This window comes from Methylobacterium tardum (assembly GCF_023546765.1).
GTDB classification, from domain to species: Bacteria; Pseudomonadota; Alphaproteobacteria; order Rhizobiales; family Beijerinckiaceae; genus Methylobacterium; species Methylobacterium tardum.
Genome location: NZ_CP097484.1, coordinates 884,254 through 939,986, shown reverse-complemented (window position 1 = coordinate 939,986; position 55,733 = coordinate 884,254). Strand labels below are relative to the sequence as shown.

The following is a 55,733-nucleotide window of genomic DNA, read 5'->3' as shown; positions in this document are numbered from 1 at the left end:
CAGTAGCGGTTCACGCCGCTCGTCAGCTTCGGGTTGGCGCGCATCAGCAGCGCGAAGGCCTCGCCGTGGCGGAACTCGTCGTTGCACCACAGCTCGAACCACTTGAAGATCGGATGGATGCGCCGCTCCGGGTGCCGCTCAAGCTCACGGAAGATCGTGATGTAGCGGGCGTAGCCGATCTTCTCCGACAGGTAGGTCGCGTAGAAGATGAACTTCGGCCGGAAAAACGTGTACTTCTTGGATTTCGTGAGAAATCCTAAGTCCACGCCGATTCCGAAATCCTTGAGCGTGTCGTTGATGAAGCCGGCGTGACGTGCCTCATCCCGGCTCATGAAGCCGAACAGCTCCTTGATGTCCTTGTTCTTGGCCCGCTTCCTCATCTCCGCGTAGAGCACGCAGCCCGAGAATTCGGCGGTGATCGGCGAGACCAAGAAGTCCAGAAACTCCTTCCGCAGCTCCGGCTCCATCTGCGACAGGTCGCAATCGAACTCCGCGTTGCGGGTGAAGTGGCGCTTGTTGGGGTCGGCGCGCAATTCGGCGATGAGCACGTCCCAGTCGCGTCGCACCGGCTCGACATTCGTGCGGTCGAGTTCGGCGAAATCGGTCGTGTAGAACCGGGGCGACAGGAAGGTGGTCTCCTGCGCGGCCTTGGTCGACTCGTTGATCGGCGTCTTCGGGAGCGGCTGGTCGGAGGGCGGCGGGACGGGTGCGTTCACAGCTTCCTCCTCTCGGAAAAGCTGACCTCGTAGAGTTCGGTCAGCTCGAGATGGGCGATGAGTTTGGTCCAGGCCCGCTCCAGCGCGCCGGCCCGAGTGACCGTGGCGGTGCGGCGCACGGTGATCCGCTCGCCGTAGGGCACCGAGGTCGGCGCGTCGTGGACCTGAACCGCGTCGCCGGGCTCGATCTCGAAGCCGGCATCGAGGGTGACGTGCGCGTGCAGGCTCTCGGGCGTCTGCTCGATCTCTACCGTGCAGGGCACGGTAACGGTGCGGCTGCCGAACAGGCCCATCACCGCGTCTCCGTGGCGGGCGCACCCGGCCCGGGCATCAGCCGGGCGAAGGCCCCGGCATTGGTCGATCCGAAGGCCTCCAGGGGCACTTGGCGGCCGGTGGCCTCGTCGGCGAGCGCGAGGCGGCCGTCGTCGTAGCGGGTCAGGCTGAAGGGTCGCTCCGGCCCGAGGCCCCCGCGCTGCCGGGCCTGGGCGAGGCCCCGCAGGGTCCCGCGCAGGAAGCCGTCCTCGCCGGGGCGGATCCAGGCGACGATGTGCCGGTCGGAGACGTCCCGCAACGCGATCGAGCCGTCGACCTGGTCCTCGGCCCGGAATTCGAGCCGGGCCACCTCCTTGGCGGCCGGCAGGGCGACGAGGCCGACTCCTTCGCTGCGGCCGATTAGGACCGCCAGCATGGAGAAGCCCATCAGCGCTCCCGCACCGATCATCAGCAGCGCCGGCGCCGGTCCGGTCGTTCGGCCGGCCTTCTCCGCCCGCTCGCCCATCGCGCTCCTCCCTATTCGGCCGCGACGAGGCGGCCGGGATTTTCGTCCGCCTGCGGCAGACGGGCCACCCGCACCGGCAGTGCGGCCCCGGCGGCGTGCGCTTCGAGCGCCCGCGCCAGGATCGCCGCCACCGCGTCCGCCTCCGGTACGGAGCGCAGCATCGGCTCCGTCCGGGTCAGACGCCAGGGCCGGGCATGCGGCCAGAGCTGAAGGTAGGCGATGCGCAGCCCCGGCCGCAACTGCAGCGGCAGATCCCCGCTGCCGTCCGTAAACGCGCGCAAAGCCGCGCTGTCGAGCTGCGCGAAGGGCAGGTTGTGGGTCACCGGCAGGGCGATCCCGGCCTGCAGCACGATCCGGCGGTTGGTCACCGTGTAGAGGGTCGTGCGGTGGGTCAGCCACGCGAGCAGCCAGAGCAGCGCGACGGCACCGGCGCCGACCAGCAGCGTCGGCCCGACCTTGGCGAGCGCCGCCGCGGGCGAGCCGGCGGCGAGGCCGAAGGCCAGGGCGCAGACTGCGAACCATGCGATCACCAGGCGGGCGTGGAACACCCGCACCAGCAGGCCGGCGGTCGTCGGCGCCCCCTGCCAGAGGATGCGCTCGCCCATTGGCAGCGGGCCGGGCAGCCCCCGCAGGGTGCCCTCGGGGAGGAAATCGCCGCTCACAGGATGGGCTCCGCGCGCTCGGGCGTGGCGTAGAGCGTGCCGGCGCCGAAATACGAGACGATCCGCTCCTCCTCGAGGAAGGTCACGCTATCGGGGTCGCGGGTGGCCGGGATGTCGGCGAACTGGCTGGCGAGCAGCGCCTCGGTCGTCACCGTCTTGGTCAGGCCGCCGGCCCGGCAGAAGGTGGTCGGCATCAGCCGGCGGCCGCCCGTCGGCAGTTCCACCTCGTAGTAGCGGATCAGCGACTCGCCGCGATCGACCCAGACGTCGCTGATGACACCCGCCAGGGCATTATCGGTGCCGAACACGCTCATGCCGATCGGGTTCGGGCCGTCCTCGTGGATGATGAAGTTCTTCGCCACCCGCAGGGGCACGATGCGGATCTCGTCGTCCCAGGTCCGGTCGTGCACGTCGTGCCGCAGCACCCAGGAGCCGGGGCCGACGCCGGCCTGGAGCGAGGAATCCGTCCGCTCGTAGGGTGCGCCGGGCCAGGGCTCGACCTTGCGGGCCGGGATGCCGGTCTCGATGTCATTCCGGTCGTGCACCGCCTGCGGCGCGTAGGTCGTCTCGCCGCCGGGGAGATGGAAGGCCTTGGATCGGGGGATCAGGATCGGATCGTCCGCCTTGCGGCGGCCGACGGCCTCGTTCTCCAGCGGGTAGCCCTCGCGCCGGTCCTCGCGGCGGAGCCAGAACACCAGCCCCGCGAAGAAGAGGAAGAACGCGTAGAGCACGACCTGGGCGACGTCGACATAACCCGTAAGTGCGCCGGTTGGCATGGCAGTCCTCCCCGAGTCTCAGGCCGTCCGACCGGCAAGGCCGTCGGCAATGCGGTCTCGAACCTCTGTTCGCGCGTCCTCCCGCACCAGCGGCCCCAGGGCGAGGAGGGCGGCGAACAGGAGGGCGATCTCGATGTGGTAGACGATGAGGTAGCCGATGGCGGGCTCGTTCATGCCCTCGCCGAGCACCCCCGACTGGGCGATGGCGCCGCCGACGTCGCGCACGAGGCCGCTCGCCGCGATCGACAGTCCGGCCGCGCTCGCCTGCACGGCGCCCCAGGCGCCGAGCGCCAGCCCGGTATCCTCGGGGCCGGCGCGGTTCATCGAGGCGGTGAGCGTGCCGTGGGCGAACAGGCCGCCGCCGAGCCCGATCAGGCTGACGCCCGCGGCGAACAGGTCGGCGGAGGCCAGCGGCGCGGCGAACACCACCGCCGAGAAGGCCAGGATGCCGATCCCGGCGCCGACCGCCGAGACCCGGAACGGGTCGCCGCCGCGGTTGAGCCAGCGCGCGGCGATCAGAAGGCCGAGCCCGCCGCCGGCGGCCAGCAAGGCGGTCAGCGCCGTGGTGGCGGCGACCGAGAGGTGCAGGATCTGACCGCCGTAAGGCTCGAGCAGGATGTCCTGCATGGAAAAGCCGGCCGTGCCGAGCCCGATCGCCACGAGGCGGCGCCGGGCCGTGCCCTGCCCCGCATAGGCCCGCCAGGAGGCCCGGAAGTCCCGCTGCGGCGCCGTCCGCGTCCGGTTCGGATCGCGCGGCTCCTGCTTCCAGAGGGCGAAGCCGTTGAGGATGATGGTGACGAGGGCCGCGCCCTGGATCACCTGGATCAGGCGCACGGGCGAGAAATGCGCGAGGAACAGCCCGAACAGCACCGCGCTCGCCATCATGCCGAACAGGAGCGCCGCGCAGAGCAGCGCCACCACCTTCGGGCGGGCATGGGCGGGGGCGAGGTCGGTGGCGAGCGCCAGCCCGACGGTCTGGGTCGTGTGCAGGCCGGCGCCGACCAGCAGGAAGGCCAGGGCCGCCGCGAGGTCGCCGACCCAGAGCGGGCCGGTCGTGTCGCCCGACAGGATCAGCAGGGCGAACGGCATGATCGCCAGGCCGCCGAACTGGAGCAGCGTGCCGAACCAGATGTAGGGCACCCGCCGCCAGCCCAGCACCGAGCGGTGCGTGTCCGACCGGAAGCCGACCAGTGCCCGCAACGGCGCGAAGATCAGCGGCAGGGCCAGCATCACCGCGACGATCCAGGCCGGGACGCCGAGTTCGACGATCATCACCCGGTTGAGCGTTCCGATCAGCAGCACCGCCGCCATGCCGACGGTGACCTGGAACAGGGCGAGGCGCAGGAGGCGGCCCAGCGGCAGCTCGACGGTGGCGGCATCCGCGAAGGGCAGGATCGCCGGGCCGAGGCGCATGAGGGCTGCGGTGAGTTTTTGGGTCGCGTTCATCGAACGCCTCCACCGGGCTCCCCTCCCCCTTGCGGGGAGGGGCAGGGGTGGGGGCGCGCAGGATGTGGCTCCGCGGTTCCTCCTGAACCACCCCCACCCCTGGCCCCTCCTCGCAAGGGAGAGGGGAAGAGCGCGTCAGCGCCACCGCGTTCGACAGGTAGAACCCGCTGTTGATCCGGTGACTCCGCGCCCAGGCGAAGCCATCGAGCGCGGATTCGGACGAAATCCGCCGCCGCAGCCCGCCCTCGGTCACCGGCACGATGGAAGGCGAGCGGTCGCCGCGCGGGAAGAATTGTCCGGCCGCATGCATCAGCGTCAGCAGCGCCGTGCGCGGCGCCACGGTGAACAGCACCGACCCGTCCGTGCGCGCGCCCAGCACCGCCAGCGCCCGGGCGATGTCGGCGGCGCGGTAGTGGATCAGCGAGTCCATCGCCACCACGTGGTCGAACCGGCCGAGCGCCGGGTCGAGCATGTCCCCGACCCGGAAGTCGATGCGCCCGACGCCGGGGATCGCCGGCAGCCGCTCCTGCGCGAGCCCGATCAGCGTCGGCGAGACGTCGATCGCCAACACCTCGGCGCCGCGCCGCGCCGCCTCGACGCTGAGCGCCCCGGTGCCGCAGCCGGCATCGAGCAGGCGCAGTCCCGTCATGTCGGCGGGCAGCCAGGAGAGCAGCGTCGCCCGCATGGCGTCGCGCCCGGCCCGCACGGTGGCGCGGATCCGGCTCACCGGGGCGTCCGAGGTCAGGCGCGACCACGCCTCGACCGCGGTGCGGTCGAAATAGGTGGTCAGCTCGCCTCGGCGGGCGTCGTAGCTGGCGCTGGCCATCAGTCGAATCCCAGAAATTCGAACAGGTCGCGGTCCTTCATCGGCGCGGCCTCGCAGGGCTCGGCGCCGGCCCAGAGGGTCTCGGCGAGCCGCATGTACTCGGCGGTCACGGCGTCGAGCTCGGGCGACGAATCCATCTCGAACAGGGTCGACTTCTTCAGCCGCGAACGGCGGACCACGTCGAGGTCGGGGAAATGGGCGAGCCGCTTCAGCCCGACCGCGTCGTTGAACCGGTCGATCTCGTCGGTCTTGGCCGAGCGGTTGGCGATGACGCCGCCCAGCCGCACGCCGTAGTTCTTGGACTTGGCGTGGATCGCCGCGACGATCCGGTTCATGGCGAAGATCGAGTCGAAGTCGTTGGCGGTGACGATCAGCGCCCGGTCGGCGTGCTGGAGCGGCGAGGCGAAGCCGCCGCAGACCACGTCGCCCAGCACGTCGAAGACGACGACGTCGGTGTCCTCCAGGAGGTGGTGCTCCTTGAGGAGCTTCACGGTCTGGCCGACCACGTAGCCGCCGCAGCCGGTGCCGGCGGGCGGGCCGCCAGCCTCGACGCACATCACGCCGTTGTAGCCCTCGACCACGAAATCCTCGACGCGCAGCTCCTCCGAGTGGAAGTTCACCGCCTCCAGAGCGTCGATCACCGTGGGGGCGAGGCGCTTGGTCAGCGTGAAGGTCGAGTCGTGCTTGGGATCGCAGCCGATCTGCAGCACCCGCTTGCCGAGCTTCGAGAACGCCACCGACAGGTTCGGCGAGGTGGTCGACTTGCCGATCCCGCCCTTGCCGTAGACCGCGAAGACCTTGGCGGTCTCGATTCTGAGATCGGGATCGAGGGCGACCTGAAGGCTCCCCTCCTCCTTCCGGGCCACGACGGGATTGCGGATCGCGATGTTCATGCGGCCACTCCTGCGGTGATGCCTTCCAGGCGGTCCTCCAGCTCCTCCTCGGCCCGGTCGAGAGCGTCGCGCATCGCTGCGTCGGGGGTCCAGAAGCCGCGGCGGTGCGCCTCGATCAGCCTTTGGGCGACCTTGGCGGAGGCGGTGGGGTTCAAGGCGGCCATGCGCTCGCGCATGTCCTTGTCGAGGACGTAGGTCTCGGTGATCCGCTCGTAGATCCAGGGCTGGACCGCGTTGGCGGTGGCCGACCAGCCGACCGTGTTGGTCAGGTGGGTCTCGATCTGGCGCACGCCCTCGTAGCCGTGGCCGAGCAGGCCCTCGTACCATTTCGGGTTGAGCATCCGGGTGCGCGTCTCCAGCGCCACCTGCTCCTCCAGGGAGCGGACGCGTCCCTCCCCGCGGGTCTGGTCGCTGATGTAGATCGGCACCGACTCGCCCTTGGCCCGGGCGACCGCCCGGCCCATGCCGCCGAGCCCGTCGAAGTAGTGATCGACGGAGGTGACGCCGACCTCGACCGAATCGAGGTTCTGGTAGGCCATGTCGACGGAGGCGAGCACCGCCTGCATCAGGGCGCGCTGTGGCGCCGGGCGGCCGGTGCGGCCGTAGGCGAAACTCTTGCGGCGCGAGAAGGTCTCGCAGAGTTCCGCGTCGTCGTCCCAGTTCCCCGAATCGACCAGGTGGTTGACGTTGGCCCCGTAGGCGCCCTCGGCGTTGGAGAAGACCCGCAGCGCCGCCGTCTCCAGATCGCAGCCCTGCGCGGCCTGGATCGCCAGGGCGTGCTTCCGGACGTAGTTTTGTTCGAGGGGCTCGTCGGCGGTGGCGGCGAGGAAGGACGCTTCGGCCAGCAGCTTCGTCTGCAGGGGCAGCAGGTCCCGGAAAATGCCCGAGAGGGTCACCACCGCGTCGATGCGCGGGCGGCCCAGAGTTTCCAGCGGGATCAGCTCGGCGCCGCTCAAGCGCCCGTAACCGTCGAAGCGCGGGGCGGCGCCGATCAGCGCCAGGGCCTGGGCGATCGGGCCGCCCTCGCTCTTGAGGTTGTCGGTGCCCCACAGGACCAGGGCGACGCTCTCCGGGCAGGGTTTTCCGTCCGCCGCAAAGCGTTCGAGGATCCGGGCTACCTGCCGGGCGCCGTCGGCCACCGCGAAGGCCGAGGGCAGGCGGCAGGGATCGAAGCCGTGGAGGTTGCGGCCGGTCGGCAGGATCGCGGGGTTGCGCAGCAGGTCGCCGCCGGCCACCGGCGGCACGAAGCGACCGTCGAGTGCGCGCAGCAGGGCCGGCACTTCGTGGTCGCGGGACAGCAGCCGGTCGGTCTCGGCGAGGCTCGCGAACGCGGCGCGAGCGGTGTCGTCCACGGACAGGCCGGAGAGTTTCAGCGCCGCCTCGATGCCCTGGCCGGCCGCAAGCGCCTCGATCCCGGCCCGCTCCGGCCGTACGCCATGAGCCGACTCGGCGAGCGCCAGGAGCAGATCGACCCGCTCCTCTTCCGGCGTCCCCTGCCCGACCACGTGCAGGCCGTGTGGGATCAGGGTCTGCTCCAGTTCCTGAAGGGCGGTCCAGAGGCCGGCGACGTGGGTGCCGAGATCGCCGCTCCAGGCCGGCTCTGCCGCCACGAGATCGACCGCCGCGCCCTGGTCCTGGATCAGGCGGGCCAACGTCTCGCGCTCGCCCCCCGCCTCAGGGCCGAGGCCGCGCCAGCGCTCGATCGAGCTCTTGAGGTCGATCAGCCCGCGATAGAGCCCCGCCGCCGCGAGGCTTGGGGTCAGATAGCTCACGAGCGTCGCCGCCGAGCGGCGCTTGGCGAGCGTTCCCTCCGATGGGTTGTTGGCCGCGTAGAGGTAGACGTTGGGAAGCGCCCCGATCAGCCGCTCCGGCCAGCAGGCCTCGGACAAGCCGGTCTGCTTGCCGGGCATGAATTCGAGCGCGCCGTGGGTGCCGAAATGCAGCACGGCGTCGGCGGAAAAGTCCTCGCGCAGGTAGCGGTAGAAGGCGCTGAAGGCGTGGGTCGGTGCGAAGCCGCGCTCGAACAGCAGCCGCATCGGGTCGCCCTCGTAGCCGAAGGCCGGCTGCACCCCGACGAAGACGTTCCCGAACTGCGCCCCGAGCACGAAGATCTCGCCGCCGTTGGTCTGGTGGCGACCCGGCGCTGGGCCCCATTGGGCCTCGATCTCGGCGAGGTAGGGCTCGCGGCGCAGATGATCCTCGGCCTGGATGCGGGCATGGACGTTGGCCTGGGTCCCGTAGCGCTTGGCATTGCCGTCGAGGATCCGCTCGCGCAGGGCATCGACGCTCTCCGGCACTTCCACCGTGTAGCCGTCCGCCGCCAAGCCCTTCAGGGTGTTGAGCAGCGAGGCGTAGACCGACAGGAACGCGGCCGTGCCGGTGGCGCCCGCATTGGGCGGGAAGTTGAACAGCACCACGGCGAGCTTCCGCTCGGGCCTAGCGGTCCGGCGGAGCGACACCAGCCGCGCGACCCGCTCGGCGAGGCGGGCGGCGCGCTCAGGATGGACCCGCATGTCCCGGGCGTTGTCGGCGCCGGAGTTCGCGGAGCGGCCGCCGAACACCATCGGGGCGGTGGCGCCGTCGAGCTCGGGGATCGCAACCATCATGGTCGCCTCGACCGGCGACAGGCCGCGGTCGCCCGCCTCCCACTGCTCCAGGGTCTGGAATTCCAATGCTTGGGCGGCGAGGTAGGGCACGTCGAGCCGGGCCAGCATCGCCTCGGCGGCGGCGGCGTCGTTGTAGGCGGGGCCGCCGACCAGCGAGAAGCCGGTGAGCGAGACCAGCGCGTCGATGCAGGCGCGCCCGTCCTTCATGAAGAAGAGATCCACCGCGGGACGGTTGTCGAGGCCGCTGGCGAAGGCCGGCACCACGTCGAGGCCCTGCGCTTCCAGGGCGGCGATCACCCCGTCGTAATGGGCGGTGTTGCCGGCGAGCACGTAGCTGCGCATCACCAGCAGCCCGACGCGGCCCTTCGCGCCCGCGAGTCGCGGCAGCCGCGACGGGTCGGCGCCGATCCGGCCGGGCAGGCGCGGGTGGTAGAGGCCGGTCTCCGGGTATTCGAGCGGTGCGGGCGCCGCCGGACCCTCGCGCCAAGCCGCCCGCTCGCCGGCCGCGTAGCGGTGCACGAGGAAGCGCACCAGGGCGGCGACGTTCTCGTCCGAGCCCGCGAGCCAGTATTGCAGCGTGAGGAAGTAGGCGCGCACGTCCTGGGCCGAGCCCGGGATGAAGCGCAGAATCTTCGGCAGCTTGCGCACGAGCGCCATCTGCCGGCCGGCATTGCCCTGCTGGCCGGGCTTGCCGCGGAGCTTCTTGAGGAAGTCGAGGGCGCTGCGCTTGGTGCCGCTCATGTCGAAGCGGCCGAGCTTCGTGGTCTTCACCACCTCGCCCGCCGAGAGGCAGCCGACCATCGCGTCGCAGGCCTCGCGCCGCGCCGCCAGCGCCGGCAAGATCGCCCGGACATGCTCGTCCATGAACAGCATGGCCGAGAGCACGATGTCGGCCTGCGCGATGTCGGCCCGGCGGCAGGCCTCCAGCGTCGCGGGATCGTTGTCCCACTCGGCGGCCGCGTGGAAGCCCAGCACCAGCCCGGGCATCTCGGACCGGAGGCGCAGGCGCGCCCGTTCCACCGCGCTCGCCAAGTGATTGTCGAGCGTGACGATGACGACGCGGATCGGCGGCCTAGCGACCGTAATGCGCTTTGGCATCGTAGAGGGTCTCGAGGGTGATGAGCGGCAGGTGCCGCTCCCGGGCGAAGGTCTCGGTGTTGGTGCGTGCCTTGCCCCGCACGAAGAACGGGATCTTCTTCAGTTCCTTCTCGGCTTCCGGCGACCAAGGGGCCGCACGGTCCAGCAGAATCGGAACGGGCGCCGGCGTCGGAGGGATGTCGGCCGGCGCCCGTTCCGCGGCCTCGAACGCCTCGTCCGCCGGAGTCCCGAAGGACTTGCCGCCGAGATGCGAGGGGCCGACGCCGTCGTGAAATTCGGGATCCTCCCGGAACATGCCGAGGAGGTGCTCTTCGAGGCCCATCATCAGCGGATGGACCAGGGTGTCGAACAGGACGTTGGCGCCCTCGAAGCCCATCTGCGGGGCGTAGCGCGCCGGAAAATCCTGGACGTGGACCGGCGCGGAGATCACCGCGCAGGGAATGTCGAGCCGCTTGGCGACGTGGCGCTCCATCTGGGTGCCGAGCACGAGTTCCGGCGCGGCCGCGCGGATCGCCGCTTCGACGTCGAGGTAATCGTCGGTGATCAGCGCCTCGATGCCGTGCTCGGCCGCCTCGGCGCGGACCTCGCGGGCGAATTCGCGGCTGTAGGTCCCGAGCCCGACGACGGTGAAGCCGAGTTCCTTCGCGGCGACGCGAGCGATGCCGATGGCGTGCGTGGCGTCGCCGAACACGAACACGCGCTTGGCCGTGAGATAGGTCGAATCGACCGAGCGGGAGTACCAGGGCAGGCGCGAGCCGGGGCCGTCGAGGACGGGCGCCGGATCGATACCGGCCAGCGCCGCTACCTCCTCGACGAATCGGCGGGTGCCGCCGACGCCGATCGGGACGGTCTGCGTGAACGGCTGCCCGAAATTCTTCTTCAGGTACTCGGCAGCCGACCGGGCCGTCTCGGGATAGAGCACGACGTTGAAGTCGGCCTCCCGGAGCCGGCCGAGATCGGCGGGCGTGGCCCCCAGCGGCGCCACGACGTTCACCGCGACGCCGAGCGAATCCAGCAGCCGGCGGATCTCGATCAGGTCGTCCCGGTGGCGGAAGCCGAGCGCCGTCGGCCCGAGGATATTGCAGAGCGGGCGCTGTCCGGGCTCGCGCGCGGGGCGCTGACCGGGGGCACCGGCGAGCGCCCGGACGAGCCGATAAAACGTCTCCGACGCGCCCCAGTTCTCCTTCTTCTGGTAGGCCGGCAGCTCCAGCGGGATCACCGGGATCGGCAGGTCCAGCGCCTTGGCGAGGCCGCCCGGATCGTCCTGGATCAGCTCGGCCGTGCAGGAGGCGCCGACGATCATCGCCTGCGGCTGGAACCGCGCGTGGGCGGCCGAGACCGCCTGCTTGAACAGCTCTGCGGTGTCGCGGCCGAGATCCTGGGCCCGGAAGGTCGTGTAGGTCACGGGCGGGCGCGCGTCCCGCCGCTCGATCATCGTGAACAGCAGGTCGGCGTAGGTGTCGCCCTGCGGCGCGTGCAGCACGTAGTGCAGCCCGGACATCGCCGTGGCGACGCGCATCGCGCCGATATGGGGCGGGCCCTCGTAGGTCCAGAGGGTGAGCTGCATGGCGCTACACCTCCAGCAGGGCGCGGCGCCGGAGCGGGCGCACGAACAGCTCGGCGAGGTCGCCGGCCTGCTCGTAGCCCTGCACGGGCGTGAACAGCAGCTCGATCGACCACTTGGTCGACAGGCCCTCCGCCTCCAGAGGGTTGGCCAGCCCGAGACCGCAGACCGTCAGATCCGGCCGGGCTGCCCGGCAGCGGTCCATTTGGTCGCCGAGGTTCTGCCCCTCGGTCACCCGCGTGCCCGCGGGCAGCAGCTCGATCTCGGCGGCGAGGTGTCCCCGGTGCAGGTAGGGCGTCCCGACCTCCACGAGCTCTGCGCCGAGTTCCCGGGCGAGGAAACGGGCGAGCGGCACCTCCAATTGCGAATCAGGGAAGAAGAACACGCGCTTCCCGCCGAGCTTTTCGCGCTGGGGCGCCAGGGCGGTCTCGGCGCGGGCGCGACCCGGGGCGGTCGCAGCCTCGAAGGTTTCGTCCGAGATGCCGAACGCCTCGGCCGCCGCCCGCAGCCAGCCGGTGGTGCCTTCGGCGCCCAGCGGGAACGGTGCCGGGAGCCGGCGGGCGCCACGCATCTCGAGAGCGCGCGCCGTGTCGGTCAGGAAGGGCTGGGCGAGCAGGTAGCGGGTGCCCCGACCCACAGCCGGCATCGCGCCGGCCCGGCGGGCGGGCAGGAACCGGACATCCGCGATCCCCATCGCGGCGAACATCCGGAGAAACTGGTCCTCGACCACGTCGGCCAGCGCGCCGACCACGAGGAGCGACGGCATGGCCGTGTCGGCTTCGCGCGGCAGGTCCGGCACCAGGGCGGCGAGGCAGGCATCCTCGCCCTGCGTGAAGGTCGTCTCGATGCCGGAGCCCGAATAGTTCAGCACCCGCACCGGGGCCAGCCGGCCCGACAGGCGCTGCGCCGCCCGGGACAGGTCGAGCTTGATCACCTCGGACGGGCAGGAGCCCACCAGGAACAGGAGCTTGATGTCCGGCCGCCGCTCGATCAGCCGGGTGACGACGCGGTCCAGTTCCTCGTTGGCGTCGGCGAGGCCGGCGAGATCGCGCTCGTCGATGATCGCGGTCGCGAAGCGCGGCTCGGCGAAGATCATCACCCCGGCCGCCGACTGGATCAGGTGCGCGCAGGTGCGCGAGCCGACCACGAGGAAGAAGGCGTCCTGGATCTTCCGGTGCAGCCAGACGATGCCGGTGAGGCCGCAGAACACCGCCCGCTGCCCCTGCTCCTGATGCAGGTCGATGCCGCCGCAGGAGGCCGCGTGCGCCAGGGGGGCGTTCATGACAGCGCCTCGGCGAGGCGCGCCGTGCGGCGATCGCCGCCTTCCAGGCGGGCGGCCCGCAGCTTCAGCAGGAATTGGCCGGCATTGACCACGTAGCTCGCGTAGGCGGCCAGCGCGAGGAGGAGGAGCGTCCGCCCATCGACGGCCTGCGTGGCGAGGGCGGCGAGGTAGGCGGTGTGGAGGGCCAGCACCAGCATGCTGACCACGTCCTCCCAGAAGAAGGCGGGCGCGAACAGCCAGCGGCCGAACACGACCTTCTCCCAGATCGATCCGGTGATCATGATCGCGTAGAGCGCCAGGGTCTTGAGCACCACCGAGGCTTCGGCGGCGAACAGGCCCGCGCCGGTGGTGAGGGCGCGCAGCACCAGGATCAGGCTGACGAGGAAGATTGCGAATTGCAGGGGCGCCAGGATCCCCTGGACCAGCGTCCACGGCGTCGCGTCGCGCCGCTCCCGCTCGGCGGGCGTGTAGAGCGGTCGTGCCGATCGGTCCCTGGGACCCATGCATCCGCCCCCCATGCACCCGGCGGCGCCTGCGGCTCCGTCGTTGACAGAGGCTAGGGCGCCGTTCCCAGAAGTGTCAAGTGCGCTTGACGGTATCCTGCTCTGACAGGGGGTGCGATCTTTTTCTTCGTCTAAGATCATTGCCAAGTTCGTCAGGAAGCGTATCGTCGCGCTGCCGCCGGAGACTGTGGCGACTTGGCTGGTCAGATCCAGGGACCAACGAAGACGAAGAATAGACAGGCGAGCAACGCCGCACCCGATTCGCTAGCGGGAGCGCCGGACCTTTGAAGCCCGGGGCCGTTTCAGGGAGGGATGCCGATGGGAGACTGGAGGCATTTCGGTGAGCGCCTGGAATACGGCCCGCCCTCGGCAGGCTGCGGACCCGCGTGTGATGCCCTTCCCCTCTACCGTGACGTGCCCGCCGCCTGGCCTGACCGGCAGTCGCCTCTGCCCGAGGCGCTCGCGCGGGTCGCCGAAGCCGAGATCCTGCCCCGGCTGATGCTGGCCCACCGCCCGGTCGCCGGGCGTCGGGCGCAGCAGGCCGGGCGTGCACCGAGCCTGCATGAGATCGCGGCGTTCAGCGCCCTGCTCCTGGCCCCCGGACCGGTCGATCTCGACGCCGAGGTGGAGGCTCTGCGGGACGGCGGTCTGCCGCTGGCGCGCCTGCTCCTCGACCTGCTCGCCCCGGCGGCGCGGCACCTCGGCGCGCTCTGGGAGGAGGATGCCTGCGACTTCCTGGCCGTCACGGAGGCGCTCGGCCGGCTCCAGACGATGAGCCGGCACCTCTGCGCGGAGCTGGAGAGCGAATCGGTCTCCGCGAACGGGCGCAGCGTCCTGCTGCTGCCCTGCCCCGGCGAGACTCATCGATTCGGCCTGTCGATCGTCGCGAGCTTCTTTCGGGAGGCCGGCTGGGACGTGACCACGGCGGCGCCGGGACCCGATCTCGATCCCCTGGACCTGCTCGGCATCGAGTGGTTCGACGTGGTCGGGCTGTCGCTCTCCTCGGACGTCCTCCTGCCGGCCCTGGTCACAGCCGTCGCAGACGTGCGCCGCGTCTCGCGCAATCCGGGAATCCGCGTGCTCGTCGGCGGCCCCTATTTCGCGCGCCCCGGCGGCGATGCCGGGATCGTCGGCGCCGATGCCTGCGCGGCCGATGCCTGCCTCGCACCCGCCGCGGCGGAAGCTTTGCTGGACAGACAGGCATTGGCCTGCTGAAAGGGTTGTAACCCGAACATCACATTACGGTGACCGTGACTCTCCAGCCTCGCCCCACCCCGCAGCAGCCGCCCGCGGCCCTGCAGCAGGTGGCCGGTCACCTCGACGGAGAGGTGGCCGGGCGCATCGTCGCGGCCTCTGCCGACCTGTCCCTGGTGATCGACGCCGACGGCGTGATCCGCGACGCGACGGTCGGCACGGATCTCGATGCGGAGAACATCCCCGGCTGGCTGGGCCGGCGCTGGGTCGACACCGTGACGGTGGAGAGCCGGCCCAAGGTCGACGCCCTGTTGCGCGACGCCCGGCCCGAGGGCATCACCCGCTGGCGCCAAGTCAATCACCCCTCCCCCAGCGGCGTCGACCTGCCGATCCGCTACGCCTCCATCCGGCCGGCCGAAGGCGGTCCGATCCTGGTTCTCGGGCGCGACATGCGGGCCGTATCGGCGCTCCAGCGCCGGCTGGTGGAAACCCAGCAGGCGCTGGAGCGGGATTACGACCGGCTCCGCGCGGCCGAGACCCGCTATCGGCAGCTGTTCCAGATCTCCGGTGAGCCGGTTCTGGTGGTCGATGCCGGCACGCGGCGGGTCGCCGAGGCGAACCCGGCTGCCGCACGCCTGCTCGGGCGCCCCGCCAAACGCATCGTCGGCCAGGACGCGGTCGACCTGTTCGATGCCGCCAGCACCCGGGCCCTCGAAGCCCAGTTCGCCGCCCTTCGGGCAACCGGGCAGGCTGGGGAGATCCGGGCCACCCTGCCGCACGGGCGCGGCGAGGTGACCGTCTCGGCCTCGCTGTTCCGCGGCGAGGGCGGCGCCAGCGCGCTGATGCGGCTCGTGGCCGATCCGGTGGCCGCCGAGGCCGGGGCCGATCAGGAGGCGCCCACCCGCGCGGTGATCGAAGCGATGCCCGAGGGCTTCGTGGTCACCGACCCGTCCCGGCGGATCCTCACCGCCAACGCCGCCTTCCTGGAATTGGCGCAGCTCGCCACCGAGGGGCAGGCGCGGGGACGGACCCTGGACCACTGGCTCGGCCGCGAGGAGACCGAGGCGCAGGCCCTGTTCGCCACCCTCGCCGACCACGGGGCCGTGCGCCGGTTCGCCACGGTGATCCGCGGCACGTTCGGCGGAATCGAGGACGTGGAGGTCGCCGCTGTCTCGGTGGCAGGCGCGCGGCCCTGTCTCGGCTTCGCGATCCGGCCCGCACCGCGGCGGATCCCCGAAGGACGGTTCGAGGGCCGCATGCCGGGCGGGCGAGAGGTGCCGCGCTCGGTGGAGCAGATGGCCGAGCTGGTCGGGCGGGTCTCGATGAAGACCCTGGTGCGCGAGACGACCGACCTGATCGAGAAGCTCTGCATCGAGGCGGCCCTGCGGATCACCCGGGACAACCGGGCCTCGGCGGCCGAGATGCTCGGTCTCAGCCGGCAGGGCCTCTATGCCAAGATGCGCCGCTACGGCGTCGGCGATCTCGACGGTCCGGTCGAGGAGGACTGAGGCCTCGGGCGGCGATCTGCGCCTTCGCCCGTCACCCCGGGGCCGCGGAGCGGAGCCCAGGATCCAGGCCCGTCGGGGCGCCGAGCATCTGTAACTGCGATGGCTCTGGGTTGCCTGCCTCCGGCATGCCCCACCCGGGTCCGGACTCGCCTACGGCGCCCCCGGAAGAACGACGTTCATATCGGCGCGCAAGGCAGGCCGCGTCCGCAAGGCAGCGCATCGCGGACGAGGAGGCACGCCGCAGTCCCTGCCGAGGGGCGTGGACCGCCCCGATCCGGCTCTGCGGCGCGGGTGAATTCCTGCGCTGCGGCCCGCCATTCCGCGGTGTAGTGGATAATGTATTTTCAACCCGCAGCTGTATTCGCGAGACAAATGACGCGCACGTCGAAACCCGAGATGTAAATCTGACTTGACACTCGGTGCCGCCCCGGTAGCCTCCTGCCATGGCCGCTACGCCCGCCCCGAGCGCAGTCATCGAGCTGCTGAAGCCGCTGACCTGGTTCGCGCCGATGTGGGCGTTCGCCTGCGGCGTGATCTCGTCGGGTCAGCCCGCGCACGGCCAGTGGCCGGTGATCGCCGCCGGGGTTCTGCTGGCGGGGCCGCTGGTCTGCGCCACCAGCCAGGCCGCCAACGACTGGTTCGACCGCCACGTCGACGCGATCAACGAGCCGAACCGGCCGATTCCCTCCGGGCGCATCCCCGGCCGCTGGGGGCTCTACCTCGCCCTCGGCTGGACGCTGCTGTCCCTGGTGGTGGCCGCGGCTCTGGGTCCCTGGATCCTCGGGGCCGCCCTGTTCGGGCTGGTGCTCGCCTGGATCTACTCGGCGCCGCCGGTGCGGCTGAAGCGGAACGGCTGGTGGGGCAACGCCGCGGTGGCGCTCTGCTACGAGGGGCTGCCCTGGTTCACCGGCGCCGCCGTCATGGCCGCCGCCCTGCCGGACCGGCGGGTGCTCGCGGTCGCGCTGCTCTACGCGGCCGGCGCTCACGGCATCATGACCCTCAACGACTTCAAGTCGGTGGAGGGCGACCGGCGCATGGGCCTGCTGTCGCTGCCGGTGCAGATGGGCTCGGAGCGCGCCGCGCGGTTCGCCTGCCTGGTCATGGCCCTGCCGCAGGTCGCGGTGATCGCGCTCCTCGTCGGTTGGGAGCGCTACTGGCATGCCGGCCTCGTCGCGGCCCTGCTCGCCGGCCAGTTCGCCCTGATGGCCCGGTTCCTCGAGAATCCCCGGGAGCGGGCGATCTGGTACAACGGCACCGGCACCACCCTCTACGTCCTCGGCATGCTGGTCGCGGCCTTCGCGCTCCGCCCGCTGGTGGGAGGGGCGTGATGGCGCAGGATCGAAGCGCGGGCCTCGGCTGGCCCCAGATCGTCCGCCTCGGCCTCGTCCAGACCGCACTGGGCAGCGTCGTCGTGCTGATGACCGCCACCCTTAACCGGGTGATGGTGGTGGAACTGGCGCTCCCCGCCTTCGTGCCGGGCCTGCTGGTCGCGCTGCACTACGCCGTGCAGGTCCTGCGCCCGCGCTGGGGCTACGGGTCCGACCGCAGCGGCCGGCGCACCCCCTGGATCGTCGGCGGCATGGCGGCCCTCTGCCTCGGCGGGTTCGGCGCTGCCTGCGGCACCGCGCTGGCGGCCGAGAACCTCGCTCTGGGGCTGGCGCTGGCCGCCCTCTCCTTCCTGTGCGTCGGCATGGGCGTCGGCGCGGCCGGGACCTCGCTCCTCGTCCTCCTGTCGGGGGGCGTCGCGCCGGCCCGGCGGGCGCGGCCGCCACCGTCGTCTGGGTGATGATGATCGTCGGCTTCGCCGTCACGGCGCCGCTCGCCGGGCACTTCCTCGACCCATTCTCCGGCCTGCGGCTCGTGGCGGTTTCGGGCACGGTCTCGCTGGTCGCCTTCGGCGTGGCGGCGCTCGCGGTCGCCGGCGTCGAGCGCCGCCTGCCGCTCCGCGCCCCCGAGGCCGCGGAGGCGCGCCGGCCGTTCTTCACCGTGCTGGGCCAAGTGCTGGCCGATCCGGTGGCCCGGACCTTCACAGTCTTCGTCTTCGTCTCGATGCTGGCCTACAGCGCCCAGGAGCTGATCCTGGAGCCCTATGCCGGCCTCGTCTTCGCGATGAGCCCCGGCGCCACCACCAAGCTCGCCGGCCTCCAGCACGGCGGCGTGCTCGCCGGGATGCTGCTGGTGGCGGCGGTGACGCTCCTCGCCCGCGGCACCGCCCTCGCCTCCCTGCGGCTCTGGATCGGGATCGGCTGCGCCGGCTCGGCGGCCGCCCTGTTCGCTCTCGCGAGCGGCGCGGCGTCGGGCGCGGACTTTCCGCTCCGCGCAATGGTGTTCGCGCTGGGCGTCGCCAACGGTGCCTACGCGGTCGCCGCCATCGGCTCGATGATGGCGCTCGCCGGACGCGGCGACGCGCGGGAGCGCGGCACCCGCATGGGCGTCTGGGGCGCCGCGCAGGGCGTCGCCTTCGGGGCCGGCGGCTTCCTCGGGGCGGTGGCGGTCGACGCCGTCCGGCTCGTCACCGCCGAACCCGTCCAGGCCTACGCGGTGGTGTTCGCCGCGGAGGGCGTGCTGTTCCTCGTCGCGGTCGTCCTGGCGGCGCGGCTCGATTCCGCCCCGGCACCGGATTCGGTGCCGCTCGATCCTGCCTTCAGCGCGAGGTGAGGCCATGGCCCGGTTGGACGATGGCGGCTCCGGCCGCGACAGCTACGACGTCGTCGTGGTCGGCGGCGGGCCGGCCGGCGCCACGGCGGCGACCGACCTCGCCCGGGCCGGGCACGCGGTGCTGCTCCTCGACAAGCCCGGCCGGATCAAGCCCTGCGGCGGCGCGATCCCGCCGCGGCTGATCCGCGACTTCGCGATCCCAGATGCGCTCCTCGTCGCGAAGATCCGCTCGGCCCGGATGGTGGCGCCGAGCGGCAAGGCCGTCGACATGCCCGTCGGCGAGGGCTTCGTCGGCATGGTCGACCGCGAGCATTTCGACCCGTGGCTGCGCGCCCGCGCGGCGACGGCCGGCGCGGACTTGCGCGAGGCCGCGTTCGAAATGATCACCCGGCCCGACGACGGACCGCCGCAGGTCCATTTCACCACCGGCACAGGCGAGTCCCTCGCCCGCCACGCCGTCCGGGCCCGCCTCGTCATCGGCGCCGACGGCGCCTGCTCGCCGGTCGGCCGGGCGGAGGTGCCGGGCCACGCCAAGATGCGGCAGGTCTTCGCCTATCACGAGATCCTGCGGGTGCCGGGGGCCGGCGCCCCCGGGGCCGAATCGGTCGAGGCGACGCGTTGCGACGTCTACTACCAGGGCCGCCATTCGCCGGACTTCTACAGCTGGATCTTCCCCCACGGCGACACGCTGAGCATCGGCACCGGCAGCGCGAAGAAGGGCTTCTCCCTGCGCTCCTCGATCCGGGCCCTGCGCACGGCGACCGGGCTCGACCACGCGAAGACCCTGCGCCGCGAGGGTGCGCCGCTGCCGCTCAAGCCCCTGAAACGCTGGGACAACGGCCGGGACGTGCTGCTCGCGGGCGACGCCGCCGGCGTCGTGGCGCCGGCCTCCGGCGAGGGCATCTACTACGCGATGCTCGGCGGCCGGCTCTCCGCCGAGGCCGCCGCCGTCTTCCTGAAAACCGGCGATGCGCGGACGCTCGCGGGCGCGCGGAAGCAGTTCATGAAGCTGCACGGCCGCGTGTTCTGGATCCTCGGGATGATGCAGTGGGTCTGGTACCGCAGCGACGGGCTGCGGGAGCGCTTCGTCTCGATCTGCCGGGACAAGGATGTCCAGCAGCTCACCTGGGACAGCTACATGAACAAGGAGCTGGTCCGCGCCAAGCCCGCCGCCCACGCGCGGATCTTCTTCAAGGACCTCGCCCACCTGTTCCGCTGGGTCTCGCCGTGACCGTCCTGGCCGGCGCCGGCTGGGGGCCGCCCGCGGTCGCGGCCGTGGCCGCCGTGCTGGTGGCGATTGCCGGCGCCATCGCGACCACCACGGACGGCTGGTACCGGGGCCTGCGCGTGCCGGCCTGGAAGCCGCCGGACTGGGCTTTCGGGCCAGTCTGGACCGTGATCTTCGCGCTCACCGCCACCTCCGGGGTGCTCGCCTGGACCGGCGATTCCGACCCGATCGCCCGAGGCGTGCTGCTCGCCGCCTTCGTGGCGAACGGGGCGCTCAACATCGCCTGGAGCGTGCTGTTCTTCCGGTTCCGCCGGCCCGACTGGGCGCTCGCCGAGGTCGCGGCCCTGTGGCTGTCGATCGTCGTGCTGATGCTGGTCACCGGCCGGGTCTCCGGCGCGGCGGCGCTGATGAACCTGCCCTATCTCGCCTGGGTCAGCACCGCGGCCTGCCTGAACCTGCGGATCATCCGCCTCAACGCCCCCTTCGGGGAGCCGGCATGATGGAGGCAACGTTCGCCACCGCCTTCGCCTCGGGCCGGATCGCCGACGGAATTCTCCTGCTCGTCGCCTGCGAGGCGCTCGCCCTCGCCTGGATCGGCCGCCGGCGCGGGCCGCCGCTGCCGTCGCTGCTGGCGAATCTCGCCTCGGGCGCCGCGCTGATGCTGGCCCTGCGGGCAGCTTTGGTGGGGGCCGGCTGGGTCGCGGTCGCCGGGTGGATGCTGGCGGGGCTCGTCACCCACTTGGCCGATCTCGGCCTGCGGTTCCGGGCGGCCACGGCACAACGCCGCAGCCCGGCGCCGACCGGAACATCGCTGCAAACGGCCGCGTTCACGCGCGTCACCGAATTGAAAGAACTCTAAAGTTGCCCCGGGAGGTTGCCATGAAGCGCACGAACGCCCTCCCGTCCGGCTGGGCCTCCGCCCCGATCCTGGCGAGCCTGTTCCTGGCCGCCCCGGCCCTGGCGCAGGACGGGTCGTCCGACCAGATCGAGCGCGGCAAGTACCTCGTCACGATGGGCGATTGCGCGGCCTGCCACACGGCGCCGGGCGGCAAGTTCCTCGCCGGCAACTACGCGCTGAACATGCCGTTCGGCGTGATCATGACCCCCAACCTCACCCCCGATAAGGACACCGGGCTCGGCAACTGGAGCTACGACGACTTCGATAAGGCGTTCCGGCACGGCTACAGCAAGAATGTCGGCTACCTCTATCCGGCCTTCCCGTTCGGCTGGTTCACCAAGGTCACCGACGACGACACCAAGGCGATCTGGGCCTACCTGCAATCGGTCCCGGCGGTGAACGAGAAGCGGCAGGAGAGCCAGATCCCGTTCCCGTTCAGCGTCCGCACCGCGCTGGTGACGTGGCGGACCGCCTTCTTCACGGATGAGCGCTTCAAGCCCGACCCGAACGCCAGCGCCGAGGTGAACCGCGGCGCCTATCTGGTCGAGGGCCTGGGCCACTGCGCCATGTGCCACAACGAGAACAAGCTCGTCGGCAATTCGAGCTTCGCGGGCCGGTTCGGCGGCGGCGTGATCGACGGCTGGTACGCCCCCAACATCACCCCCGACGGCCACCAGGGCATCGGCGCATGGACCGACGAGCAGGTGGTCACCTACCTCAAGACCGGCACCGCCCCCGGCGACCGGCCGGGCGTCGCCGCCGGCCCGATGCGCCAGACCATCATGGAATCCCTCTCCAAGGTGAAGGAGGAGGATCTGAAGGCGATGGTCGCGTATCTCCGCACCGTGCCGGCCAAGCAGACCTACAAGCCCAAGGACCTCGCGGCCTTCGACAAGCCGGACGCGCCGGGCGCCTCGACCTACCTGACCTACTGCTCCTCCTGCCACCAGCCCGACGGCAAGGGCATCGAGGGCGCGGTCCCGGCGCTCGCCGGCAACACCTCGGTGATGTCGGAGGGGCCCGAGACGGTGCTGCGGGTGATCTATGGCGGGCTCGCCGCCCAGAGCGGCCTCGCCCCGATGGTGGCGATCGGCCAACAGATGACCGATGTCGAGGTCAAGAACGTCACCGACTACATCCGCAATTCCTGGGGCAACAAGGCGCCGCCGGTGACCGGCGAGAAGGCGTCGGAGGCGCGCGCCGCCACCAAGACCATGCTGGCCGGCACGGCGCCCTGCGCGGAGATCGAGCAGGACAAGCTCAAGGCCGCCTTCGACCAGCTCGGCGTCCAGAACACTCTCAAGGGCGTGAAGCAGCAGGATTTCGTCCCGACGCTGGTCCGGCTGGTGCCGCAGATCAAGGCGGCCGATACCGGGGCCAACGACGACGACGTGGTCAACGCCCTGACCACGGCCTTCTGCAAGGTCGGCCGCGACGATCCGCAATATGGCAGCCCGAGCTGGCCGGCGGTGATCGGCACCTTCGCCAACGTCGCCTACAGCCGGTGAAGCATCCGGAGAAGCAGGCGGCGAACGTGCCGTCCGCAACCACGCCGCCGATGAAGAACTGAGGGGCGCCCCGTCTTTCCGGAGCGCATCGGCTGCCGGACGAGACGGGGTTGCCGATCTCATCCTGCCCCGCCGCGGTTCTGGGCTCCGGGCTCCGCTGCGCGGACCCGGAATGACGGGGTGGGCTGCGGGACTGTCCGGCCGGCTCCGTCTTTCCGGGGCGCCACAGGCGGGCCCGGAATCCGGAGCCGCAACGCCTTGCCGGGTTGGTTCAGGCCGCGTGGGTCCAACCTGCCCACGCGGCGCGCCCGGAGTCCGGGCCCTGCTGCGCAATCCCAGGGTAACGGGCTCGGTGGAACGCGGACGGTCGCGCTTCGTTTGAGGGTCGGCCCTTAGATCCCCAGACCCGGAGCTTCCGTGTCCAGTCTCATCCGCATCCTGCTCGCGATCTTCTTCCCGCCGATCGCCGTGCTCGTCACCACGGGCTTCGGCCTGCAGTTCCTGCTCAACATCGTCCTGTGGATCCTGGGTTGGCTGCCCGGCACGGTCCACGCCCTGTGGCTGATGAACCGCGACCGCCCGCTGGTCTGAGCCATCCCCGACGACACCCGTGCGGAACACCCGCACGGGACCGATTAGAACTTTTCTTCCTTACCCTGTACGCTATCGACGCGTGAGACCGGGATGCCTGAACAATAACAGGCCTCGAAACCCCGGCCAGGGAGGAACCATGAACGAGATCGTCAAGCCGGACTCTCTGATCGTCGCCGAGGCCGAGAGCCTGACGGAGACCTTCTTCGGGGGCTGCCCGCACGATTGCCCCGACACCTGCTCGATGCTGTTCGACGTCAAGGACGGCCAACTGCAGGGCGTGCGCGGCAACCCGGATCACCCGATGACCCGCGGCGGTCTCTGCGTGAAGCTGAAGGATTACGAGAAGCGCCACTACCACCCGGACCGGCTCCTCTACCCGATGAGGCGGGTCGGCCCGAAGGGCTCGAAGCAGTTCGAGCGGATCACCTGGGATGAGGCGCTCGACACCATCGTGTCGCGCTGGAAGGCGATCATCGACCAGTACGGGCCGCAGGCCATCGCGCCCTACAGCTATCTCGGCAACCAGGGTCTCGTGCACGGGCTGAACGGCGGCGACGCGTTCTTCAACCGCATGGGCGCCACCGTGACCGAGCGCACCTTCTGCGGCGAGGGCTCGTGCACCGCGTGGCTCCTCACCGTCGGCCCGACGGCCGGCCTCGACCCGGACAGCTACATCCACTCCAAGTACATCGTGATCTGGGCCTGCAACTCGGTCAGCACGAACCTGCACCACTGGGCGATCGTGAAGGACGCCCAGAAGAAGGGCGCCAAGGTCGTGGTGATCGATACCTACGCGTCGCGCACCGCCAAGGCCGCCGACTGGCACATCGCGCCAAAGCCCGGCACGGACGGCGCGCTCGCCATGGCGCTGATCAACGCGATCATCGCGCAGGGCCTCGTCGACCAGGACTACGTCGACAATTACACGGTCGGCTTCGAGGAGCTGAAGGAGCGCGCCGCGGACCGCACGCCCGAGTGGGCCGCGGAGATCACCGGCGTCTCCGCCGACGACATCCGCAAGCTCGCCCGGGAAATGGCGACCGAGCAGCCGGTGGGTATCCGCATCGGCGTGGCCCTTGAGCGGCACTACGGCGGCGGCCAGACCATCCGGGCAGTCGCCTGCATCCCGGCGCTCACCGGCGCGTGGCGCCATGTCGGCGGCGGCATCACGCAGTTCGGCGTCTGGGAGCACCCGTACAAGTTCGACGTCATCTGCCGGCCCGACCTGATCCCGGAGGGCACCCGGGTCGTCTCGAACCTTCAGATCGGCCGGGCGCTCACCGGCGAGATGAAGCTCGACCCGCCGATCATGTCGATGATGTGCTGGAACTCGAACCCGGTCACGCAGGCGCCCGAGACCGACAAGATCGTCGAGGGGCTGATGCGCGAGGACCTGTTCATGGTCTCGGCCGAGCACTTCATCTCGGACACGGCCTCCTACGCCGACATCCTGCTGCCCGCCACCATGGGCGCCGAGATGGAGGACATGATCCTCTCGTGGGGCCACCTCTACCTGACCTACAACACCAAGTGCGCCGAGGCGCCGGGTGAGGCGATCCCCAACAACGAGATCTTCCGCAGGCTCGCCGCCCGGCTCGGCTTCGAGGAGGAGAACTTCAAGTGGAGCGACAGCGAGTGCCTTGAGCACTACGTCGACTGGTCATCGCCGGCCTGCGAGGGCATCGACCTCGCCTATATGCGCGAGCACGGCTTCGCGCGCCTCAAGGTCGGCACGCCGGACGACCGGGCGCCGCACCGAGAGGGGAACTTCCCGACGCCGACCGGCAAGTGCATGCTGAAGGTCGAGGGCGCCGCGAACTTCGTCGCCCCGCCCTTCCGGCAGATGTACGAGGGCTTCCAGCCCGGCGAGGCCCTCGACCCGCTGCCGGACTACCTCGGCCCGCGCGAGTCCCACACGAACGATCCCGAGCTCGCCAAGCGCTATCCGCTCAACATCGTCTCGCCGAAGAGCCACTACTTCCTGAACTCCTGCTACGCCAACATGGAGGACAAGCAGAAAGGCCAGGGCGAGCAGTTCGTGATGATCAGCCAGCACGATGCCGATGCCCGCGGCATCCGGGACGGCGACCGGGTGAAGGTCGGTAACGACCGCGGGGCCTTCAAAGGCGTGGCGCGGATCACCGACGACGTGAAGGCCGGCATCGTGGTGGCGACGCTGGGCTACTGGCGCCAGCTCAACGAGGGGACGGTCAACAGCATCTCGTCCGGCGCCTTCACCGACATGGGCCACGCCCCGTCCTTCTCGGACAACCTCGTGGAGGTGTCGCGCGCCAACTGAGGCTGCGGGCGAGGACCGGCGCGAACGGCTCGGCTTCGGCCGGGCCGTTCGTGCATCGCGGCACGGTGCAGCGCACGCTCATCGTGAGGAGTCCGCAGGGATCACGGCACCTTCCGGCGCCCGCCTTCGCGGCCGACGCCGCGCGCCGGCCGCTCGGAATGAGGCGAATGGGATCCCCGGGCCTTGGCGCGATCGGAACGCGCCTTACGGCTTGGCCTTGTCGTCGCCCTTCCGGAGGGCGGGCTTCGCGTCGGCCTTCGCCTCCACCTTGGCCTCGACCTTGGCGGTCCGGACCGCATGCGCCTTGGCGGCCGGCTTCGGCGAGGCCGTCTCGGCGGCGTGTGCGAGCTTGACCGGCTCGGGCACGACCGCTGCGTCGACCGCCGGGGTCGGCGGGGCGGCCGGGGCCGGATTGTCCTTGGCGAACAGCTTGCCGAACAGCTTCTGGTAGGCGCTCGGGTCGCCATCGGCATCCGCCACGGCGATCCGCGCGGGCTTCTCCGGCAGCGCCGCGGTGGTCTCGACCTTGGCGTCGACCTTGGGCTCGGGCTCGACCCGGTTGGCCATGAGGGTCGTGGCCGCCGGCTTGGCGCCCTTGACGGCCCCCGCCTTCGCGGCCTTCGCCGGCTCGGCGCCGGCCATCAACACGGTCTGGCCCTTCGGGCTGACCTCGATCTCCTGCGGCCCGGCCGCCAGGGTCTCCGGGCGGCTGACGTCGCCGAGATTGTGCCGGCCGTATTCCTTGGCATCGTAGGGCAGCACCGTCTCGGTGCCGCCGAGGCTCGCGAAGGCGCTGGTGTTGGCCGGCGGGCGGAAGACCGGGTTCTGGCCGCCGTCCTGGTAGACCACCCGCACCGCCGGGGTGCCCTTGGCGACGAGCTCGGCCACCGCGCGCTCGTCGTGCTCCCGCTTCTCCGCGACCTGCGGATCGACCTTCGGCTTGCACGAGCCTGCCGCCGCGTCGGCGCCGCCGAACACGTACTTGGTCCCGCACTGGCCGACCTTCGGCTCCTCGCGCAGGGCCTCGAAATAGTCCGAGCCTTCCTTGAGGTTCTGCCAGAACCCGATGTTCGGGTCGTTGCGGAACTTGGCCATGTTCTCGGCCGTCATCCGGAACGGGTAGGACTGGAACTGGAAGCTGCGCTGCCCGCCGATGAACGCCTCGCGGGCGATGGCGTAGATCTCCGCGATGGTGGCGTCGGTCATGGCGAAGCAGCCCGCCGACGAGCAGGTGCCGTGCACCATCAGGTACTTGCCGGTGCGCCCGTTGGCGCGGTCGACGGCGTTCGGGAAGCCAGTATCGAACGAGAGATAATACGAGGAGTTCGGGTTCATCAGGCCCGGGGTGATCGTGTAGAACCCCTCCGGCGCCTGCCGGTCGCCCTCGCGGGTCTTGGGGCCGAGCTGGCCGGACCAGCGGCAGATCGGGTAGGTCTTCAGGAGGGCGTAGCGGCCGTCGCCGCCCCGCTTCCAGACCTCCATCTCCGCTTCCTTCTTGAAGGTGCGGATCAGGATCGGGTCGGATTGCTGCATCCCCTTGGTCTGCATCAGGGCGACCGTCTGGGGGGCGATCGGCGCGAGGCTGCGCGCGCTCGGGCCGTTGATTCCGGAACCGTCCTGGCAGGCGGCGAGCGACAGGGCCAGCAGGGACGCCGCCGCCAGCAGTCGCGCGGTCGCGAGACGCGCCGTCATGGGGAACCTCGATGTCCTATGCGCGCCCGCGGGCCTTATTGGCCATCGTCGGGCGCCACTCCCCAACCCAATAGGCTCGTTAAGCTTGCGCCTTCCTTACCGCAAGGACCCGGTTGCAACACTGGATTGTTCCCATGTGCGCAGAGCCCGCGAATGCGCGCTTTCCACAGGCGGCTCCGGGATGGCGGCAGGCTCGGCTCAGCCGAGCACGGCGGGCCGCCGGACCGCCTCGGCGCGGATGATCTCGACGAGCCGGGCATCGTCGGCCGGGTCGGCGAGGCGCATGCCGACCGGCTCCGAGGGGGTGCGCACCGTGAGCCAGCGGAGCGTCGGCCGCAGGTCGGTGGCCTCCGCGACCTCCATGCCCGGGTGCCCCGGCTCGAGCTGAAGGAAGGTCAGATGGTTGCGGCTTGCCCGCGACCCGAGGAGGTCGTCGATCGCCTCGACCACGTCTCGGGGCGTATGGAGATGGGTCATCATCCACAGGCGGTTGTCGGTGCCGGGCGTGTCGAGTGCCTTGCGGATCCGGCGCACGCCCTCGGTGAGGAAGGCGTAATCCGCGTCATTCGCCGCCGGATCGTGGTGGTTGAACACGCATTCGAGCCCGTGATGCTCGCGATAGAGCCGGTGACGCCCGCGCCAGATGCCGGGCCCGCGCCGCTCCGCCTCGGGGATGGTTTCCAGCTGGCTCCGGTCGGCGAGCGCGGCGAAATCGTCCGCGAGGCAGTCCCGGGCCATGCCGGGCATCGAGAAGATCCAGTCGAGCGGGCCCGACCACTGGCGCAGATCCAGGGTCTTGAGCACGTGCGCCATCTGGCAGTTGCAGCCGAGCGAGATGTGGTTGTGCGAGCCCGGCTCCCGGGCGTCGCGCCGGCCGATGAGCCGGCCGAGGGCGCCCAGCAGACCCCCGGTCGCCCCGGGCGCGGTCACAGCGTCCGGCCGATGGCGAGGAACTTCTCGGCGCGGCGGTCGCGGATCTCGGCGGGCGTGAGGCCGTCGAACGGGGCGAGCGACTCGGCGATGGCATCGCCCGCGGAGCGAATCGCGCCCTCGCGGTCGCGATGGGCCCCGCCGGTGGCCTCCGGGATGATGGTGTCGATCACGCCGAGGCGCAGCAGGTCCTGGGCGGTGATCTTCATGGCGGTGGCCGCGTCGGAGGCGCGGCCCTGGTCGCGCCACAGGATCGAGGCGGCGCCCTCGGGGGAGATCACCCCGTAGATCGCGTGCTCCAGCATCAGCACGCGGTTGGCGGTGGCCAGCGCGATGGCGCCGCCCGAGCCGCCCTCCCCGATCACCACGGCGACGTTGGGGACGCCGAGGGCGAGGCAGGCCTCGGTCGAGCGGGCGATGGCCTCGGCCGGCCGCGCTCCTCCGCCTCGATGCCCGGATAGGCGCCGGCGGTGTCGGCGAAGGCGATGACCGGCAGGCCGAACCGGTCGGCGGTCTCCATGAGGCGCACCGCCTTGCGGTAGCCCTCGGGGCGCGCCATCCCGAAATTGTGGCGCAGCCGCGCCTCGGTGGTGGCGCCCTTCTCCTGGCCGAGCACCAGGACCGGCCGCCCGCGGAAGCGGCCGAACCCGCCCAGGATCGCCTCGTCCTCGCCGAAGCTGCGGTCGCCGGCGAGCGGCGTGAACTCGGTGATCAGCCCGCCGCAATAATCCACGAAGTGCGGACGCTGCGGGTGGCGCGCCACCTGGGTCTTCTGCCAGGGGGTCAGGTTCGCGTAGATCTCGGCGAGCGCCTGGCCGGCCTTGGCCTCCAGCCGGCCGACCTCCTCGGCGATCGAGACCGCGCCGTCGCGCGCGCTCACGGCGCGCAGTTCCTCGAGCTTGGCCTCCAGCTCGGCCACCGGCTTCTCGAAGTCGAGGTAGGTGCGCGTCACCGCCATCGTGTCACAGGTCTTCCCGGATTCCGCCGCGCGAAGGGCGGCGGGCGCGAGGTGTTGGCGATGGCGGGATTGGTGTCAACCGGCGTCGTGGCCGAAGGGCCCGCGCCGGCCGCCCGTCACCCCCGCGTCAGGTCCTCGCGGGCGATCCGGTGACAATGCTCCAGGTAGCCGCGCTGGTGCTCGCCCATCAGGTCGGTGACCACGGTCCAGAGCCAGCCCGGCGCGTCCGGTCCCGGGCCGGGGGCGCGGACGGCGGCGATCCAGCTCCGGCGGGCGTCCCCGTCCATCTGGCGGCCGTGGGCCCGGCCGAGGATCGCCGCGAGATGGCTCGAGACGCGCACCGCCTCGCTCCGCGAGAATTGCTCGGCATCGATCTTGAGATCCTGCGGCATCAGCTCGCGGACCGTGACCGGCGTGCCCTGGAAGTGCGCGGCCACCATCCGGTCGCCGAGGTTGGGCGACAGCGCCCGGGCGCCCGCGACGACCCGCTCGGCATGGTCGGCCGGCATGGCGGCGCCCGGGGCGGCGGGCGCGAGATGCGGCACCGCCTCCTTCACGTCGAGGAGCGCGAGGTGCGGACGGTCGCCGCCCAGAACCTCCACCAGGCCGGCATAGCGCAGGCGTCCGAGGGAGCTGCAGCCCTTGATCCAGTAGGCGGCATCGAGCAGCCGGATCTCGGCATCCGAAGCCGCGCCGCCGAGCGCCAGGACGAGCCGCCGCACCTCCGGATCGCGGCTGAGGGCGTCGAAGGCCGCATGCTCGTCAGCGTCGAGGTCGAAGAACCGGCTGCCGCGCGGAAGGCGGCCGGCCTTGCCCTTCAGGCGCTCGCGGGACAGGTGGCGCCAGCGCCGCCCGAGCGCCCGCCGCTTCGTCGTGGCGACGATCTCGGATTCGGCGATGTCCCGCTCGGCGCCTTCGGGGTCGGCGATCCCGTCGGCGTAGCCGTCGGCCATGGCATCCATCATCCGGGCGGTGACGATGCCCGGCAGGGTGGCGTTGAGCGCGGCGGTGACCAGGGAGAGCGCCAGCCGGACGAGGTCGAAGGCCGGGTTCGCCACCACGGTCTGGTCGAGGTCGCGGATCTGGATGTCGATCTGCCCGTCCGGGCCGGCGAGCGCGCCGAGATTGCCGAGATGGGCGTCGCCGCAGATCCAAACCGGCGGCCCCTCGGGCAGCGCCCCCGCCGGCATGCGGGCGAGGAGCTCGTAGAAGCGCGCCGTGCTGCCGCGGACATAGGCGTGCGGCGAGGAGGCGATCTTGCACAGGCGGCGGTGCTCCAGCACGCTCGCGTCGCGGCCGGTCTGTGCCGGCACCTGCATGTCCATCCGGGTCGTCCGATTCTCTGCCGGCGCCGAGTCGGCACCGGGCTGTCCTGATACGGCTATCCTAGGGTTTTCATCCCTAAGCAGGGGTAAGCGATTTGACGCGCCCCGCCTCGGAGGGCCTGCGATGATGCCGCGCTCCGAACGCCCGGCACCCCGTCCCGCTGCCGGGTCCACGCGGTGATCGGCGAGCCTACCCTCGAGACGGTCGCAATCCACCCCGGCCTCTGCTTCCCGGCGGCCTTCGCTGGGCTGGGACCGGGAGGAGCTCGGCCATCCGGCCGGCCTGCGGACCATGGTGCTGATCTGCGTCTCGGCCGGCACGGCGATGCTGCTGGCCGACTGGCTGCTGACGCTGCAGCGACTGCGGCGGCTCCAGACGGTGCTCCGGCAGCGCAGCTACGGCACCGTGACCATCGCATTCGGGCCCGACGCGGATCTGGCCACGCTGCTCGACCTGCTCGCCACGATGGGCTTCCGGGTGAAGGCCAGCACGCTGGTCCAGGGGGAGGACGGCGGCAGCCTGCGCTGCATCGGATCCCGCCGCGGGGACTCGCTGGCCTGGGCGCTCGACGCCGTGGCGCGGTTGCGGGCGGTCAGGCGGGCTGGGCGGATCTGAGCTGAGCGGACCGCCCTCCGCGCGGCGCTCAGGCCGCCTGCGGCTCGACCCGGTTCCGTCCCGACGCCTTGGCCCGGTACAGGGCGAGATCGGCACGCCGGAGCATGTCTCCGGGGCTGGCATCCTCCGCGTGCCGCACGGCGACGCCGATCGAGACCGTCACGGGGATCGATCGGGTGCATCGCTGCACCGTGAACGGCACCGCTTCGACCCGCTCGCGGATGCGCTCCGCGATGATCTGCGCCTCAACGAGGCCGGCCTCCGGCAGGATCACCACGACTTCCTCGCCGCCGTAGCGCGCCACGATGTCGACCGGCCGCGTGTGCTGGCGGACCCGCTCGGCGAAGCCGCGCAGCACCTCGTCGCCGGCCTCGTGGCCGAAGCTGTCGTTGATGCCTTTGAAGTGGTCGATGTCGAGGATCAGCGCGGCGAGCGCCGGTCGCCGCGTGGCGTCGTCGGCGAAGAGCGCGCCGAGATGGTTGTCGAGGTAGCGCCGGTTGTGCAGGCCGGTGAGGGCGTCGGTCACGGCCATCTGCAGGGAGGCCTGCATCGCCCCCCGGAGCGCGTCCGTGAAGCGCTTGCGCTTCACCTGCGTGCGGACCCGGGCCGTCAGTTCGTTCCGGTCGACCGGGCGCATCAGGAAGTCGTGCACGCCGAAATCGAGGCCGCGCACCACGCGGGCGCGGTCGTGCTCCTCCGCCAGCATGATCAGCGGCGTGGCGCGGGTCCGGTCCAGGGAGCGGAGCTGGCTGCACAGGCGCAGGCCGTCGAAGCCCGCGAGGTCGAGGCTGACCAGGGCGAGGTCGAACCCCTCCTCGGCGGCGCGTTGGAGGGCGGCGTGCGGGTCGGGCTCGATCGTCACCGCGTGGTGCTGGCGCAGCGCCCCCGCCATCCGGTCCGCCGCGCCGGGACGGTCCTCGATCAGCAGGATCCGGGCGTCGAGGCCGGTCTCCGCGGTGGCGAGCGCCAGGGGATCGCCGATGCCGAACTCGCGCGAGGCCAATGCCCGCTGGCGCAGCTCGTCGGTGACCGCCTTGAGGCGCACGAGACTGCGGACCCGGGAGAACAGGGCGGTGTCGTCCACGGGCTTGGTCAGGAAGTCGTCGGCGCCGGCATCGAGCCCGCGCAGGCGGTCCGAGGGCTGGTCGAGGGCCGTGACCATCACCACCGGGATGTGAGCCGTGACTGGGTTGCTCTTGAGGTGGCGGCAGACCTCGAACCCGTCCATGCCGGGCATCATCACGTCGAGCAGGACGAGGTCGCACAGGCCCTTCTCGCAGATCGCGATGGCGTCAGGGCCGTTCATGGCGGCGAGCGTGTCGAAATATTCCAGCCCGAGCTTCGTTTCCAGAAGCTTCACGTTCGGGAACAGATCGTCGACGATCAGGACGCGGGCCGACATGGTTCCTCGCTGACACGCGGCTGGGCGGCCCGGATCGGGCGGGTCGGCGTACGGCCGCGCATCGGGGGGACGGTTGAGGAGGCGACCCGGTCCGGCACGGCCGGGTCGCCTCCTCAACGGTGCGCCCCTGCGGGGTCACCGCGGCTCAAGATACGCGCGAACCGTTGCTAAAAACTTCGCGACCGAGATGGGCTTCGACAGGTAGGCCTCGCAGCCGCCCTCGCGGATCCGCTCCTCGTCGCCCTTCATGGCGAAGGCCGTGATGGCGATCACCGGGATGCTCTTGAGATCGTCGTCCTCCTTGAGCCACTTGGTCACCTCCAGCCCTGAGACCTCCGGCAGCTGAATGTCCATGAGGATCAGGTCGGGATGGTGTGCCCGCGCGAGCTCGATCGCCTCGATCCCGTGGGCGGTTTTCAGAGTCGCGTAGCCGTTCGCTTCCAGGAGGTCGTTGAACAGCTTCATGTTCAACTCGTTGTCCTCGACGATCAGCACCGTCTTCTTCATGATCCGTTGTCCCGGTGCGCGCCGATCATGATTAGTGGGCAGTGAAGCCCCTCCGTCGCCTTTGTAGCGTTCACATGTTGATGAATGGCAAACCTCTTCAAGGGGATGAAGCCGCCGAACGGCTCGCCCTGGACGTTCTTTTGTGGATCACGGCCGAGGATGACCGCCTCCTGCCGTTCCTGGCAGCGAGCGGACTCGGCCCCGAGACGCTCCGGGAGAGCGCCCGGGAGCCGGCCTTTCTGGTGGGCGTTCTCGACCACGTGATGGGCGACGAGAACGTGCTCCTCGCCTGCGCGGCGGCGCTCGGCGTCAAGCCTGAGCGGATCGCCGCGGCGTGGCACAGGCTGTCGCCGCGCCCGGACGACGAGTGGGCGTGAGGGGCTGAACGCTCGGGACGTTCGTTTCCGGAGGTGTCGATCCGGCCGTCATTCCGGGGCGCCGCAGGCGCGTGCCCGGACCCGGAGGGGCACGCCGGAGGCGGGCAATCCAGACGCACCGACCTGCCGAAAATGGCCGCGTCGGCGGATCTGGATCCCGGGCTCCGCTGCGCGGCCCCGGGATGACGGCGCGCACCGGGTCATCCCCGGTTCCTGCGGCAGACAGGCCCGGGTGGTCCGGGCCCTCAGGGCGTGCAGCCCTTCCCCGAATCCTTGTCGCCCCGCCCCGCCTTGGCGTCGATGTCGAGGGCGGTCATGTCGCCCAGGATGGCGAAATCGCCGTAATCGAGCTTGAGCGCGCCGCTGACGCCGTTCTCGTAGAGGTCGAAGCCGAGGGTGTAGATCGGCGTGCGCTCCCCGGCGCCCTCCGTGTAGTAGCTCAGGCGCACCGGCCAGTGCGGCATCCCGGCGAGCGGCCCGTCGCGCAGGGGCTTGTCCCGCGCGCTATCGGCAGCCGGGGCCGGGCCGGTCGCCGTATGGCCGATCACCGCGAAGGTGTCGTAGACCTTCTTGCCGTCGTCCGAGCCGTCATAGACCTTGACCGAGACGGTGGACTGACCCGCCCGCGCCGCGTCGATCAGGCGGCGCATGTGCTCGCTCGGGAACAGCACCGGCCCCGCCACGGTGAACGGCTTGGGGCCGCCCTTCAGCTTCACCGTGAGGGCATCGCCCTGCTCGGAGGCGGTCCCGTCCACGGGGGCTGCGGGCTGGTTGTTGGTGAGCGTCGTCGTCTTGAACCGGAACTCGCGGCCCTCCCCGCCCTCGAAGGTGGTGCTGCGCATGTCGGACAGGCGCGTGCCGGACTCGCCGGAGGAGAGTTCCGTCACCTGGCGGGTCAGCATCGTGTAGCCGCGGCAGGCATCGCCCCGGAAGTCGATGACGATGCGCCCGCGGGCGCTCTCCACCGAGCGGGTGCCGCTGCCCTCGGCGAGCGAAAGGTCGTAGACCGCGCGATGGTTGGCCAGCACGATCGCGGGGGCCGCGCTCGGCGCCCCGGGCGCGGGGGGCTCGGAGACGGCGGGGGCGGCCTGCGCCCCCCACGCGGAGACGAGAAGGCCGGCCGTCAGGAGTCGGGAGGAGCGCAGGCGCATGGACAACCTCGGTTCGGTCCGCCGCAGATAGCAGGCTCAGGGAATCGGGCAATGGTTGGGTGACGGTGCGTCCGGTGATCCACGCCGTGATTCCGGGGCGCCGCTGCGCGGCTTCGGAATGAGTGCGGGGAGAGCCGCCCCGTCGGGGCTTGCCTACCGGTAGCCCTCCGCCTGCAGGGTGAACAATTCGGCGTAGCGGCCGCCGCGCGCCATCAGGACCGCGTGGCTGCCCGCCTCCAGGAGCCGGCCGCCCTCCAGGACCAGGATCCGGTCGGCCATGCGCACCGTGGAGAAGCGGTGCGAGATCAGCACGGCCGTCCGCCCGGCCGACAGCTCCCGGAAGCGGGCGAAGACATCGTGCTCGGCCTGGGCGTCGAGGGCGGCGGTCGGCTCGTCGAGGATCAGGATCTCGGCCTCGCGCATGTAGGCCCGCGACAGCGCGACCTTCTGCCACTCGCCCCCCGAGAGGTCGAGGCCGCCGGCGAAGCGCTTGCCGAGCGGCTGGGCGTAGCCCTCGGGCAGCCGCTCGATCACCGGGGCGGCGAGCCCCTTGCCGCCGCGGCCGCGATCCGGTCCGCGTCCGCGGCGGCCTCGATCCGGCCGACCGCGACGTTCTCGCCCGCGGTCAGGTCGAAGCGGACGAAATCCTGGAAGATCGCCCCGATCCGCGCCCGCAGGTCGCCGAGGTCGTAGGCCGGGAGCGGCACGCCGTCGAGGAGGACGCGGCCCTCGTGCGGGTCGTAGAGCCGGGTCATCAGCTTGACGATCGTGGTCTTGCCGGCGCCGTTGCCGCCGACCAGCGCCACGGTCTCGCCGGCGCGGATCGCGAAGGAGAGGTTGCGTAGCGCCCAGGTCTGCGTGCCGGGGTAGCGGTAGCCGACATCCTCGAAGACCAGCCCGTCCCGGATCGGGCGCGGGATCGGGACGGGCCGCGCCGGCGCGTGGATCTGCGGCCGGATCGCGAAGAAGGAGTAAAAGTCGTCGAGGTACTGGGCCGGCCGGTGATCTGCGTGAAGCCGAGGAGCAGCCCCTCGATGCCGCCGCGCAGGCGCTGGAAGGCGCCGGCCAGGAAGGCGAGGTCGCCCACCGAGAAGGAGCCCGCCACCGTCCGCCAGACGATCACCGCGTAGGCCGCGTAATAGGCGAGCGTGCCGAGGCTCGCGAAGGCGAAGCCCCAGCCGGCGCGGGCCGTGGCGAGGCTGCGGTTCTCGGTCAGCAGACGGCGCGCCACCGTCGCGTAGAGGTCGGTGACATAGCCCGAGAGGCCGAACAGCTTGACCTCCTTGGCGGTCTCGACGCTGGCGCCGAGATAGCGGAGGTAGTCGAGCCGGCGCCGCTCGGGACTGCGCAGCCAGGCCAGCCGGTAGCCGGCCTTGGTGAAGTGCCACTCGTTGAGCAGGGCGGGGACCAGGGCCAGGGCGATCAGCACCACGAGCCAGGGGGTGAAGGCGGCGACGCCCGCCGCCAGGGAGGCCAGGGTGACGAGCGCCTGGACCTGCCCGAGCACCGTCCCGATGAGGCCGGTCCGGCCGCTGACCTGCCGGCGCGCCCGCTCGAGCCGGTCCTGCTGGGCGCTGTCCTCGAACTGCGCGAGGTCGAGGGCGGCGGCATGCGCCATCAGCCGCAGGGAGGCCGCGTTCGCGTAGAGGTCGCCGATCAGGGTCTCGGTCAGGCTCGAGAGCCGGCCGGTAAGGTCCGAGACCAGGGCGAGGCCGAGCTCCGCCGCCACCAGACCGGCAAGCCGGGCTCGTCCGGGATCGGCGAGCCAGTCCGCGAGCCCCGCCGCCGGCGCCGGGCGCGCATGCTCGGCCACGATCCCGTCGAGGATCAGCTTGGCGATGTACAGGGTCAGGATCGGCAGGCAGGCCGCCACGAGCCGCAGGGCGAGGCTCGCGGCGAAGAGGCGGGGACTGGCCGCGGCAATCTCTCGGAACAGGGCGGGCAGGTAGCGCAGGGCCCCGAGACGCGCGCTCTGGCCGGGCCCCCGGCTGGTGGTCATCGCCGCCCGATCCCACGCTGAAGAGACGCCGCCAGTTGGCCGAAAGGCGAAGAAAGCATAAGCTGTAGCATTATCTAGACTTAAATCTTGTCGAGTGGTGCGTGCTCAGCGGCCCTGCAATCCTGAGAATTTCGGTCTTACTCATTATCGCCGGCCTGCTCGCCGCGGTGGTGCAGTTCCTGTTGCCGAGCCCGGCGCCCGAGCCGGCATCCCGGTCCGCGTCGCCGGCCGCATCCTCGTCCAAGCCTGCGCCCGTGGCCGAGCCGCCGACCGAGGCCCAGCCGGCCGAGCCGCTATCCCCGCCGGCCGCGTCGGCCGAGCCTGTCCGGGCGCCGCCCGCCCCGCCCAGGACCGCCGCGGTGCCCGCCGCCCCGGCTCAGATGCCGTCCGACGCCCTCGCCGTCCCGTCCGATCCGGCCGCGCCGCCGGAGGCGCATGACGCTGCGGGCCAGGCCGAGATCGATCGGGCCGAGGACACTGCCGGGCCCCGAGCCGTGGCCGTGGTCGACCTGAACACCGCTTCGGTGGCGGATCTCAACCGCCTGCGGGGCGGCGGCGCCATCGGCCGGGCGATCGTCGCCAAGCGTCCCTACACGTCGGTGGACCAGCTTCTGTCGAAGCGCGTGCTCAGCCGGTCGGTCTACGAGCGGATCAGGGATCAGGTGACGGTGCGGTGAGACTTGGCGAGGCCTGTCCTCGACCGGATAGACACGGGGCCGCGTCATCCCGGGTCCGCGCAGCGGGGCCGGGAATCCAGGCCCGCCGACGCATGAACGCCCTGCGCCGGCAGGAATGATAGATTCGCCGGCGGCGACCCGGAGCCACGGCGCGGCTCCGGCTTTGCGCCCTCAAAGCTTCGTCCCGAAGATCTCCGCCACCTGCGGGATGTCCTTGTCGCCGCGGCCCGACATGTTCATCACCATCAGGTGCTCGGCCGGGCGCTGGGGCGCCAGTTCCAGGACCTTGGACAGGGCGTGGGCCGGCTCCAGGGCGGGAATGATCCCCTCCAGCATCGAGCAGAGCTTGAACGCCTCCAGCGTCTCGGAATCGGTCGCCGACAGGTAGGTGACCCGGCCCATCTCGTGCAGCCACGCGTGCTCGGGGCCGATGCCCGGGTAGTCGAGGCCCGCCGAGATCGAGTGGGCGTCGGCGATCTGGCCGTCCCCGTCCATCAGCAGGTAGGTGCGGTTTCCGTGCAGCACGCCCGGCTTGCCGCCGGTGAGCGAGGCCGCGTGCAGGCCCGACTGGACGCCGTGGCCCGCGGCCTCGACGCCGAAGATCTCGACCTCGCGGTCGTCGAGGAACGGGTGGAACAGCCCCATGGCGTTCGAGCCGCCGCCGATGCAGGCGACGAGGGAATCCGGGAGCCGGCCTTCCTGGGCGATCATCTGCTCGCGGGTCTCGCGGCCGATCACCGACTGGAAGTCGCGGACCATGGCCGGGTACGGGTGCGGGCCCGCCACCGTGCCGATGCAGTAGAACGTGTCGGCGACGTTGGTGACCCAGTCGCGCAGCGCCTCGTTCATGGCGTCCTTGAGGGTCTTGGTGCCGGATTCGACCGGAACCACCTCGGCGCCGAGCATCTTCATGCGGAAGACGTTGGGCGCCTGCCGGGCGACGTCGACCGCGCCCATGTAGACGACGCACTTGAGCCCGAACCGCGCGCACAGCGTCGCGGTGGCGACGCCGTGCTGGCCGGCGCCGGTCTCGGCGATGATCCGCGGCTTGCCCATGCGGCGGGCCAGCAGGATCTGGCCCAGCACGTTGTTCACCTTGTGGGAGCCGGTATGGTTCAGCTCCTCGCGCTTGAAATAGACCTTGGCGCCCTGCCCCGCCGGCGCCTTGGCGCGCAGGTGCTCGGTGAGGCGCTCGGCGTAGTAGAGCGGGCTCGGCCGGCCGATATAGTGGGTGCCGTAGCTCTCCATCTCGGCCTTGAAGGTCGGGTCCTGCTTGGCCGTCTCGTAGGCCGCCTCCAGCTCGAGGATCAGCGGCATCAGCGTCTCGGCGACGAAGCGGCCGCCGAAGATGCCGAAGCGGCCGCGCTCGTCGGGGCCGGTGCGGAAGGAGTTGGGCTCGGGCGCGATGGTCACGGGACGGATCCTGCGGGCGAAGCGATGATTTGCGCGGTGCCTAGACCCATGCGGGCGACACCGCAATGCGGCCTCGCGCCCGCGTAACCGGATCGGGTGCCGGGGCGAACACGCTGTCAGCATCCGGCAGGAGGTTGACCATGGCCCTTCGCGACACGATCCGCCCGGTTCTCGGGGCCGCTCTCGGGCTGGGCCTCGCCGCAGCCGTTCTGCTGCCGCGCCTGCCGGCCTTCGCCGAGGAGGCGCCCCGGCGCCTGCCGGAGGCCGTCACCCGGGCCGCCGAACAGCCGGGGCCGCACGTGGCTGTCTTCGCCGGCGGCTGCTTCTGGGGCGTGCAGGGCGTGTTCCAGCACGTCCGCGGGGTCAGCAGCGCGGTATCGGGCTATGCCGGCGGCACCCGCGCGGAGGCCGATTACCGGACGGTGAGCGGCGGCGGGACCGGCCATGCCGAGGCCGTGGCCGTCACCTACGACCCGGCCCTGATCCGCTACGACGAACTCCTGCGGATCTTCTTCTCGGTGGCGCTGGACCCGACGCAGGTGGATCGCCAGGGACCCGATTCCGGGCGCCAGTATCGCTCGGCCCTGTTCCCGCAGGATGCCGACCAGGCGCAGGTAGCGCGGGCCTACATCGCCCAGCTCGACGCGGCCAAGGCCTACGCGCGGCCGGTCGCCACCCGGATCGAGCCCGGCGCCGTCTTCTACCCGGCGGAAGGCTACCACCAGGACTTCATGGCCCTGCATCCGGGGCACCCGTACATCGCCGCCAACGACGCGCCGAAGCTCGAGGCGCTGCGGGCCCTGTTCCCGGAGCGCACGGCGCCGCAGCCGGTCCTGGTCAACCGCCCGCCGGCGTGAGGCCGAGCGGCTTGTTGACCAGCCAAACCCGTCGTTCCGGGGCGCCGCAGGCGAGCCCGGAACCCAGAGCCGCCGTCGCTGCAGGTTCCGAGCGCGTCGGTGGTTCTGGATTCCGGGCTCCGCTTCGCGGCCCCGGAAAGACGGGTCGGCTTATCGGCCGACTGGGCGTTCGCCACGCGGGCGCATGCGCCGCGTTTCCCTATTCCTCCGGCGGACGCGGCCGGCCGAAATCCGGAGCCGCGGTCTCCTGGCCCGAGGCCACGATGCTGCGCCGGATCGCCCGGGTGCGGGTGAACATCGCGTGGAGCGCCTCGCCGTCGCCCCAGCGCACCGCCTTGGCGAGCGCGGACAGGTCCTCGTTGAACCGCCCGAGCATCTCCAGCACCGCCTCGCGGTTGTTGAGGAAGATGTCGCGCCACATGGTCGGGTCGGACGCCGCGATGCGGGTGAAATCGCGGAAGCCGCTCGCCGAGAACTTGATTACCTCGGATTGCGTCGCCGATTCGAGGTCGGCGGCGGTGCCGACGATGTTGTAGGCGATCAGGTGCGGCAGGTGGCTGGTGATCGCCAGCACGTGGTCGTGATGCTCGGCGCTCATCGTCTCGACGTTGGCGCCCATCCCCTCCCACAGGGCGCGGACGGTCTCGATCGCCGCCGTGTCGGTGCCCTCGGGCGGGGTGAGGATGCACCAGCGACCGTGGAACAGGGTCGCGAAGCCGGCATCCGGCCCCGAGAATTCGGTTCCGGCGATCGGGTGGCCGGGAACCAGGGCAACGCCCTCGGGCAGGTGCGGCCGGATCGCCGCCACCACGGCGCCCTTCACCGAGCCGACATCCGACACGATCGCGCCGGGTTTCAGATGCGGCGCCATCTCGGCCGCCGCGGCGCCGATCGCGCCGACCGGCACGCACAGGATCACCAGATCCGTCTCGGCCGCGCCCTCGGCCGGGTCGCCCGTGACCACGTCGGCGATGCCGAGCTCGCGGACCCGGTCGCGCACGGCCTCGTCCCGGTCGACGGCCACGATCGTGCGGGCGAGGTTGTAGCGCCGCGCTGCCCGGGCGATCGAGGAGCCGATCAGCCCGAGGCCGACGATGGCGAGGCGGTCAATCGCCGGCACGCCCCCGGATGTCTCAGGCATGCTGGCCCCGCACGAAATCGCCGAGCGCCGCCAGGAAGGCTTCGTTCGCCTCGGCGCCGGCCACCGTCACCCGCAGGGCGTTCGGCAGACCGTAGGCGGTGACCCGGCGGGTGATCAGCCCGCGCTCGGTCAGGAACGTGTCCGCGTCTTCCGCCGAGCGGCCCGGCGCGTCGGGGAAGTGGATCAGCACGAAGTTCGCGACGCTCGGCGTCACCTCCAGGCCGAGCGCACGGGCGCCCTCGGTGAGCTTCGGCAGCCACTCGGCATTGTGGGCGGCGGCCGCCGCCATATGCGCCTCGTCGGCGATGGCCGCCGAGCCGGCGGCGATCGCCGGGCCCGAGACGTTGAACGGCCCGCGGATGCGGTTCACCGCGTCCACGACGTGCGACGGCGCCACCATCCAGCCGATCCGCACGGCGGCGAGGCCGTGGATCTTCGAGAAGGTGCGGGTCATCACGACGTTCTCGGATTCGAGCGCCAGCTCGAGCCCGGCCGAGTAATCGTTGGCCCTCACGTATTCGGCGTAGGCGCCGTCGATCACCAGCAGCACGTGCGCCGGCAGGCCGGCGTGGAGGCGGCGGATCTCGCCGAACGGCAGGTAGGTGCCGGTCGGGTTGTTGGGGTTCGTGACATAGACGATCCGGGTCCGGTCCGTGACCCGGGCCAGGATCGCGTCGACGTCGACGGTCAGGTCGCGCTCGGGCGCGACCACCGGCTCGCCGCCCGAGGCCAGGATGGCGATCCGGTAGACCAGGAATCCGTGCTCCGAGTAGATCCCCTCGGTGCCCGGCCCGCCATACGCGTAGGCCAGCAGTGAGAGCAGCTCGTCCGAGCCCGCGCCGCACACGATCCGCTCAGGGTCGAGCCCGTAGCGCTTGGCGATGGCCGTGCGCAGCACCGTGGCGCGCCCGTCCGGGTAGGTCTCCAGCTTCGCGGTGGCCTCGTGGAGCGCGGCCAGCGCCACGGGGCTCGGGCCGAGGGGCGTCTCGTTGGACGAGAGCTTGTAGACCTTGCCGCCGCCGGGCCGACTGCTCTTGCCGGGCACGTAGGTGTCGATCGCCAGGACGCCGGGGCGCGGTTCCGGACGGGCGGGTCGGGGGGCGGACATTGCGGGGCGACTCGGGATCGGCGGGGTTCGGTCGGTTCCGCGTCCGTCTACAGCATTTCCCTGGCCGGTGAACCCGGGGCTGGCGCGCCGGTCCGCCGATCGCGGATCGATTGCGCCGTGCCGATCGATACAAGCCCGTCCGCGCCGCCCTACCTGTCGGAGCATCACTTTCCGAAGCACGGAGCGGTCTCATGCCCCTCGAACGGTACCTGGACGGCGGCGCCCATATCCTGCACGCCGACGACACCCTGATCCGCTTCGCCATGACCAACGGCGAGCGGGTGATCGGGATCGACGTGCCGATCCCGGTGCTGCGCCAGCATTTCGGGGGCGGCGATCTCGCGCCCCTCGATCTGTTCGCCCGCAACCAGGCGGTGATCGAGGCGGCGGCCAGCCAGGCCTACGACCGGACGCCGACGCCGAACGATCTTCTCGACATGGGCCCGGAGGATTTCGACACGCGACCAGCTCCAGGACAGCTCTGAGGCGTAGGTCCATCCGCACCCGCCGCGGCAAAACGGCGAAGCGCAAATGCCGCGGGGCACTCGCCACGTTTCGGCCTGTTGAACCCGGAGAAAGGGTCGCGTCGGGCGTGCCGCGCCCCGCGTGCTCCTGGATGGTTCGACAATGCCCGGTGACCTGATCCCCTGCAGCCTGTTCCTGATCGGGATCCTCATCTCGGTGGCCGCGGATTGCCGCCTCCGCCGCGTGGACGCCGCCTCCTGGTCGAACGGGTGCATCACGGCGGCGGGCGCCGCCCTGGTCTTCGCCGCCTGCGCGACGGCGATGCGCTGAGGAGAGGCGCCGAGGAACCGTCCGGCACCGGACGGATTTCCCCAGCCGGAAGCGGGCGCCGCGCCGTCGTGCGCGGCGTGGCATGGCGCGACCGCTGGGCGAGGTATTCATGATTTCGTTGCAGGCCGTCATCGGCTGTGCGCTCGTCCTCACCGGGCTCGTCATCGAGAGCGCGGCGAGCCGGCACTGGCGTGCGGGCGCGCGCGCCGACCGGATCGACGCCCGCGCCGCCCTGGCGCTCGGCCTGCCGGCCCTGGGTCTGGCGGTGATGGCCGCGCCGTTCGCCTGAGCGGAGGCCGACGGCGTTCCGCGTTGACGCTCGCCGCCGGGAGCATTACCTCCGGAGCCTGCTGGCCGCGTCGGGCGAGTGCGGCGCGTCAGGCGGCCCCGTGCTCTCCCGGTCCGGATCCGAACGGATACACGGTCGTCAAGACCCGCCATGGACACCCAACCGGACACGGCCCTGCGGCCTGACCCGATCGACGAGCCGTCGCGGCGCGCGTCCGAGCGCTCGCAGGCGCTCGACCCGAAGAGCCCGGTGGCGCGCTTCGCCGCGGACACGCCGCTGCTCACCGATGCCGGCGTCGAGCTCGCGCCGTTCCAGATCGCCTACCAGACCGCCGGCACGCTCAACGCCGCGCGCTCGAACGCGGTGCTGATCTGCCACGCGCTCACCGGCGACCAGTACTTCGCCCACACCCATCCGGTCACCGGCAAGGGCGGCTGGTGGGAGACCCTGGTGGGTCCCGGCAAGCCGATCGACACGGACCGCTACTTCGTCGTCTGCTCGAACGTCATCGGCTCCTGCATGGGCTCCACCGGCCCGGCCTCGATCGACCCGGCGACGGGGCGGCCCTACGGGCTGAACTTCCCGCTGGTGACGATCCGCGACATGGTCCGGGCCCAGGCGATGCTGCTGGAGCATCTCGGCATCCAGGACCTGTTCCTGTGCATCGGCGGCTCGATGGGCGGGATGCAGGTGCTGCAATGGGCGGCGCTCTACCCGGAGCGCGTCTTCGCCGCGATGCCGATCGCCACCGGCGCCCGCCATTCCGCGCAGAACATCGCCTTCCACGAGGTCGGCCGCCAGGCGATCATGGCGGACCCCGCCTGGGCGGACGGGCGCTACCTGGAGGCCGGCACCCGGCCCGCCAAGGGGCTCGGCGTCGCCCGGATGGGCGCGCACATCACCTACCTGTCGGAGCCGGCGCTCCACCGGAAGTTCGGCCGGCGCTTCCAGGGCGGCACGGCGCCGACCTTCTCGTTCAACGCCGATTTCCAGATCGAGAGCTACCTGCGCCACCAGGGCCTGAGCTTCGCCGAACGCTTCGACGCCAACGCCTATCTCTATCTGACCCGGGCGATGGATTATTTCGACCTCGCCGAGGACCATGGCGGCGTGCTCGCCAACGCCTTTCGGGGCACCAAGACCCGCTTCTGCGTGATCTCGTTCACCTCGGACTGGCTGTTCCCGACCCGCGATTCGCGGGCGATCGTCCACGCGCTGAACGCCGCCGCGGCGCCGGTGGCCTTCGTGGAGGTCGAGAGCGACAAGGGGCACGACGCCTTCCTGCTCGACGAGCCGGCGATGTTCTCCGCGGCCCGCGGCTTCATCGACGCCGCTGCCCGGGCGCGCGGCCTGTGATGCGGATGGCGTTCGGCAAGCTGCCCCTGGGCAAGACCCAGCACGGTTCGCCCTGGGAGAGCGCGGACGCCCTCCCCCACACGGCCGAGGGCAACGGCGCCCGCGTCGACCACCTCGTCGTGCTCGGCCTCGTCCCGGCCGGCGCCCGGGTGCTCGACATCGGCTGCGGCGACGGCTCGCTGCTGGCCCTGCTGCGCGACCGGCGCGGCATCGACGGGCGCGGGATCGAATTGTCCCGCGAGGGCGTGAACGCCTGCCTCGCCCGGGGCCTGTCGGTGATCCAGGGCGACGCCGACACCGACCTCGCCAACTACCCGGACGGCGCCTTCGACGTGGTGGTCCTGTCCCAGACCATCCAGGCGACTCGCAATCCCCGAGTGGTGCTGGAGCACCTGCTGCGGATCGGCCGGCAGGTGATCATCTCGTTCCCGAATTTCGGGCATTGGCGCGTCCGGTCCGAGCTGGCCTTCCGCGGGCGCATGCCGGTCACCGAGATCATGCCGGACGCGTGGTGGGAGACGCCCAACATCCACCATTGCACGATCCGCGACTTCGTCGGCCTGTGCCGCCTGATCGGCGCCCGGATCGAGACCGCCACGGCCCTGGACGCCCGCGGCCGGCCGATGCGCTTCGCCATGCCCTGGTGGGTCTGGAACCTGTTCGGCGCGCAGGGCGTGTTCCTGCTCCGGCGCGAGGGTGCCGGGCACTAGCGGACGCGCCGCAGCCGCTTCGCCCCGTCATCCCGGAGCCGCGGAGCGGAGCCCGGGATCCAGACACGCCGACGCGCCACGTCTTGGCACCCACGGAGGCTCTGGATTCCGGGCTCGCCTGCGGCGACCCGGAAAGACGATGGAGATTGACGCAGGACATCCCGGCCAGACGTCCGGATGCGTGCCCTCAACGCGCCGAAATAGATCAGAAACGGAGCTTGGCTATTCCTGGTCGCGTTCCCGTGATCGGACCGTGATTACGGATTCATATATATATATATATATATATATATATATATATATATATATATATATATATATATATATATATATATATATATATATATATATATATATATATATATATATATATATATATATATATATATATATATATATATATATATATATATATATATTTTTTTTTTTTTTTTTTTTTTTTTTTTTTTTTTTTTTTTTTTTTTTTTTTTTTTTTTTTTTTTTTTTTTTTTTTTTTTTTTTTTTTTTTTTTTTTTTTTTTTTTTTTTTTTTTTTTTTTTTTTTTTTTTTTTTTTTTTTTTTTTTTTTTTTTTTTTTTTTTTTTTTTTTTTTTTTTTTTTTTTTTTTTTTTTTTTTTTTTTTTTTTTTTTTTTTTTTTTTTTTTTTTTTTTTTTTTTTTTTTTTTTTTTTTTTTTTTTTTTTTTTTTTTTTTTTTTTTTTTTTTTTTTTTTTGGCGTTTTCCAAAGACGTGCGCGTTCACGAGGGGTCGTGGACTGTGTCCGGCTGGGCGGAAGACTTGCCGCAACCACGAATTCCAGCAGGGTCGACAGGACACGTGCGCCGCGCAATCGTTCACATCGGCATGCCGCGAACCGGCTCCACCTCGTTTCAGGAGGTGATGGCCCGGCTGCGGCCGCACCTCGCATCGGTCGGGATCTGCTACCCGAACCTCGCTCCGCCGGGCTCTTCGGGGAGTGACGATGTCAACCACTACCGGCTCGGCCAGGCGCTGGACCGCCGCCGCAGCGCGGCCGAGCGGCGCGAGGCCCTCGCGCGCCTCGATGCCGTCCTCGCCGCCACACCGGCAGATACGGTCCTGCTCTCGTACGAGGACTTCGCCGTGCAGCGGCCGCTCTGGCGGGTTCCCGAGACCCTGGCGGATCTGTTCGCGCGGCGCGGCTTCGCCCTGGAGGCGGCGCTCGTGGTCAAGCCGCAGGGGGAGCAGCTGGCCTCCGCCTATGCCCTGCGCGCCCAGGTCGTCGCCGAGGGCCGCACGTTCCGCGGCTTCCTGCGCTCCGAGGGCGCGTCCGGGCGCTACGACTACGCGGCCCGGCTCGAACCCTGGCGCCGGGCCTCGGCGGGGCGCGTCACGGCCGTGCCGTTCCGCGACCGCCGGTCCAACGCGCCGCTGCTCGAGCGGCTGATCGACGGGCTCGGCCTGGGCGGCCGCCTCGCATTCCTGCTCGCGCCCGCCGACCTCGCGTACCGCACGAACCGAAGTTCCGGACCCATCGCGGTCGAGGCGTCGCGCCGCCTGTACCGGCTCGGCGTGCACCGTCAGGTGACCGGGCACCGCCGGCTGCTCGGCCACGTAGTCGATGACTGGGCCTGGGCGCGGGGGCTCGATGCGGAGCGGTTCCGGGGCGAGGCGCCGGACGGTCTGGCCCGCGTCGCCGCGCGCTTCGCGGAGTCGAACGCGCGCTTCGCCGCCGCCTGCTGGGGGGAATCCTGGGATGCGATCGTCGCGCCCGCGCCCGCCGCACCGCCGAACGAACTCGCCGCCGGGCCGATCCCGCCGGAGACGGAAGCTTTGGTCGAGCAACTCGTGCGGGCGGCGGCGCAGCAGGCCGCCTTCCGGGCCCCGCCCGCGTGGCGGCGCCGGACGGCCCACATCCTGGAAGAAGGCAAGGAGCGGCTCGGCGAGGCCCTCGGCTACCCGGTCTGGCGCGTGCCCTAGCGGTCAGCGCCGGTCCCCCGAACCCGCATCGATGTCCCGACACCGGCAGCCGCGCCCGCGGACGCTGCCTCAGGCGGTGGATATGCACGTCTCTCAGAAGATCCCGACCGACCTCCCTCCTGGCCCCGTGACGTGGCACCCTCTCCAGGCCCGCGAGGCGCGGTGGGCGCGCCTCGGCCAGGTGCCGGTGATCGCGTGGCTGACCGGCCTGTCGGGGGCCGGGAAGTCGACCCTCGCGGCGGCGGCCGACCGGACCCTCGTGGCGGGCGGTCGCCACAGTGCCGTCCTCGACGGCGACAACCTCCGCCACGGGCTCAACGCCGACCTCGCGTTCTCGCCGGAGGACCGGGCCGAGAACGTCCGGCGCACCGCCGAGGTGGCGCGGCTGATGGCCGAGGCGGGGACGGTGGTGATCGTCTCGCTGATCTCGCCCTACCGGGCCGACCGGGCGCTGGCCCGCCGGATCGCCGGCGACGTCCCGTTCCTGGAGGTGTTCGTCGATACGCCGCTCGGCCTGTGCGAGGCCCGGGACCCGAAGGGTCTGTACCGGCTGGCCCGCGCCGGCCGGATTCCGGACTTCACCGGCATCTCGGCGCCCTACGAGGCGCCGGAGCGGCCGGACCTGACGATCGCCACCGAGGGCCGCGGCACCGCGGCCTGCGCCCGCGTCTTGAGTGCGCGGCTGATGCGGCTGAGCCGTCCCGCTGAGGGCGCGAAGCCAGGACGGTGACCGGGCGGGGCAGTCGGCGACGCGCACCTGGTCCTCCAGCCCATCCCCTCATCCTGAGGCGGTCACCTCAGGATGAGGTTGCGAATAGGGAGGCGCCTGGCCCGCCCTACCCGCCCGGCCAGCGCAGCTCCGCCCGCAGGCCGCCCATCTCCGAGCGGCCGAAATCCAGCTGGGCGCCCGCGGCCTCGGCGACGTCGCGGGCGATGGCGATGCCGAAGCCGGTACCCGGCCGGCTCTCGTCCCAGCGCTGGCCGCGCGCGATCCCCGCGATGGCCGCGGTGCTCATGCCGGGGCCGTCATCCTCGACGGCGAGGCCCGGACGGCCGGCGGCCGTCCCGGTGACGCGGACCCGCCGGTGCGCCCATTTGCGGGCGTTGTCGAGGAGGTTGCCCAGCACCTCCATCAGCTCGCCCTCCTCGCCCGGATAGGCGAGGGTCTCGGGCACTTCCACTGTCCATTCCAGGGAGTCGCCCTCCGGCAGCCGCCGCAGGGTCGCGACGAGGCGCTCCGCCACCGGGGCGACCCGGCAGGACCGCCGCCGCAGGTCGCCCGCGGCCGCGACCCGCGCCCGGGCCAGCGCCCGCTCCACCTGACCGCCCATCGCTCGCGCCTGCTCGGCGATCTCGGCCGCCAGCGCCGGGTCGGCCGGCCCGGTCCGGCGCGCCAGGGCGTCCAGCACCGCCAGCGGGGTCTTGAGGCCGTGGGCCATGTCGGCGGCGGCGTCGCGGGCGCGGATCAGGGCCCGCTCCTGCGCGTCGAGCAGCCGGTTGAGGTCGGTGACCAGCGGCCGGACCTCGTCGGGAAAATGCTCCGGCAGACGCGCCCGCCGGCCGGCATGGACCGCCAGGAGCTCCGCCTGCAGCACCCGGAACGGGCCGAGCGCCCGGTGCACGAACAGGCCCATCGCCAGCGTCAGGACGAGGAACAGGGCGATCAGGGCCGGGATCAGCAGGTGCAGGAACGTGCTCCGGCTCGCCGCGAGGCTGCGCCGGTCCTCCGCCACCGCGACCCGCAACGCGGTCTCTGAGCCCTGCGCGCCGATCTGGACCGGCCGCACCACCGCGATGAGCCGGCCGCCATCGGGCCCGGTCGTGTCGAGGGTGGCGGGCGTCTGCGCGCCCGTCCCGGCCCGGCTCAGGTCGAGGCTCTTGTCCCAGAGCGAGCGCGAGCGCAGCAGGTGCGATCCCGCCTCGACCTGCCAGTACAGGCCGCCATAGGGCGTGGCGAAGCGCGGGTCCGGCAGGTCCCGCGAGAGCGTCGGCGCCCCGTCCGGCGCGAGGCCGACCCGCCCGGCGATGAGCTTGGCGGTCCGGTCCAGCTCCTCGACGGTGCGGGCGTCGAGCACCCGGTCGAGGATCACCGTGAGGCCGATCCCGGCGAGAACCAGCGCCAGCGCGATCAGCGCGGCCGCCGCGAGGCCGAGCCGCAGGCGGAGGGAGTCGCGCCTCACGATCCGCCCGGTCCGGCAATCAGGTAACCCTGGCCGCGCCGGGTCTCGATCACCCCCGGCCCGAGCTTGCGGCGCAGGCGGGTCAGGAGCGCCTCCAGAGCGTTGGCCTCGCGCTCGGTCCCGACCCCGTGGAGGTGGTCGAGCAGCTCGCCCGCCGGCACGACCTGCCCCGGCCGGTGCAGCAGGAAGGCGAGGAGCCGGTACTCCAGGGCGGTCAGCTCCGTGGGTCGTCCGTCGACGCTGACCGCGCGGGTGCGGGTGTCGAGCTCCACGGTGCCGGCCCGGAGCACCGGCGAGGCGTGCCCGGCGGTGCGCCGCAGGATCGCCCGCAGACGCGCGACCAGTTCCTCCATCCGGAACGGCTTGGCGAGGTAGTCGTCGGCGCCGGCGTCGATGCCCTCGACGCGCTCGCGCCAGCCGTCGCGGGCGGTGAGGATCAGAACCGGCAGCGCCACCTCGGCGGCGCGCAGGCGGCGCAGCACGCCGAGCCCGTCGAGCCGCGGCAGGCCGAGATCCAGCACCATCGCATCGTACGGCTCGGTCTCGGCCCGGAACCACGCCGCCTCGCCGTCCGCCACCACGTCGGCGACGTAGCCGGCCATCTCCAGCCCCTGCCGGATGTCGGCGGCGATGCGCGGCTCATCCTCGGCGATCAGGACGCGCACGGCCCGGCCTCCTCAATCATCGTCGTCCTCGTCCAGAATCTTGAGGCTGCCGGCATCGACCTTCACGGCGCGGCGCTTCCCGTCGGCACCGAGGATGCGCAGCTTGTACAGCCAGCGCCCGTCGTCGTGCTTGAGATCGACGGACACGACGTCCCCCGGCACCGCCGCCCGGGCGGCCGCCAGCACCGCGTCGAGGGGACGGATCTCGCCGCTCTCCAGGGCCCGGCGGGCCCGGTCGGCATCCTCGGAGGCTTGCAGAGGCCCGCCCGCGAGGGCGGCCAGCAGACCGAGGGCGAGAACGAGGGCGCGGCGGGGCGGAAACGGGCTCATGCGGGCGCAGGCTAGGCCGCGCCGCCTGACGGGACGCTGACAGGCGGCGTCAGGGTCGCGGGTCGGGGCTTCGGCACAAGGGCGGCCATAGCCCTTCCGGAGACCTGAGACCATGTCGCTCTTCGTCGGTATCCTCCTCGCCTGCGCCGCCGGCCTCGCCGGCACCCTCCTCTGCCCGGACAACAAGGGGAGCCGCTCGCGCCTGCCGCTCCTCGCTGCGCTCCTGATCGGCGGCCTGTCCTGGCACGCTCCCGCCCGGGCCGGCGAGATCCTGCGCGGCCCCGCCCAGGTGATCGACGCTGGAACCCTCCGCCTCGGCGCGCGCCAGGTCAGCCTGTTCGGGATCGCCGCGCCGGAGGCGGACGCGACCTGCTCGGACGCCCAGGACCGGCCCTACCCGTGCGGCCGGGACGCCGCCCGGGCCCTGGCCGAGCGGATCGGCGGCGCCGCCGTCGCCTGCGAGCCGCGCGGTGGCGCGAACACGGCGCTCTGCCGGGTCGGCGAAGCGGATCTCGGGGCCTGGATGGTGGCGCAGGGCCTCGCTTTGCCCGATCGGGACGTCGCGCCGGACTACGCGCCGGCGGCGGACCGGGCCTGGGGACGGCGCCTCGGCCTGTGGTCGGGGGTCTTCCAGGATCCCGCCGAGCGGCGGGGCCGGCGCGCCGCCGCCGCGCTCGGCGCCGCCGGGTGACAGGCCGGTTGTCAGCGGGAACGCTGCCAGGCGCACCCGGTTGGACCGGCAAGCCCGTCCGGGGCGCACGAGGACTCGCGGAGGCCCCATGACGATCCTGAACCGTACAATCCTGCTCGCCGCCCTGCTCACCTGCGCGGCGGGTGCCGCGGGTGCCGCCGAGGGCCAGGGCAAGGCCGAGGGACGCAAGGATGCCGGCGCGCCCACGACCAGCATGGGCGCCGGTGGCCTCAGCGGCACCGGCTCCACCCAGGACGGTGCCCGCACGGGCTCGGTCGAGAGCAAGGGGCCGCCGGGCGGCACGACGGCGCCGTCCGCCCCGAAGGCCGGGACGGGCCGCTGATCCGCCGAGACTCGGGCGGTGTCCCACCCTGGACCTCATCCTGAGGTGACCGCGTCAGCGCGCTTCGAAGGAAGGCTCCAGACATCGCGCGTCTCGCTGGAGGCCTCCTTCGAGGCCTCCGCTGCGCTCCGGCACCTCAGGAAGAGGCGACGGGTCGGAGATTCCGTCCGACTAGATCGCGCTACTGCGAGCGGCGGCTGAACGAGACCGCGTAGGCCTGGACGCGAGCGTCGATCAGCGGGTCGTCCGAGACCTCGATCCCGTCGGTCAGGTTGTTCGGCATGAACAGCAGCGCCTTCTCGGCCTCGGCGCTGTCGGGCACGACCTTGCTCACCGTCACGGTGCCGAGATCGACGGTCTTGCGGTCGTCCGGCCAGGGCTTGGTGGCGTCGTTGGTCGGGTCGCCCGGCTCGGCGAGCTGGGCCAGCATCCGGAACTTCGCCGGAGTCTTGGCGACCCGCGGGCCGATCTCGGCCATCAGGAAGTTCGGGTCGCGCTTGGCCGCGTCCTCGGGCGCGAGGATCTCCTCGCCCTCCACGGGCACGAAGCGGAACCGGAACGGCTGCCGCTTTCCGGCGGCATCCACGAGGATGAAGGCGTTGACGCCGTTATAGGTCTGCCGGGCGAGGCTCGACGGGGTCTTGGCGGTCGCGCCCGCGGTCGCGGCGGCCGGGTGGGCGGCGGCGAAGCGCTCCAGCGCGGTCGGATGGGCGGCCTTCGGGCCGCTCTCGGCGGCGGCCTTCAGGAGATCGCGGAACTCCTCGCCCGTGGCGACGGGGAAGTACTTCAGCGAGTTGGTGACGACGTCCATCTCCGAGCCGTCGCTCAGCTTGAACTTGAGCGAGAGGCCGTGCGGGTTGGCGTCGGCGACGCCGTCCGGGATGGTCGGGACGCCGGTGGAATCCGAGAACCGGATCGTCACTGGCACCGCCGGCCCCTTGAACAGGGACGCCTTGCTGATCTTCGCCGCCTCGGGCGACGGGGTGAAGCTGCCCTCGGCGACCACGCCCTTGGCGTGGTTGGCCCGCGCCCCCGGATGCTTACCGAACAGCGTGTTCATCACGTCGATCGTCTGCTCGGCGGTGGAGGCCTCCTGGGCCAGGGCCGGCGCGCCGGCCGCGAGCGCGGTGCTCAGCAGGAGGGCGAAACCCAATCTCGAACGCAGCATGGGAACCTCTCGGCAGCGCGGGCTCTCGGGAGCCGGTCAATGCGGACCGGCCCATCTTCTAGGGAGCCAGGCGGCGGAGGCACAACCAAAAGCTATGCCGTGGCGGAGTGGGAGGCGGGGAAAACCGAGAGGCGCCGACGTCTCGCCGCTCCCGGGGTCTCTCCGTCATCCCGGGGCCGCGCAGCGGAGCCCGGGATCCAGAACCGCCGACGCGTCATGGTCAGGCAGCCACGGCGATCCCGGATCGCCCGCCTCCGGCGTGCCCCGTCGGATCCGGATCGCCTGCAGCACCCCGGAACGACGAACACGGCCCGGGTCCGCGGCAGCAGACGGGTGTCCCGGTTAGGTGTCCTACCGCGCGCCGCGGTGGAGGTCGCCCTCGATCAGCAGGGCGCTGCGGCTGTCGAGCCGCGAGCGGTAGACCTGCAGGTTCTCCATGACCCGCTGCACGTAGTTGCGCGTCTCCGTGAAGGGGATGCGCTCGACCCAGTCGATCACGTCGACGTCGCCCTTGCGCGGGTCGCCGTAGGCGTCGATCCACTTCTTCACGTTGCCGCCGCCCGCGTTGTAGGACGCGAAGGCGAGCACGTAGGAGCCGCGCCAATCCTCCATCAGCTCGCCGAGATGGGCTTGGCCGAGCTTCGCGCAATAGGCGGGATCGCTGGTCAGACGCTCGACGTCGAACGCGGTCGAGACCCGGCGGGCGGTGCGCTGGGCGGTGGCCGGCATCATCTGCATCAACCCCCTTGCGCCGACGCCCGACTGCGCCCGCGGATCGAATTGGCTCTCCTGCCGGGCGATGGCGTAGACCATGGCCCGCTCTACCTGCGGCACCGCCGTGAAGGTCTCGTAGCTGGGGATGCCGATCGTCGGATAGGCGTGGGCGTCGAGCGGCAGGCCGCGCTGGACCGCGAGCTTGCCGATCGCCACCAGGGCGCGCGGATCCTTCATGTCGGTGGCGAGGTCGCCGAGCGCCTGGAGCTCGCGCGGATCGGAGAGGTCCCGGGCGGCGTCGATGTAGAGCGGCAGCGCTAGCTCCTTGATCCCGGCCTCGCCGAGGAGGCGCAGGGCGCGGACGGAGAGCCGCCCGTCGAAGGCCTGGCGCTCCGCGCCCTCGAGGTCGGCTGGGGCCCGCAGGGGCAGGCTGGTCTGGCCGAGCCGGGCCCGGGCGACCTGACCGTAATAGGCGATCGGCTGCAGGGCCGCGCGCTCGTAGAAGCGCTTCGCCTCCTCGGCCTGGCCCAGCGCCTCGGCCGCCCGGCCCTGCCAATAGGCGGCCCGCGCCACCGAGATCGGGCTCTCGGCGATCGCCGCCACCTGCGCGAAATGCTGCGCGGCGCGCGCCGGATCGCCGGCGAAGCGGAGCGCAATCCAGCCGGCGTGGAACTCGGCCTCGATCCGCTTCTCGGGCGTGCGCGCCGCCTGCTGGCTCGCCACCGCGTAGGCGGTCTTGGCGTCGCCGAGGTCGAGGAGCTTGCGCGCCACGATCCGGCGCTCGATCCACCACTCGTCGCCGTCGACCAGCACGTCCGGGTTGCTCGGCGCCGTGGCGAGCACGGCGGCCGCGGCTTCGGGCTTGTCGGCCCGGCGGAAATACTGCGCCCGGGAGAAGATGTAGGACGCGTCGCTGCGCAGCGACGGCGGCACTGCGGCGAGCGCGGCCGCGGCGCCGGAAGACTTGTCCTCCACGGCCCGGCGGGCGCGCACGAGGCTGGCGTAGCCGCCGCCCGCATAGCCGGCCGCCCGGCCGGCGCTCTCCCAATCGTCCTTCAGGAGCGCCCGCTCCATCCGGTAGCGGTGGTCGACCCGGGTGAGCACGTCCGGGAAGGCGTCGAGCACCTTGGCCTCGAGGCTGCGGCCGAAGCTTTCGGTGCGCCAGAGGTCGCGGACCATGTCGGCGGCGTCGGTCTCGCAGCCGTCGGCGCGCAAAGCCAGCGCCAGGGCGAACTTGCCCGGCGCGCTCGACGGCTTCGCCGTGGCGAAGAAGGCCCGGACCGTCGCGGGGGATTTCCGCTCGGAGAGCAGCGCCTCCTCGGCCCGGCGGCGCAGCAGCGGTCCGGCCGGCCAGTCCGGATTGGCCCGGACGAAGGCGACGGTGCGGTTGAAGCCGATGCCGGCGCCCGCGCGGATCGCCACCCATTCGAGCAGCGCCCGCGCGGCCGGGTCGGTGAAGCCGTCGCGCATCCGGTCGCCGTCGGCGACCCGGCCCTTGCGGTAGAGGTCGATGGCGCCGCGCAGCAAAGTCGGGTCGGTGTCGCCGGAGATCTTGGGCCGCGCCGGATCGGGCACCTCCGGCACCGGGGCCGCCGGGGTGACGGCGGCGTCCGGCAATGGGAAAGCCACGGGCGCGTCGGGGTCCGCGGAGGCGTAGGCCGAGGCCGCGGCGGGCAACGTCCGGGCGGGCTCCTCGCCCTTGTCGTCGCCGCCGGAGGCGTGGACCGGGTCGAGCTTGAGGGCGTCGGTCGCGACCGGGTCGGCGGCCTTTTCGGCCTGCGCGCCACGGACCTGGGCGGTCGAGAGGGCGGCATCGCTCGCCGGCGGTGCCGGCTGCGAGGCTGGCGGCGTCGTCGGCGCCTCGGTGCCAGCTTGGCCGACCTGACCGGCCAGCGCGACGCCGACCGTGGCGATGAGCGCGGCGGCGGTGAGGGACGTGCGCTTCGAGACCGGAGACGAGGCCGCGGGTCGGATCACGATTCCCCCCTACTGATCATCGGAGCGGGAAAGGCAGAGGATCGGGCCGGGACCATTAAGATCGCGTTAACCGTCGCCACGATCTGTTTGCGCGCCGTGACGCGACCGCCTATGTCTGCCGGTCCGTGCCCGTACGATGCGGACCACGCGCGGCGCCGAGACCGCCGAAATCCCAGCTGGGACCCTTTGGGACGCCTGAGATGACCGAGATGACCGGGAGCCGCCTGCGGGGCTCGCTCACCGCGCTTGTGACGCCCTTCCGCGACGGGGCCTTCGACGAGGCCGCGTTCCGAAAGTTCGTGCGCTGGCAGATCGAGCAGGGCAGCCACGGCCTCGTGCCCACCGGCACCACCGGCGAGAGCCCGACCCTGACCCATTCCGAGCACGACCGGGTGGTCGAGGCCTGCATCGATGAGGCGGGCGGACGCGTGCCGGTCGTGGCGGGCGCGGGCTCCAACTCCACGGCCGAGGCGGTCGAGCGGGCCCAGCACGCCGAGCGCGCGGGCGCCGACGCCGTCCTGGTGGTGACGCCGTACTACAACAAGCCGACGCAGGCGGGCCTCTACGCCCACTTCAAGGCCGTCAACGATGCGGTCGGCATTCCGATCATCATCTACAACATCCCGCCGCGCTCCGTCATCGACATGAGCGTCGAGACGATGGCCCGGCTCTTCGAATTGAAGAACATCGCCGGCGTGAAGGACGCGACCGCCAAGATCGATCGCGTCAGCCAGCAGCGTCAGGCCATGGGCGAGAGCTTCATCCAACTTTCGGGCGAAGATGCGACGGCGCTCGGCTACAACGCCCAGGGCGGCCACGGCTGCATCTCGGTGGTGGCGAACGTCGCCCCGCGCCTCTGCGCCGACCTGCAGGAGGCGACGCTGTCGGGCGACTACGCCAAGGCGCTGACCCTCCAGGATAAGTTGTTCCCCCTCCAGACCGGTCTGTTCGCCGAGGCCAACCCGGCGCCGGTGAAGTACGCGCTATCCCGGCTCGGCCACATGACCGACGAGCTGCGCCTGCCGCTGGTGCCGGTGACCGAGCCCACGAAGCGCATCGTCGACGACGCCCTGCGCCACGCCGGCCTGCTGGTGGACTGAGGAAAGTCACGCATCATGGCCCCGAAACCGGAGCCCAGTCGGCGCATCGTCGCCGACAACCGCGCCGCGCGCTATCACTACACGATCGAGGACACGCTCGAGGCTGGCATCGCGCTGACCGGCACCGAGGTGAAGTCCCTGCGCGGCGGCAAGGCGACGATCGGCGAGGCCTATGCCGGCCCTTCCGGCAACGACCTGATGCTGTTCAACGCCTACATCCCGGAATATCTGGAGGCGAACCGCTTCAACCACGACACGAAGCGCCCGCGCCGCCTGCTGCTGCACCGCC

At 71.1% G+C, this 55,733-nt stretch carries 49 protein-coding genes and 5 pseudogenes (2 of these 54 only partly in view); 25 read left to right on the top strand and 29 right to left on the bottom strand.

Annotation, left to right across the window (positions count from 1 at the left end):
• The 12 genes and pseudogenes from acsF to bchF form a co-directional block, all read right to left on the bottom strand.
• On the bottom strand, positions 1-716 hold the 5' portion of the coding sequence (gene acsF / locus M6G65_RS04590) for a magnesium-protoporphyrin IX monomethyl ester (oxidative) cyclase (protein WP_250103622.1). It extends 373 nt beyond the left edge of the window; the window shows 716 of its 1,089 coding nt (coding positions 1-716); the start codon lies at positions 714-716; its stop codon lies beyond the left edge, outside the window.
• Positions 713-1,009, bottom strand: coding sequence for a hypothetical protein (locus M6G65_RS04585; RefSeq protein ID WP_238197464.1), 297 nt, complete (start codon positions 1,007-1,009; stop codon positions 713-715). The genes acsF and M6G65_RS04585 overlap by 4 nt, the downstream gene beginning before the upstream one ends.
• Complete coding sequence (gene puhC, locus M6G65_RS04580; protein WP_238197418.1) at positions 1,009-1,494, bottom strand: photosynthetic complex assembly protein PuhC; 486 nt, start codon at positions 1,492-1,494, stop codon at positions 1,009-1,011. Before puhC ends, M6G65_RS04585 begins: the two co-directional genes overlap by 1 nt.
• A gap of 11 nt (positions 1,495-1,505) precedes the next feature.
• On the bottom strand, positions 1,506-2,156 hold the full coding sequence (gene puhB / locus M6G65_RS04575; protein WP_238197417.1) for a photosynthetic complex putative assembly protein PuhB: 651 nt from the start codon (positions 2,154-2,156) through the stop codon (positions 1,506-1,508).
• On the bottom strand, positions 2,153-2,932 hold the full coding sequence (puhA, locus tag M6G65_RS04570) for a photosynthetic reaction center subunit H (RefSeq protein ID WP_238197416.1): 780 nt from the start codon (positions 2,930-2,932) through the stop codon (positions 2,153-2,155). Before puhA ends, puhB begins: the two co-directional genes overlap by 4 nt.
• Before the next feature lie 18 nt (positions 2,933-2,950).
• Positions 2,951-4,378 carry a BCD family MFS transporter gene (locus M6G65_RS04565; protein ID WP_238197415.1) on the bottom strand — a complete coding sequence of 476 codons (1,428 nt, stop codon included), beginning with the start codon at positions 4,376-4,378 and terminating at the stop codon, positions 2,951-2,953.
• Positions 4,379-4,481: 103 nt separating this feature from the next.
• A pseudogene (bchM, locus tag M6G65_RS04560) lies at positions 4,482-5,204 on the bottom strand (magnesium protoporphyrin IX methyltransferase); the annotation flags it as partial.
• The gene (bchL, locus tag M6G65_RS04555) at positions 5,204-6,097 is read right to left on the bottom strand and encodes a ferredoxin:protochlorophyllide reductase (ATP-dependent) iron-sulfur ATP-binding protein (RefSeq protein ID WP_250103621.1); all 894 of its coding nucleotides are present in this window, start codon (positions 6,095-6,097) and stop codon (positions 5,204-5,206) included. The pseudogene bchM and the gene bchL, both read right to left, overlap by 1 nt.
• Positions 6,094-9,801, bottom strand: a complete 3,708-nt coding sequence (locus M6G65_RS04550; protein ID WP_250103620.1) for a magnesium chelatase subunit H — start codon at positions 9,799-9,801, stop codon at positions 6,094-6,096. Before M6G65_RS04550 ends, bchL begins: the two co-directional genes overlap by 4 nt.
• Positions 9,776-11,368: a ferredoxin:protochlorophyllide reductase (ATP-dependent) subunit B gene (gene bchB, locus M6G65_RS04545; RefSeq protein WP_238197411.1), complete on the bottom strand. Its 1,593-nt coding sequence runs from the start codon at positions 11,366-11,368 to the stop codon at positions 9,776-9,778. Before bchB ends, M6G65_RS04550 begins: the two co-directional genes overlap by 26 nt.
• Before the next feature lie 4 nt (positions 11,369-11,372).
• A complete protein-coding gene (locus tag M6G65_RS04540) occupies positions 11,373-12,647 on the bottom strand; it encodes a ferredoxin:protochlorophyllide reductase (ATP-dependent) subunit N (protein WP_250103619.1) in 1,275 nt (424 codons plus the stop codon).
• On the bottom strand, positions 12,644-13,150 hold the full coding sequence (gene bchF / locus M6G65_RS04535; protein WP_238197409.1) for a 2-vinyl bacteriochlorophyllide hydratase: 507 nt from the start codon (positions 13,148-13,150) through the stop codon (positions 12,644-12,646). Before bchF ends, M6G65_RS04540 begins: the two co-directional genes overlap by 4 nt.
• Before the next feature lie 318 nt (positions 13,151-13,468).
• On the opposite strand from bchF, the gene M6G65_RS04530 reads away from it, so the two are divergent.
• From M6G65_RS04530 to M6G65_RS04485, 10 genes and pseudogenes are all read left to right on the top strand, one after another.
• On the top strand, positions 13,469-14,365 hold the full coding sequence (locus tag M6G65_RS04530) for a cobalamin B12-binding domain-containing protein (protein WP_250103618.1): 897 nt from the start codon (positions 13,469-13,471) through the stop codon (positions 14,363-14,365).
• A gap of 29 nt (positions 14,366-14,394) precedes the next feature.
• Positions 14,395-15,852 carry a transcriptional regulator PpsR gene (ppsR, locus tag M6G65_RS04525; RefSeq protein ID WP_250103617.1) on the top strand — a complete coding sequence of 486 codons (1,458 nt, stop codon included), beginning with the start codon at positions 14,395-14,397 and terminating at the stop codon, positions 15,850-15,852.
• A 443-nt stretch (positions 15,853-16,295) separates the two neighbouring features.
• On the top strand, positions 16,296-17,180 hold the full coding sequence (chlG, locus tag M6G65_RS04520; protein ID WP_238197406.1) for a chlorophyll synthase ChlG: 885 nt from the start codon (positions 16,296-16,298) through the stop codon (positions 17,178-17,180).
• Positions 17,180-18,510: pseudogene (locus tag M6G65_RS04515) on the top strand (BCD family MFS transporter). The gene chlG and the pseudogene M6G65_RS04515 overlap by 1 nt, the downstream one beginning before the upstream one ends.
• A 4-nt stretch (positions 18,511-18,514) precedes the next feature.
• Positions 18,515-19,741: a geranylgeranyl diphosphate reductase gene (locus M6G65_RS04510; RefSeq protein ID WP_238197404.1), complete on the top strand. Its 1,227-nt coding sequence runs from the start codon at positions 18,515-18,517 to the stop codon at positions 19,739-19,741.
• A complete protein-coding gene (locus M6G65_RS04505; RefSeq protein ID WP_373323815.1) occupies positions 19,738-20,238 on the top strand; it encodes a TspO/MBR family protein in 501 nt (166 codons plus the stop codon). The genes M6G65_RS04510 and M6G65_RS04505 overlap by 4 nt, the downstream gene beginning before the upstream one ends.
• Entirely contained in the window at positions 20,238-20,597 is a 360-nt protein-coding gene (locus tag M6G65_RS04500) for a hypothetical protein (RefSeq protein WP_250104205.1), read from the top strand. The genes M6G65_RS04505 and M6G65_RS04500 overlap by 1 nt, the downstream gene beginning before the upstream one ends.
• A 20-nt stretch (positions 20,598-20,617) precedes the next feature.
• A pseudogene (locus M6G65_RS04495) lies at positions 20,618-22,206 on the top strand (c-type cytochrome).
• A gap of 355 nt (positions 22,207-22,561) precedes the next feature.
• Positions 22,562-22,735 (top strand): YqaE/Pmp3 family membrane protein, encoded by a 174-nt coding sequence (locus tag M6G65_RS04490; protein ID WP_192710302.1) that lies wholly within the window; start codon positions 22,562-22,564, stop codon positions 22,733-22,735.
• 139 nt (positions 22,736-22,874) lie between these two features.
• A complete protein-coding gene (locus M6G65_RS04485) occupies positions 22,875-25,037 on the top strand; it encodes a molybdopterin-containing oxidoreductase family protein (RefSeq protein ID WP_238197402.1) in 2,163 nt (720 codons plus the stop codon).
• A gap of 204 nt (positions 25,038-25,241) precedes the next feature.
• Here the strand turns inward: M6G65_RS04485 and M6G65_RS04480 are convergent, their stop codons facing one another.
• From M6G65_RS04480 to M6G65_RS04465, 4 genes and pseudogenes are all read right to left on the bottom strand, one after another.
• The gene (locus M6G65_RS04480) at positions 25,242-26,729 is read right to left on the bottom strand and encodes a L,D-transpeptidase family protein (RefSeq protein WP_238197401.1); all 1,488 of its coding nucleotides are present in this window, start codon (positions 26,727-26,729) and stop codon (positions 25,242-25,244) included.
• 198 nt (positions 26,730-26,927) lie between these two features.
• A complete protein-coding gene (locus M6G65_RS04475; protein WP_250103615.1) occupies positions 26,928-27,659 on the bottom strand; it encodes a DUF1796 family putative cysteine peptidase in 732 nt (243 codons plus the stop codon).
• A pseudogene (locus M6G65_RS04470) lies at positions 27,656-28,617 on the bottom strand (acetyl-CoA carboxylase carboxyltransferase subunit alpha). Before M6G65_RS04470 ends, M6G65_RS04475 begins: the two are co-directional and overlap by 4 nt.
• A 116-nt stretch (positions 28,618-28,733) precedes the next feature.
• The gene (locus M6G65_RS04465) at positions 28,734-29,942 is read right to left on the bottom strand and encodes a DUF2252 family protein (RefSeq protein ID WP_238197398.1); all 1,209 of its coding nucleotides are present in this window, start codon (positions 29,940-29,942) and stop codon (positions 28,734-28,736) included.
• A gap of 292 nt (positions 29,943-30,234) precedes the next feature.
• On the opposite strand from M6G65_RS04465, the gene M6G65_RS04460 reads away from it, so the two are divergent.
• A complete protein-coding gene (locus M6G65_RS04460) occupies positions 30,235-30,558 on the top strand; it encodes a hypothetical protein (protein WP_250103614.1) in 324 nt (107 codons plus the stop codon).
• Between the two features lie 28 nt (positions 30,559-30,586).
• On the opposite strand, the gene M6G65_RS04455 is transcribed toward M6G65_RS04460, so the two are convergent.
• Positions 30,587-31,960 (bottom strand): PleD family two-component system response regulator, encoded by a 1,374-nt coding sequence (locus tag M6G65_RS04455; protein WP_238197397.1) that lies wholly within the window; start codon positions 31,958-31,960, stop codon positions 30,587-30,589.
• Positions 31,961-32,095: 135 nt separating this feature from the next.
• The gene (locus tag M6G65_RS04450; RefSeq protein ID WP_007560977.1) at positions 32,096-32,467 is read right to left on the bottom strand and encodes a response regulator; all 372 of its coding nucleotides are present in this window, start codon (positions 32,465-32,467) and stop codon (positions 32,096-32,098) included.
• Between the two features lie 80 nt (positions 32,468-32,547).
• Here M6G65_RS04450 and M6G65_RS04445 point away from each other — a divergent pair, with 80 nt between their 5' ends.
• Positions 32,548-32,844, top strand: a complete 297-nt coding sequence (locus M6G65_RS04445) for a DUF3572 domain-containing protein (RefSeq protein ID WP_192710310.1) — start codon at positions 32,548-32,550, stop codon at positions 32,842-32,844.
• Positions 32,845-33,089: 245 nt separating this feature from the next.
• Here the strand turns inward: M6G65_RS04445 and M6G65_RS04440 are convergent, their stop codons facing one another.
• Entirely contained in the window at positions 33,090-33,995 is a 906-nt protein-coding gene (locus tag M6G65_RS04440; RefSeq protein WP_238197396.1) for a cell envelope integrity EipB family protein, read from the bottom strand.
• Positions 33,996-34,148: 153 nt separating this feature from the next.
• A pseudogene (locus tag M6G65_RS04435) lies at positions 34,149-35,994 on the bottom strand (ABC transporter ATP-binding protein).
• A 254-nt stretch (positions 35,995-36,248) separates the two neighbouring features.
• On the opposite strand from M6G65_RS04435, the gene M6G65_RS04430 reads away from it, so the two are divergent.
• On the top strand, positions 36,249-36,671 hold the full coding sequence (locus M6G65_RS04430; RefSeq protein WP_250103613.1) for a helix-hairpin-helix domain-containing protein: 423 nt from the start codon (positions 36,249-36,251) through the stop codon (positions 36,669-36,671).
• 171 nt (positions 36,672-36,842) lie between these two features.
• On the opposite strand, the gene trpB is transcribed toward M6G65_RS04430, so the two are convergent.
• Positions 36,843-38,084: a tryptophan synthase subunit beta gene (gene trpB, locus M6G65_RS04425; protein WP_238197393.1), complete on the bottom strand. Its 1,242-nt coding sequence runs from the start codon at positions 38,082-38,084 to the stop codon at positions 36,843-36,845.
• 140 nt (positions 38,085-38,224) lie between these two features.
• Between trpB and msrA the strand changes: the two genes are divergently transcribed.
• Positions 38,225-38,941 carry a peptide-methionine (S)-S-oxide reductase MsrA gene (gene msrA / locus M6G65_RS04420; RefSeq protein ID WP_238197392.1) on the top strand — a complete coding sequence of 239 codons (717 nt, stop codon included), beginning with the start codon at positions 38,225-38,227 and terminating at the stop codon, positions 38,939-38,941.
• A 199-nt stretch (positions 38,942-39,140) separates the two neighbouring features.
• Here the strand turns inward: msrA and M6G65_RS04415 are convergent, their stop codons facing one another.
• Positions 39,141-40,082 carry a prephenate/arogenate dehydrogenase family protein gene (locus M6G65_RS04415; RefSeq protein WP_238197391.1) on the bottom strand — a complete coding sequence of 314 codons (942 nt, stop codon included), beginning with the start codon at positions 40,080-40,082 and terminating at the stop codon, positions 39,141-39,143.
• Positions 40,075-41,190: a pyridoxal phosphate-dependent aminotransferase gene (locus M6G65_RS04410; protein ID WP_250103612.1), complete on the bottom strand. Its 1,116-nt coding sequence runs from the start codon at positions 41,188-41,190 to the stop codon at positions 40,075-40,077. Before M6G65_RS04410 ends, M6G65_RS04415 begins: the two co-directional genes overlap by 8 nt.
• Before the next feature lie 191 nt (positions 41,191-41,381).
• Between M6G65_RS04410 and M6G65_RS04405 the strand changes: the two genes are divergently transcribed.
• The 5 genes from M6G65_RS04405 to metW all read left to right on the top strand — a co-directional run bounded on the left by M6G65_RS04405 (position 41,382) and on the right by metW (position 44,340).
• Positions 41,382-41,675, top strand: coding sequence for a hypothetical protein (locus tag M6G65_RS04405; RefSeq protein ID WP_238197389.1), 294 nt, complete (start codon positions 41,382-41,384; stop codon positions 41,673-41,675).
• Positions 41,676-41,817: 142 nt separating this feature from the next.
• Complete coding sequence (locus M6G65_RS04400) at positions 41,818-41,985, top strand: hypothetical protein (RefSeq protein WP_192710318.1); 168 nt, start codon at positions 41,818-41,820, stop codon at positions 41,983-41,985.
• 109 nt (positions 41,986-42,094) lie between these two features.
• On the top strand, positions 42,095-42,274 hold the full coding sequence (locus M6G65_RS04395; protein ID WP_238197388.1) for a hypothetical protein: 180 nt from the start codon (positions 42,095-42,097) through the stop codon (positions 42,272-42,274).
• Between the two features lie 150 nt (positions 42,275-42,424).
• Positions 42,425-43,630, top strand: a complete 1,206-nt coding sequence (metX, locus tag M6G65_RS04390; protein WP_250103611.1) for a homoserine O-acetyltransferase MetX — start codon at positions 42,425-42,427, stop codon at positions 43,628-43,630.
• Between the two features lie 5 nt (positions 43,631-43,635).
• Positions 43,636-44,340, top strand: coding sequence for a methionine biosynthesis protein MetW (metW, locus tag M6G65_RS04385; RefSeq protein WP_238197386.1), 705 nt, complete (start codon positions 43,636-43,638; stop codon positions 44,338-44,340).
• Positions 44,341-44,562: 222 nt separating this feature from the next.
• Here metW and M6G65_RS04380 read toward each other — a convergent pair whose 3' ends face one another.
• Complete coding sequence (locus tag M6G65_RS04380) at positions 44,563-45,063, bottom strand: hypothetical protein (RefSeq protein WP_250103610.1); 501 nt, start codon at positions 45,061-45,063, stop codon at positions 44,563-44,565.
• 154 nt (positions 45,064-45,217) lie between these two features.
• Here M6G65_RS04380 and M6G65_RS04375 point away from each other — a divergent pair, with 154 nt between their 5' ends.
• Positions 45,218-46,276 (top strand): hypothetical protein, encoded by a 1,059-nt coding sequence (locus tag M6G65_RS04375; RefSeq protein ID WP_238197385.1) that lies wholly within the window; start codon positions 45,218-45,220, stop codon positions 46,274-46,276.
• Between the two features lie 82 nt (positions 46,277-46,358).
• Positions 46,359-47,006 (top strand): adenylyl-sulfate kinase, encoded by a 648-nt coding sequence (gene cysC / locus M6G65_RS04370; protein ID WP_238197384.1) that lies wholly within the window; start codon positions 46,359-46,361, stop codon positions 47,004-47,006.
• 106 nt (positions 47,007-47,112) lie between these two features.
• Here cysC and M6G65_RS04365 read toward each other — a convergent pair whose 3' ends face one another.
• The 3 genes from M6G65_RS04365 to M6G65_RS04355 are packed head-to-tail and all read right to left on the bottom strand — an operon-like array spanning position 47,113 to position 49,451.
• Positions 47,113-48,456, bottom strand: a complete 1,344-nt coding sequence (locus M6G65_RS04365) for a sensor histidine kinase (protein ID WP_238197383.1) — start codon at positions 48,454-48,456, stop codon at positions 47,113-47,115.
• Positions 48,453-49,121, bottom strand: coding sequence for a response regulator transcription factor (locus tag M6G65_RS04360; RefSeq protein WP_250103609.1), 669 nt, complete (start codon positions 49,119-49,121; stop codon positions 48,453-48,455). Before M6G65_RS04360 ends, M6G65_RS04365 begins: the two co-directional genes overlap by 4 nt.
• A 12-nt stretch (positions 49,122-49,133) precedes the next feature.
• Complete coding sequence (locus tag M6G65_RS04355) at positions 49,134-49,451, bottom strand: PepSY domain-containing protein (protein ID WP_238197381.1); 318 nt, start codon at positions 49,449-49,451, stop codon at positions 49,134-49,136.
• Between the two features lie 112 nt (positions 49,452-49,563).
• On the opposite strand from M6G65_RS04355, the gene M6G65_RS04350 reads away from it, so the two are divergent.
• Together M6G65_RS04350 and M6G65_RS04345 are read left to right on the top strand one after the other, a co-directional pair.
• A complete protein-coding gene (locus M6G65_RS04350) occupies positions 49,564-50,142 on the top strand; it encodes a thermonuclease family protein (protein WP_238197380.1) in 579 nt (192 codons plus the stop codon).
• An 88-nt stretch (positions 50,143-50,230) separates the two neighbouring features.
• On the top strand, positions 50,231-50,485 hold the full coding sequence (locus M6G65_RS04345) for a hypothetical protein (protein ID WP_238197379.1): 255 nt from the start codon (positions 50,231-50,233) through the stop codon (positions 50,483-50,485).
• 181 nt (positions 50,486-50,666) lie between these two features.
• On the opposite strand, the gene M6G65_RS04340 is transcribed toward M6G65_RS04345, so the two are convergent.
• Both M6G65_RS04340 and M6G65_RS04335 read right to left on the bottom strand, forming a co-directional pair.
• Positions 50,667-51,653: a catalase family peroxidase gene (locus M6G65_RS04340; protein ID WP_238197378.1), complete on the bottom strand. Its 987-nt coding sequence runs from the start codon at positions 51,651-51,653 to the stop codon at positions 50,667-50,669.
• A 351-nt stretch (positions 51,654-52,004) separates the two neighbouring features.
• Positions 52,005-54,344 (bottom strand): lytic transglycosylase domain-containing protein, encoded by a 2,340-nt coding sequence (locus M6G65_RS04335; RefSeq protein ID WP_238197377.1) that lies wholly within the window; start codon positions 54,342-54,344, stop codon positions 52,005-52,007.
• Between the two features lie 200 nt (positions 54,345-54,544).
• Between M6G65_RS04335 and dapA the strand changes: the two genes are divergently transcribed.
• Together dapA and smpB are read left to right on the top strand one after the other, a co-directional pair.
• Positions 54,545-55,444 (top strand): 4-hydroxy-tetrahydrodipicolinate synthase, encoded by a 900-nt coding sequence (gene dapA / locus M6G65_RS04330; protein ID WP_238197376.1) that lies wholly within the window; start codon positions 54,545-54,547, stop codon positions 55,442-55,444.
• A 15-nt stretch (positions 55,445-55,459) separates the two neighbouring features.
• Positions 55,460-55,733 carry the 5' portion of an SsrA-binding protein SmpB gene (gene smpB / locus M6G65_RS04325; RefSeq protein WP_020095208.1) on the top strand. It continues 200 nt past the right edge of the window, so 274 of the gene's 474 nt are visible here — the first part of the coding sequence; its start codon is at positions 55,460-55,462; its stop codon lies off the right edge, out of view.

What these genes read in the sequence shown, in the direction of transcription:
- M6G65_RS04585 (WP_238197464.1), bottom strand. Translation starts at nt 1,009, where the DNA reads ATGGGCCTGTTCGGCAGCCGCACCGTTACCGTGCCCTGCACGGTAGAG.
- puhC (WP_238197418.1), bottom strand. Translation starts at nt 1,494, where the DNA reads ATGGGCGAGCGGGCGGAGAAGGCCGGCCGAACGACCGGACCGGCGCCG.
- puhA (WP_238197416.1), bottom strand. Translation starts at nt 2,932, where the DNA reads ATGCCAACCGGCGCACTTACGGGTTATGTCGACGTCGCCCAGGTCGTG.
- M6G65_RS04565 (WP_238197415.1), bottom strand. Translation starts at nt 4,378, where the DNA reads ATGAACGCGACCCAAAAACTCACCGCAGCCCTCATGCGCCTCGGCCCG.
- bchL (WP_250103621.1), bottom strand. Translation starts at nt 6,097, where the DNA reads ATGAACATCGCGATCCGCAATCCCGTCGTGGCCCGGAAGGAGGAGGGG.
- M6G65_RS04550 (WP_250103620.1), bottom strand. Translation starts at nt 9,801, where the DNA reads ATGCCAAAGCGCATTACGGTCGCTAGGCCGCCGATCCGCGTCGTCATC.
- bchB (WP_238197411.1), bottom strand. Translation starts at nt 11,368, where the DNA reads ATGCAGCTCACCCTCTGGACCTACGAGGGCCCGCCCCATATCGGCGCG.
- M6G65_RS04540 (WP_250103619.1), bottom strand. Translation starts at nt 12,647, where the DNA reads ATGAACGCCCCCCTGGCGCACGCGGCCTCCTGCGGCGGCATCGACCTG.
- bchF (WP_238197409.1), bottom strand. Translation starts at nt 13,150, where the DNA reads ATGGGTCCCAGGGACCGATCGGCACGACCGCTCTACACGCCCGCCGAG.
- M6G65_RS04530 (WP_250103618.1), top strand. Translation starts at nt 13,469, where the DNA reads ATGGGAGACTGGAGGCATTTCGGTGAGCGCCTGGAATACGGCCCGCCC.
- chlG (WP_238197406.1), top strand. Translation starts at nt 16,296, where the DNA reads ATGGCCGCTACGCCCGCCCCGAGCGCAGTCATCGAGCTGCTGAAGCCG.
- M6G65_RS04510 (WP_238197404.1), top strand. Translation starts at nt 18,515, where the DNA reads ATGGCCCGGTTGGACGATGGCGGCTCCGGCCGCGACAGCTACGACGTC.
- M6G65_RS04500 (WP_250104205.1), top strand. Translation starts at nt 20,238, where the DNA reads ATGGAGGCAACGTTCGCCACCGCCTTCGCCTCGGGCCGGATCGCCGAC.
- M6G65_RS04485 (WP_238197402.1), top strand. Translation starts at nt 22,875, where the DNA reads ATGAACGAGATCGTCAAGCCGGACTCTCTGATCGTCGCCGAGGCCGAG.
- M6G65_RS04480 (WP_238197401.1), bottom strand. Translation starts at nt 26,729, where the DNA reads ATGACGGCGCGTCTCGCGACCGCGCGACTGCTGGCGGCGGCGTCCCTG.
- M6G65_RS04465 (WP_238197398.1), bottom strand. Translation starts at nt 29,942, where the DNA reads ATGGACATGCAGGTGCCGGCACAGACCGGCCGCGACGCGAGCGTGCTG.
- M6G65_RS04460 (WP_250103614.1), top strand. Translation starts at nt 30,235, where the DNA reads ATGGTGCTGATCTGCGTCTCGGCCGGCACGGCGATGCTGCTGGCCGAC.
- M6G65_RS04455 (WP_238197397.1), bottom strand. Translation starts at nt 31,960, where the DNA reads ATGTCGGCCCGCGTCCTGATCGTCGACGATCTGTTCCCGAACGTGAAG.
- M6G65_RS04450 (WP_007560977.1), bottom strand. Translation starts at nt 32,467, where the DNA reads ATGAAGAAGACGGTGCTGATCGTCGAGGACAACGAGTTGAACATGAAG.
- M6G65_RS04445 (WP_192710310.1), top strand. Translation starts at nt 32,548, where the DNA reads ATGAATGGCAAACCTCTTCAAGGGGATGAAGCCGCCGAACGGCTCGCC.
- M6G65_RS04440 (WP_238197396.1), bottom strand. Translation starts at nt 33,995, where the DNA reads ATGCGCCTGCGCTCCTCCCGACTCCTGACGGCCGGCCTTCTCGTCTCC.
- msrA (WP_238197392.1), top strand. Translation starts at nt 38,225, where the DNA reads ATGGCCCTTCGCGACACGATCCGCCCGGTTCTCGGGGCCGCTCTCGGG.
- M6G65_RS04415 (WP_238197391.1), bottom strand. Translation starts at nt 40,082, where the DNA reads ATGCCTGAGACATCCGGGGGCGTGCCGGCGATTGACCGCCTCGCCATC.
- M6G65_RS04410 (WP_250103612.1), bottom strand. Translation starts at nt 41,190, where the DNA reads ATGTCCGCCCCCCGACCCGCCCGTCCGGAACCGCGCCCCGGCGTCCTG.
- M6G65_RS04405 (WP_238197389.1), top strand. Translation starts at nt 41,382, where the DNA reads ATGCCCCTCGAACGGTACCTGGACGGCGGCGCCCATATCCTGCACGCC.
- M6G65_RS04400 (WP_192710318.1), top strand. Translation starts at nt 41,818, where the DNA reads ATGCCCGGTGACCTGATCCCCTGCAGCCTGTTCCTGATCGGGATCCTC.
- M6G65_RS04395 (WP_238197388.1), top strand. Translation starts at nt 42,095, where the DNA reads ATGATTTCGTTGCAGGCCGTCATCGGCTGTGCGCTCGTCCTCACCGGG.
- metX (WP_250103611.1), top strand. Translation starts at nt 42,425, where the DNA reads ATGGACACCCAACCGGACACGGCCCTGCGGCCTGACCCGATCGACGAG.
- metW (WP_238197386.1), top strand. Translation starts at nt 43,636, where the DNA reads ATGGCGTTCGGCAAGCTGCCCCTGGGCAAGACCCAGCACGGTTCGCCC.
- M6G65_RS04375 (WP_238197385.1), top strand. Translation starts at nt 45,218, where the DNA reads ATGGCCCGGCTGCGGCCGCACCTCGCATCGGTCGGGATCTGCTACCCG.
- cysC (WP_238197384.1), top strand. Translation starts at nt 46,359, where the DNA reads ATGCACGTCTCTCAGAAGATCCCGACCGACCTCCCTCCTGGCCCCGTG.
- M6G65_RS04355 (WP_238197381.1), bottom strand. Translation starts at nt 49,451, where the DNA reads ATGAGCCCGTTTCCGCCCCGCCGCGCCCTCGTTCTCGCCCTCGGTCTG.
- M6G65_RS04350 (WP_238197380.1), top strand. Translation starts at nt 49,564, where the DNA reads ATGTCGCTCTTCGTCGGTATCCTCCTCGCCTGCGCCGCCGGCCTCGCC.
- M6G65_RS04345 (WP_238197379.1), top strand. Translation starts at nt 50,231, where the DNA reads ATGACGATCCTGAACCGTACAATCCTGCTCGCCGCCCTGCTCACCTGC.
- M6G65_RS04340 (WP_238197378.1), bottom strand. Translation starts at nt 51,653, where the DNA reads ATGCTGCGTTCGAGATTGGGTTTCGCCCTCCTGCTGAGCACCGCGCTC.
- dapA (WP_238197376.1), top strand. Translation starts at nt 54,545, where the DNA reads ATGACCGAGATGACCGGGAGCCGCCTGCGGGGCTCGCTCACCGCGCTT.